General features: G+C 35.8%; 57 protein-coding genes (2 of these 57 cut by a window edge). 29 read left to right on the top strand and 28 right to left on the bottom strand.

Annotated elements, in window-relative coordinates; translation table 11 throughout:
- The 3 genes from DESAMIL20_RS02885 to secA form a co-directional block, all read right to left on the bottom strand.
- Positions 1-886 carry the 5' portion of an aminotransferase class I/II-fold pyridoxal phosphate-dependent enzyme gene (locus DESAMIL20_RS02885; protein WP_086033322.1) on the bottom strand. It extends 296 nt beyond the left edge of the window, so 886 of the gene's 1,182 nt are visible here — the first part of the coding sequence; its start codon is at positions 884-886; its stop codon lies beyond the left edge, outside the window.
- A 12-nt stretch (positions 887-898) separates the two neighbouring features.
- On the bottom strand, positions 899-1,141 hold the full coding sequence (locus DESAMIL20_RS02880) for an MGMT family protein (protein ID WP_204218554.1): 243 nt from the start codon (positions 1,139-1,141) through the stop codon (positions 899-901).
- Positions 1,142-1,310: 169 nt separating this feature from the next.
- The gene (secA, locus tag DESAMIL20_RS02875; protein ID WP_086033321.1) at positions 1,311-3,692 is read right to left on the bottom strand and encodes a preprotein translocase subunit SecA; all 2,382 of its coding nucleotides are present in this window, start codon (positions 3,690-3,692) and stop codon (positions 1,311-1,313) included.
- Between the two features lie 265 nt (positions 3,693-3,957).
- Between secA and DESAMIL20_RS02870 the strand changes: the two genes are divergently transcribed.
- Genes DESAMIL20_RS02870 through DESAMIL20_RS02850 form a run of 5 tightly spaced genes read left to right on the top strand, consistent with a single transcriptional unit; the run spans position 3,958 to position 8,484 of the window.
- Positions 3,958-5,211, top strand: coding sequence for an amino acid ABC transporter substrate-binding protein (locus DESAMIL20_RS02870; protein WP_086033320.1), 1,254 nt, complete (start codon positions 3,958-3,960; stop codon positions 5,209-5,211).
- Positions 5,212-5,217: 6 nt separating this feature from the next.
- Entirely contained in the window at positions 5,218-6,072 is an 855-nt protein-coding gene (locus DESAMIL20_RS02865; protein WP_086033319.1) for a branched-chain amino acid ABC transporter permease, read from the top strand.
- Positions 6,072-7,034 (top strand): branched-chain amino acid ABC transporter permease, encoded by a 963-nt coding sequence (locus DESAMIL20_RS02860; RefSeq protein ID WP_086033318.1) that lies wholly within the window; start codon positions 6,072-6,074, stop codon positions 7,032-7,034. The genes DESAMIL20_RS02865 and DESAMIL20_RS02860 overlap by 1 nt, the downstream gene beginning before the upstream one ends.
- Positions 7,031-7,777 carry an ABC transporter ATP-binding protein gene (locus DESAMIL20_RS02855; RefSeq protein WP_086033317.1) on the top strand — a complete coding sequence of 249 codons (747 nt, stop codon included), beginning with the start codon at positions 7,031-7,033 and terminating at the stop codon, positions 7,775-7,777. The genes DESAMIL20_RS02860 and DESAMIL20_RS02855 overlap by 4 nt, the downstream gene beginning before the upstream one ends.
- The gene (locus DESAMIL20_RS02850) at positions 7,774-8,484 is read left to right on the top strand and encodes an ABC transporter ATP-binding protein (RefSeq protein ID WP_086033316.1); all 711 of its coding nucleotides are present in this window, start codon (positions 7,774-7,776) and stop codon (positions 8,482-8,484) included. The genes DESAMIL20_RS02855 and DESAMIL20_RS02850 overlap by 4 nt, the downstream gene beginning before the upstream one ends.
- A 1-nt stretch (position 8,485) precedes the next feature.
- Here DESAMIL20_RS02850 and DESAMIL20_RS02845 read toward each other — a convergent pair whose 3' ends face one another.
- Both DESAMIL20_RS02845 and DESAMIL20_RS02840 read right to left on the bottom strand, forming a co-directional pair.
- A complete protein-coding gene (locus DESAMIL20_RS02845; RefSeq protein ID WP_086033315.1) occupies positions 8,486-9,934 on the bottom strand; it encodes a sodium:solute symporter family protein in 1,449 nt (482 codons plus the stop codon).
- Positions 9,931-10,149, bottom strand: a complete 219-nt coding sequence (locus DESAMIL20_RS02840) for a hypothetical protein (protein ID WP_086033314.1) — start codon at positions 10,147-10,149, stop codon at positions 9,931-9,933. Before DESAMIL20_RS02840 ends, DESAMIL20_RS02845 begins: the two co-directional genes overlap by 4 nt.
- Positions 10,150-10,370: 221 nt before the next feature.
- Between DESAMIL20_RS02840 and DESAMIL20_RS02835 the strand changes: the two genes are divergently transcribed.
- The 7 genes from DESAMIL20_RS02835 (at position 10,371) to DESAMIL20_RS02805 (ending at position 19,110) form a co-directional block, all read left to right on the top strand.
- Positions 10,371-11,606: an ABC transporter substrate-binding protein gene (locus DESAMIL20_RS02835; protein ID WP_086033313.1), complete on the top strand. Its 1,236-nt coding sequence runs from the start codon at positions 10,371-10,373 to the stop codon at positions 11,604-11,606.
- Positions 11,607-11,620: 14 nt separating this feature from the next.
- A complete protein-coding gene (locus DESAMIL20_RS02830; RefSeq protein WP_086033312.1) occupies positions 11,621-12,502 on the top strand; it encodes a branched-chain amino acid ABC transporter permease in 882 nt (293 codons plus the stop codon).
- Entirely contained in the window at positions 12,495-13,424 is a 930-nt protein-coding gene (locus tag DESAMIL20_RS02825) for a branched-chain amino acid ABC transporter permease (protein WP_086033311.1), read from the top strand. Before DESAMIL20_RS02830 ends, DESAMIL20_RS02825 begins: the two co-directional genes overlap by 8 nt.
- Complete coding sequence (locus DESAMIL20_RS02820) at positions 13,414-14,187, top strand: ABC transporter ATP-binding protein (RefSeq protein ID WP_086033310.1); 774 nt, start codon at positions 13,414-13,416, stop codon at positions 14,185-14,187. The genes DESAMIL20_RS02825 and DESAMIL20_RS02820 overlap by 11 nt, the downstream gene beginning before the upstream one ends.
- The gene (locus tag DESAMIL20_RS02815; RefSeq protein ID WP_086033309.1) at positions 14,187-14,897 is read left to right on the top strand and encodes an ABC transporter ATP-binding protein; all 711 of its coding nucleotides are present in this window, start codon (positions 14,187-14,189) and stop codon (positions 14,895-14,897) included. Before DESAMIL20_RS02820 ends, DESAMIL20_RS02815 begins: the two co-directional genes overlap by 1 nt.
- A gap of 95 nt (positions 14,898-14,992) precedes the next feature.
- Entirely contained in the window at positions 14,993-16,072 is a 1,080-nt protein-coding gene (locus tag DESAMIL20_RS02810) for an efflux RND transporter periplasmic adaptor subunit (protein ID WP_086033308.1), read from the top strand.
- Positions 16,073-16,074: 2 nt separating this feature from the next.
- The gene (locus DESAMIL20_RS02805) at positions 16,075-19,110 is read left to right on the top strand and encodes an efflux RND transporter permease subunit (protein ID WP_086033307.1); all 3,036 of its coding nucleotides are present in this window, start codon (positions 16,075-16,077) and stop codon (positions 19,108-19,110) included.
- Between the two features lie 27 nt (positions 19,111-19,137).
- Here the strand turns inward: DESAMIL20_RS02805 and DESAMIL20_RS02800 are convergent, their stop codons facing one another.
- Together DESAMIL20_RS02800 and DESAMIL20_RS02795 are read right to left on the bottom strand one after the other, a co-directional pair.
- On the bottom strand, positions 19,138-19,920 hold the full coding sequence (locus DESAMIL20_RS02800) for a sulfite exporter TauE/SafE family protein (protein WP_086033306.1): 783 nt from the start codon (positions 19,918-19,920) through the stop codon (positions 19,138-19,140).
- Positions 19,921-19,927: 7 nt separating this feature from the next.
- Complete coding sequence (locus DESAMIL20_RS02795; protein ID WP_086033305.1) at positions 19,928-20,575, bottom strand: FmdE family protein; 648 nt, start codon at positions 20,573-20,575, stop codon at positions 19,928-19,930.
- 133 nt (positions 20,576-20,708) lie between these two features.
- Between DESAMIL20_RS02795 and DESAMIL20_RS02790 the strand changes: the two genes are divergently transcribed.
- The 4 genes from DESAMIL20_RS02790 (at position 20,709) to DESAMIL20_RS02775 (ending at position 22,882) form a co-directional block, all read left to right on the top strand.
- Positions 20,709-20,924, top strand: coding sequence for a hypothetical protein (locus tag DESAMIL20_RS02790; RefSeq protein WP_086033304.1), 216 nt, complete (start codon positions 20,709-20,711; stop codon positions 20,922-20,924).
- 41 nt (positions 20,925-20,965) lie between these two features.
- The gene (locus DESAMIL20_RS02785; RefSeq protein WP_086033303.1) at positions 20,966-21,355 is read left to right on the top strand and encodes a secondary thiamine-phosphate synthase enzyme YjbQ; all 390 of its coding nucleotides are present in this window, start codon (positions 20,966-20,968) and stop codon (positions 21,353-21,355) included.
- A gap of 4 nt (positions 21,356-21,359) precedes the next feature.
- Complete coding sequence (locus DESAMIL20_RS02780) at positions 21,360-22,499, top strand: cofactor-independent phosphoglycerate mutase (protein ID WP_086033302.1); 1,140 nt, start codon at positions 21,360-21,362, stop codon at positions 22,497-22,499.
- A 122-nt stretch (positions 22,500-22,621) separates the two neighbouring features.
- Positions 22,622-22,882, top strand: coding sequence for a hypothetical protein (locus tag DESAMIL20_RS02775; protein ID WP_086033301.1), 261 nt, complete (start codon positions 22,622-22,624; stop codon positions 22,880-22,882).
- 202 nt (positions 22,883-23,084) lie between these two features.
- Here the strand turns inward: DESAMIL20_RS02775 and DESAMIL20_RS02770 are convergent, their stop codons facing one another.
- Positions 23,085-24,401, bottom strand: coding sequence for a hypothetical protein (locus DESAMIL20_RS02770; RefSeq protein ID WP_086033300.1), 1,317 nt, complete (start codon positions 24,399-24,401; stop codon positions 23,085-23,087).
- Positions 24,402-24,686: 285 nt separating this feature from the next.
- Positions 24,687-26,081 (bottom strand): hypothetical protein, encoded by a 1,395-nt coding sequence (locus DESAMIL20_RS02765; protein WP_086033299.1) that lies wholly within the window; start codon positions 26,079-26,081, stop codon positions 24,687-24,689.
- A gap of 269 nt (positions 26,082-26,350) precedes the next feature.
- On the opposite strand from DESAMIL20_RS02765, the gene gap reads away from it, so the two are divergent.
- The 7 genes from gap (at position 26,351) to DESAMIL20_RS10815 (ending at position 31,771) form a co-directional block, all read left to right on the top strand.
- A complete protein-coding gene (gap, locus tag DESAMIL20_RS02760; protein WP_086033298.1) occupies positions 26,351-27,340 on the top strand; it encodes a type I glyceraldehyde-3-phosphate dehydrogenase in 990 nt (329 codons plus the stop codon).
- Positions 27,341-27,349: 9 nt separating this feature from the next.
- A complete protein-coding gene (locus DESAMIL20_RS10525; protein WP_162287154.1) occupies positions 27,350-28,528 on the top strand; it encodes a phosphoglycerate kinase in 1,179 nt (392 codons plus the stop codon).
- Positions 28,529-29,245: a triose-phosphate isomerase gene (gene tpiA / locus DESAMIL20_RS10520; protein WP_162287153.1), complete on the top strand. Its 717-nt coding sequence runs from the start codon at positions 28,529-28,531 to the stop codon at positions 29,243-29,245.
- Positions 29,245-29,526, top strand: coding sequence for a preprotein translocase subunit SecG (gene secG / locus DESAMIL20_RS02750; protein WP_086033297.1), 282 nt, complete (start codon positions 29,245-29,247; stop codon positions 29,524-29,526). Before tpiA ends, secG begins: the two co-directional genes overlap by 1 nt.
- A gap of 87 nt (positions 29,527-29,613) precedes the next feature.
- On the top strand, positions 29,614-29,982 hold the full coding sequence (locus DESAMIL20_RS02745; protein WP_086033296.1) for an iron-sulfur cluster assembly scaffold protein: 369 nt from the start codon (positions 29,614-29,616) through the stop codon (positions 29,980-29,982).
- On the top strand, positions 29,979-31,130 hold the full coding sequence (locus tag DESAMIL20_RS02740; RefSeq protein ID WP_086033295.1) for a cysteine desulfurase family protein: 1,152 nt from the start codon (positions 29,979-29,981) through the stop codon (positions 31,128-31,130). The genes DESAMIL20_RS02745 and DESAMIL20_RS02740 overlap by 4 nt, the downstream gene beginning before the upstream one ends.
- A 2-nt stretch (positions 31,131-31,132) precedes the next feature.
- A complete protein-coding gene (locus tag DESAMIL20_RS10815; protein ID WP_086033294.1) occupies positions 31,133-31,771 on the top strand; it encodes an iron-sulfur cluster assembly scaffold protein in 639 nt (212 codons plus the stop codon).
- A gap of 7 nt (positions 31,772-31,778) precedes the next feature.
- Here DESAMIL20_RS10815 and DESAMIL20_RS02730 read toward each other — a convergent pair whose 3' ends face one another.
- Positions 31,779-32,201, bottom strand: coding sequence for a Fur family transcriptional regulator (locus tag DESAMIL20_RS02730; RefSeq protein WP_086033293.1), 423 nt, complete (start codon positions 32,199-32,201; stop codon positions 31,779-31,781).
- 108 nt (positions 32,202-32,309) lie between these two features.
- Here DESAMIL20_RS02730 and DESAMIL20_RS02725 point away from each other — a divergent pair, with 108 nt between their 5' ends.
- The gene (locus tag DESAMIL20_RS02725) at positions 32,310-32,921 is read left to right on the top strand and encodes a peroxiredoxin (RefSeq protein WP_086033292.1); all 612 of its coding nucleotides are present in this window, start codon (positions 32,310-32,312) and stop codon (positions 32,919-32,921) included.
- A gap of 37 nt (positions 32,922-32,958) precedes the next feature.
- On the opposite strand, the gene DESAMIL20_RS02720 is transcribed toward DESAMIL20_RS02725, so the two are convergent.
- The 4 genes from DESAMIL20_RS02720 to DESAMIL20_RS02705 are packed head-to-tail and all read right to left on the bottom strand — an operon-like array spanning position 32,959 to position 35,445.
- Positions 32,959-33,834 (bottom strand): ATP-binding protein, encoded by an 876-nt coding sequence (locus tag DESAMIL20_RS02720; RefSeq protein ID WP_086033291.1) that lies wholly within the window; start codon positions 33,832-33,834, stop codon positions 32,959-32,961.
- Complete coding sequence (locus tag DESAMIL20_RS02715) at positions 33,831-34,679, bottom strand: nucleotide-binding protein (RefSeq protein ID WP_086033290.1); 849 nt, start codon at positions 34,677-34,679, stop codon at positions 33,831-33,833. The genes DESAMIL20_RS02720 and DESAMIL20_RS02715 overlap by 4 nt, the downstream gene beginning before the upstream one ends.
- A complete protein-coding gene (locus DESAMIL20_RS02710; RefSeq protein WP_086033289.1) occupies positions 34,676-35,002 on the bottom strand; it encodes a NifB/NifX family molybdenum-iron cluster-binding protein in 327 nt (108 codons plus the stop codon). The genes DESAMIL20_RS02715 and DESAMIL20_RS02710 overlap by 4 nt, the downstream gene beginning before the upstream one ends.
- A gap of 44 nt (positions 35,003-35,046) precedes the next feature.
- Entirely contained in the window at positions 35,047-35,445 is a 399-nt protein-coding gene (locus tag DESAMIL20_RS02705) for a DUF2784 domain-containing protein (protein WP_158090491.1), read from the bottom strand.
- 137 nt (positions 35,446-35,582) lie between these two features.
- Here DESAMIL20_RS02705 and DESAMIL20_RS02700 point away from each other — a divergent pair, with 137 nt between their 5' ends.
- Positions 35,583-37,415, top strand: a complete 1,833-nt coding sequence (locus DESAMIL20_RS02700) for a flagellin N-terminal helical domain-containing protein (protein ID WP_086033287.1) — start codon at positions 35,583-35,585, stop codon at positions 37,413-37,415.
- A gap of 94 nt (positions 37,416-37,509) precedes the next feature.
- Here DESAMIL20_RS02700 and DESAMIL20_RS02695 read toward each other — a convergent pair whose 3' ends face one another.
- The 4 genes from DESAMIL20_RS02695 to DESAMIL20_RS02680 all read right to left on the bottom strand — a co-directional run bounded on the left by DESAMIL20_RS02695 (position 37,510) and on the right by DESAMIL20_RS02680 (position 41,268).
- A complete protein-coding gene (locus DESAMIL20_RS02695) occupies positions 37,510-38,130 on the bottom strand; it encodes an anaerobic ribonucleoside-triphosphate reductase activating protein (protein WP_086033286.1) in 621 nt (206 codons plus the stop codon).
- Positions 38,127-40,220, bottom strand: a complete 2,094-nt coding sequence (locus DESAMIL20_RS02690) for a ribonucleoside triphosphate reductase (RefSeq protein WP_086033285.1) — start codon at positions 40,218-40,220, stop codon at positions 38,127-38,129. The genes DESAMIL20_RS02695 and DESAMIL20_RS02690 overlap by 4 nt, the downstream gene beginning before the upstream one ends.
- Before the next feature lie 42 nt (positions 40,221-40,262).
- Entirely contained in the window at positions 40,263-40,721 is a 459-nt protein-coding gene (gene nrdR / locus DESAMIL20_RS02685) for a transcriptional regulator NrdR (RefSeq protein WP_086033284.1), read from the bottom strand.
- A 127-nt stretch (positions 40,722-40,848) separates the two neighbouring features.
- Complete coding sequence (locus tag DESAMIL20_RS02680; protein WP_086033283.1) at positions 40,849-41,268, bottom strand: hypothetical protein; 420 nt, start codon at positions 41,266-41,268, stop codon at positions 40,849-40,851.
- 194 nt (positions 41,269-41,462) lie between these two features.
- Here DESAMIL20_RS02680 and DESAMIL20_RS02675 point away from each other — a divergent pair, with 194 nt between their 5' ends.
- From DESAMIL20_RS02675 to DESAMIL20_RS02660, 4 genes are all read left to right on the top strand, one after another.
- Positions 41,463-44,879: a pyruvate carboxylase gene (locus DESAMIL20_RS02675; RefSeq protein ID WP_086033282.1), complete on the top strand. Its 3,417-nt coding sequence runs from the start codon at positions 41,463-41,465 to the stop codon at positions 44,877-44,879.
- 89 nt (positions 44,880-44,968) lie between these two features.
- Entirely contained in the window at positions 44,969-45,538 is a 570-nt protein-coding gene (locus DESAMIL20_RS02670; protein WP_086033281.1) for an undecaprenyl-diphosphatase, read from the top strand.
- On the top strand, positions 45,535-46,881 hold the full coding sequence (locus tag DESAMIL20_RS02665; protein WP_086033280.1) for a glycosyltransferase family 9 protein: 1,347 nt from the start codon (positions 45,535-45,537) through the stop codon (positions 46,879-46,881). The genes DESAMIL20_RS02670 and DESAMIL20_RS02665 overlap by 4 nt, the downstream gene beginning before the upstream one ends.
- Positions 46,874-47,524, top strand: a complete 651-nt coding sequence (locus tag DESAMIL20_RS02660; RefSeq protein ID WP_086033279.1) for a LysE family translocator — start codon at positions 46,874-46,876, stop codon at positions 47,522-47,524. The genes DESAMIL20_RS02665 and DESAMIL20_RS02660 overlap by 8 nt, the downstream gene beginning before the upstream one ends.
- An 82-nt stretch (positions 47,525-47,606) precedes the next feature.
- Here the strand turns inward: DESAMIL20_RS02660 and DESAMIL20_RS02655 are convergent, their stop codons facing one another.
- The 10 genes in view from DESAMIL20_RS02655 to glyS are tightly spaced (at most 25 nt apart) and all read right to left on the bottom strand, a layout consistent with a single transcriptional unit that may run on beyond the window.
- Positions 47,607-49,292 (bottom strand): methyl-accepting chemotaxis protein, encoded by a 1,686-nt coding sequence (locus DESAMIL20_RS02655; protein WP_086033278.1) that lies wholly within the window; start codon positions 49,290-49,292, stop codon positions 47,607-47,609.
- A gap of 25 nt (positions 49,293-49,317) precedes the next feature.
- Positions 49,318-50,418 carry an aminopeptidase gene (locus tag DESAMIL20_RS02650; RefSeq protein ID WP_086033277.1) on the bottom strand — a complete coding sequence of 367 codons (1,101 nt, stop codon included), beginning with the start codon at positions 50,416-50,418 and terminating at the stop codon, positions 49,318-49,320.
- Complete coding sequence (locus DESAMIL20_RS02645) at positions 50,390-50,590, bottom strand: YgaP family membrane protein (protein ID WP_086033276.1); 201 nt, start codon at positions 50,588-50,590, stop codon at positions 50,390-50,392. The genes DESAMIL20_RS02650 and DESAMIL20_RS02645 overlap by 29 nt, the downstream gene beginning before the upstream one ends.
- Before the next feature lie 12 nt (positions 50,591-50,602).
- Positions 50,603-51,163, bottom strand: coding sequence for a CDP-alcohol phosphatidyltransferase family protein (locus DESAMIL20_RS02640; protein WP_158090490.1), 561 nt, complete (start codon positions 51,161-51,163; stop codon positions 50,603-50,605).
- Positions 51,153-51,797: a signal peptidase I gene (gene lepB / locus DESAMIL20_RS02635; RefSeq protein ID WP_086033274.1), complete on the bottom strand. Its 645-nt coding sequence runs from the start codon at positions 51,795-51,797 to the stop codon at positions 51,153-51,155. Before lepB ends, DESAMIL20_RS02640 begins: the two co-directional genes overlap by 11 nt.
- A gap of 12 nt (positions 51,798-51,809) precedes the next feature.
- Positions 51,810-53,609: a translation elongation factor 4 gene (lepA, locus tag DESAMIL20_RS02630; protein ID WP_086033273.1), complete on the bottom strand. Its 1,800-nt coding sequence runs from the start codon at positions 53,607-53,609 to the stop codon at positions 51,810-51,812.
- Entirely contained in the window at positions 53,587-54,003 is a 417-nt protein-coding gene (locus DESAMIL20_RS02625; RefSeq protein ID WP_086033272.1) for a hypothetical protein, read from the bottom strand. Before DESAMIL20_RS02625 ends, lepA begins: the two co-directional genes overlap by 23 nt.
- Entirely contained in the window at positions 53,973-54,530 is a 558-nt protein-coding gene (locus DESAMIL20_RS02620; protein WP_086033271.1) for a phospholipase D family nuclease, read from the bottom strand. The genes DESAMIL20_RS02625 and DESAMIL20_RS02620 overlap by 31 nt, the downstream gene beginning before the upstream one ends.
- On the bottom strand, positions 54,481-55,932 hold the full coding sequence (guaB, locus tag DESAMIL20_RS02615; protein ID WP_086033270.1) for an IMP dehydrogenase: 1,452 nt from the start codon (positions 55,930-55,932) through the stop codon (positions 54,481-54,483). The genes DESAMIL20_RS02620 and guaB overlap by 50 nt, the downstream gene beginning before the upstream one ends.
- A gap of 10 nt (positions 55,933-55,942) precedes the next feature.
- A protein-coding gene (glyS, locus tag DESAMIL20_RS02610; RefSeq protein WP_086033269.1) for a glycine--tRNA ligase subunit beta crosses the window boundary here: on the bottom strand, positions 55,943-56,753 show its end. 1,208 nt of this gene lie beyond the right edge of the window; the window shows 811 of its 2,019 coding nt (coding positions 1,209-2,019); the start codon falls outside the window, past its right edge — the gene reads right to left on this strand; the stop codon is at positions 55,943-55,945.

Genomic DNA, 56,753 nt, shown 5'->3' with positions numbered 1-56,753 from the left:
CTATCAGTTCTGGCTCATTTTGCATAATCTCAAGGCTTGCAAGCACTGCAGCACATGATGCAGGTGTTATGCTTGCAGAAAAGATTAAACTACGCGCAAAGTGCTTTAAATAATCTATTACATAAGTATCGGCTGCAATAAAACCACCTAAAGAAGCAAATGATTTGCTAAATGTGCCCATTATAATATCGGTCTTTTCAATTAAATTAAAATGACTTGCAGTACCAGAGCCATTTTTACCAATCACACCAAATGCGTGCGCATCGTCTACCATAACACGTGCATTGTAGCGCTTTTTTAAATTAATAATCTCTGGCAAATTAGCAATATCACCGTCCATACTGTATACGCCGTCAATCACAATAAGTTTACCTGCATTTATATCGATAGATTGAAGAACTTTTTCTAAAGATTGCATATCATTGTGAAAAAAGCGTTTTACTTCACCAAATGATAATTTTGTACCATCTACTATGCTTGCGTGATCGGATTTGTCAATTATTACATAATCATCTTTCCCCACAAGGCCCGCAATAGCACCTAAATTTGCTTGAAAACCTGTTGAAAAAAGCACAGCTTTTTCTTTTTTTGTAAATTTTGCAAGCTTTTCTTCAAGTTCTATATGAATATCCAATGTCCCATTTAAAAAACGAGAGCCGGCACACCCTGTGCCATACTTTTTTATTGCGTCGATCGCTGCCTGTTTTACCTTTGGATGCACTGTTAAACCTAAATAACTATTAGAACCAAGCATTAATATTTTTTTGCCATTAATAATCACTTCTGTGCCTTGCTCGCTTGAAATTGGTTGAAAATAAGGGTAAAGACCAGCTTGTTCTATTTCTTTATAAGCTACAAAATTTATACATTTATCAAATAATTCCATCCTGCAAACTCCTTAAAAATTTTTTTCGAAATCCAATAACTCTTTTTTAAGCTCAATAGAAAATTGATATCCTCCGATCGAATTTTTTGCAACAACCCTATGGCATGGCACGACGTATACAAAAGGATTTATTTTCATAAAATAAGCAATTTTTCTTTGGTGAAAACCAAGCCTTTCACCTAATTCTTTATAAGTAATCACTCCGCTAACATGCCTTAAGTAGTTATACAGTATTTTTTGTTCATCACTTAGCATCTCCCAGTTTAGCAAATTATAATCAAAAAATGACAAATTCCTCTTTTTAAATACCATAGAAAACATTTTTTGTAAAGAACTCTGTTCATATATAGTATTCTTGTCAACGAAAGCAATCCTATCTATCTTTTTTTCAATCGTAAGTATTAAATCTTTTGAAAAAGGTGTTTTAATTATCGAAAACAATTTTTAAATGGAATAGAGTTGATAAACTATCTTCTTTAAGATTGTTTATCATATCCTCAAACATCTCAAAAGAAGCTTTTTTGTATTCAACTAAAGGATCCCTTTGTCCATATCCCCTAAGCCCAATGGACTCTCGTAGAGCATCCATGTTCTTTAAATGCTCTCTCCATGCAGAATCCAAAACCTGCAGTAATACGTTTTTTTCAAGTTCTCTCATCTGATCTTGCAGTATATCCTCTTTTTCTTTATACGCTGTAAGAACAAGGTTTCTTAATTGTTCCAATATCTTTTCTCTATCATTTTCATTTTCGTCAAGCTCAATTTCTAAATTAAAAATTTGCTTAAATTTTAGCTTTAGTGCTTTTAAATCAATAAGGCTTTCCAAATAACTATCCACCATTGAACTTATCACGTCATCTATAAAATCTAAAATCGTGTCTTTAATGCTTTCGCTTTCAAGAATTTCTTTTCTTTGCCTATAAATTACGCTTCTTTGAGTATTAGCTACATTATCGTAATCAAGTAGGTGTTTTCTAATATCAAAGTTATATTCTTCAACTTTCTTCTGGGCATTTTCAACAGCCCTTGTAACAAATTTATTTTCTATAGCTTCACCTTCTTGTATACCGAGCTTATCCATTATAACTTGAATGCGCTCTGAGCCAAAAATTCGCAGCAAATCATCTTCCAAAGATAAGAAGAATCTCGACTCTCCAGGATCACCTTGCCTGCCAGACCTACCCCTTAGCTGATTGTCAACCCTTCTTGATTCATGACGCTCTGTGCCAAGTATAAATAGTCCTCCAAGCTTAGCTACTTCATCATCAATTTTAATATCAACACCACGACCAGCCATATTTGTAGCAATTGTTGATGCCTTTTTTTTGCCAGCCTGAGCAATAATTTCTGCTTCCTTCTCATGATGTTTTGCGTTTAATACCATATGCGGTATACGCATCTTGGTAAGAGTCTTGTGCAACTCTTCTGATTTTTCCACACTTGTTGTGCCAATGAGTACGGGCTGACCTTTTTCGTAGCGTGCTTTAATTTCATTTGCTATAGCATTAATCTTTTCTTTGTGTGTTTTAAATATTAAATCTTGCCTATTTACCCTTACCATTGGTTTATTTGTAGGAATAACCACAACATCTAAATTATAGATTTCTTTGAATTCTCTGCTTTCAGTATCGGCTGTCCCTGTCATACCGCAGAGTTTTTCATACATTCTGTAGTAGTTTTGGAATGTAATGGTGGCAAGTGTTTGCGATTCTTCCTGAATTTTGACCTTTTCTTTTGCCTCAATGCTCTGATGCAGCCCATCTGAGTAGCGTCTATCCGGCATCATTCTGCCTGTAAACTCATCGATTATGATTACTTTTGCATCTTTTACTATGTAGTCTCTGTCCTTTAAAAACAATGTATGTGCTTTCAATGATTGGTTTACAATGTGTATGGTTTCTATGTTTTTGGTGTCGTATAGGTTTTCTATGCGTAAAAGTTTTTGAATTTTTTCTACACCTTTGTCAGTTAGAACAGCTGTTTTTAATTTTTCATCAACCTCGTAATCATCTTTTGTAAGCTGACTAATAGCTTTGTCAACTTCATAGTAAACCTTTGTGGGTGTACCGCTTGGGCCTGATATTATAAGGGGGGTTCTTGCCTCGTCTATCAAAATTGAGTCCACTTCGTCAATTATAGCATAGTAAAACCCTCGCTGCACCCACTCATCTTTTGAATATGCCATATTGTCTCTTAAATAATCAAACCCAAACTCGCTATTTACACCATACGTAACATCGGCTAAGTAAGCTTCCCTTCTTTCGCAAGGCACTAAGCTCGTTTTAAATGTTTTTTCATCTTCAAATTCAACTAAATACGATTTATTTTCTTGCTGTATAACGCCCACATTTAGACCTAAAAATTTATATATAGGTCCCATCCACAAAGCATCTCTTTTTGCTAAGTAGTCATTTACGGTTATCAAATGCATATTTTTTTTAGTTAGCGCATTTAATGCAATAGGCAATGTCGAAACAAGCGTTTTGCCCTCGCCTGTTTTCATCTCGGCTATTTTGCCCTGATGCAATACTACACCGCCTATCAACTGCACATTAAAATGCCTCATAGACAAAGTCCTATTTGCAACTTCCCTTGTAATAGCAAATGAGTCTACCAATAAATCGTCCAGATTTTTGCCGCTTTCATAATCAATTTGAAGTTTTTTGTATGCTTCTTTGAGGTGCTCATTACTCATAGCTTTGTATGTGGGTTCTTTTTCATTGATATTTAAAACAAATGGCTCAATGCTTTTTAATGTTCTTTCATTTTGCGTGCCAAACATTTTTTTCAAAAAACTACCTATCATCTAATCTCCTAATTACTATCAAATTTTGATTCTTATAAAGAAAATTTAACAATATTCTTCTCATTTAGCATAGCTTTTTTGCTTTTTAAAGCTATCAAGCTACTTTTGAGTATAAACTAAAATCAAGAAAAATCAAGATACTTTGTAAATCTCACATATTACTAAAAAAATTTTAACTTATCATTAAAAAATAATTTAATTATTATTGACAAAATGTAATAAATAGTTAAAATGTAAATTGTTAAACAAAAAGGAGGTGCGGGTTATGAAAAAGCTGTTTGTATTTTTGATGGTTATTGTCTTTGCCATGCTTACAACAAAAGCTTTTGCAAGAGACAGTATTTTGATTGGTTTTACAACATCTCTAACAGGCAAACTTAACGCGGAGTCAAAAGCTCAACTGCAAGGTCTTCAAATGTGGGCCAATAATGTTAACAAAAACGGCGGTATTTATGTAAAGTCTTTAGGCAAAAAACTACCTGTTTCACTTAAATATTACGATGATGAAAGTAACAAAGAGCGCGTTCAGCAACTTTATGTAAGGTTAATAAACAATGACAAGGTTGACTTTTTAATTAGCCCATACAGCTCAGACCTAACAGCCACAGCGGCGATTATTGCTCAACAATACGGCAAAATCATTATAAGCACAGGTGCTGCAGCAGACGATATATTTGCTAAAGGTTTTTCTGTGGTATATCAGATGTACACACCTGCTTCAAGATACCTAACAGGCGCTTTAGATATGCTTAAAAAGCACGATCCAAAAGCTAAAAAGGTTGCAATTATTTACGAACAAAGCGAATTTGCAAAAGCAGTTTGCGATGCAGCAAAAGCTTATGCACAAAAAAATGGCTTTAATGTTGTGATGTTTGAAGCCTACACGCCAAACACAACAGACTTTAGCGCATTTTTAAATAAAATGTCTTCATCAAAGCCCGATGCTTTGATTGGTGGAGGTCATTTTGCCGATGGCGAGACACTTGCAAAGCAAGTTTATGAGCAAAAAATCCCACTAAAATTAATATCTCTAATTGTTGCACCTGCCGTACCTAAATTTAAAGAAATAGGTGAAGCTGCACTTTATGTAACTGCTCCTTCCCAGTGGGAACCAGAGGTTAGCTATTCACAAGAAAATGCTAAAAAATTAAAGCTGTCTTACTATGGTCCAAGCGTTAAATGGTTTACAGACACATATATAAACACCTACCACCAAGAGCCAGGCTATCATGCGGCAGGTGGCTTTGCTTCAGCTCTTGTAATACAAAAAGCCATTGAAGAGACAGGTACTTTGGATTCTAATAAGATAAAACAAGCACTTGATAGAATGAACATCGTAACATTCTACGGTCAGATAAAATTTGCCCAAGGTAAATACCATGGTTTGCAAATTGGCCACGAAATGGTTTATCTGCAATGGCTAAAATCTGATAATAAATTAGTAAAAGAAATTGTATGGCCTACGCTTGCGGCTAACGCAAAACTTGTATTCCCATACAGCACTAAATTTAAAAAGTAAATTATTATGTTAGTTTGGGTAAACGCAATCATTAATGGTGTTTTAATAGGTTTGGCCTATGCGATAGCCGCATTAGGCCTAAACCTTATATGGGGTGTGATGAAGGTAATAAATCTATCGCATGGTGCCTTTATTGCTTTAGGTATGTTTGCAGCCTACCTATCTATAAAGTTACTTGGGTTTTCAGTTTATACGGCACTGATTCCTATCTTTATAGCAGGTTTAGCTGTAGGCACAGTAGCTTTTTTTGTAAGTTTATACAGGGTGTTAAATGAAAAAGAACTCAGCACGCTTTTGTCTACCTATGCTTTGAGTCTTATAATTATTGGGCTTGGAACATTTTTCTTTACAACAAATCCACGGGCAATTGATACGCATATGGGCTCATTTACGCTTGGTTATTCTAGTATATCGTATGCGCGCATTATTGTAGGAGTTGTTTCCCTTTTGCTAGCTGCTGCGCTTTACTTATTTTTATTTAAAACATCCTTGGGCAAAGCTATACGCGCAGTTTCTCAAAACCCCACTGCCTCTAAACTCTACGGTATCAATACGACGCTTGTATTATCCGTTTCATTTGGTATTGGAGTTGCTTTTGCAACCGTTTCTGGTGCTTTAATTGCCTCTTTGTTTCCATTTACAATCCTATCTGGAAGTGTTTATGAGCTAAAAAGTTTCGTAATTTGCGTGCTTGGTGGACTTGGTAGCCCTGCTGGTGCCATTTTAGGCGGTCTTATTTTAGGCTTATTAGAAAACATCTTAACTTTAAAAATACCTGTCGATTATATGCCTTTTATAGAATTTACCATACTTGTAATAATCTTGCTTATTAAACCAAGCGGGCTTTGGGGGAGGCGCTAATGCAAAAAGGGTACACGCTCTATTGGTTATTGCCTGCCCTTATAGTAGCGATTATTTATCCAATATTAACAGATAATGTGATGCTTAGAGAAACGATATTCTTAATTTTGCTTAGCATTACACTTTCTGTTAGTCTAAACATTATCATGGGATACACTGGATATGTAAGCTTTGGCCATATTGTATACTACGGCATTGGTGCATATACATCGTTTTATTTAATGTATGCTTACAAATTGAATCTTGTTGTTTCAATACTTATAGGAGGTGTTTTTGCCTCTTTGGTAGCTTTTATTTTGGGCCAGGCGGTACTTAGTCTAAGAGGAGCAATTTTTGCGATCGCCACTATCGGTATCAATGAAGCGGTAAAAAGCCTAATAAGCAACATTCCTTTCTTAGGTAGCGCAATGGGTTTATACTTTGATTTTAGTATATATGAAAACTACGGTGGAGCAATTAAAGCTATATGGTTATCGTACTATTTAATGGGCATTTTAACAGTTTTTAGTGTAGTTAGTGCTTACTGCATTAAAAAATCTAAATTTGGTCTTGGGCTTTTTTCTATTAGAGAAGACCAAGATGCAAGTTCTGTGCTTGGCATAAAAACAAAATTGTATAAATCTATAGCTTATGCTATTTCTGCTTTTTTCCCTGCAATAGCAGGTGGCATATTTGCCTTTAAGTCCGGTAATATTGAACCATCTGGTGCATTTAACTTAGTAAAATCGATTGAGATGATTGTCATGGTAATGCTTGGTGGGTATGGCAGTATTGCAGGCAGCGCTCTGGGTGCGCTAATTTATGAAAAAATTAATGGAGTTTTGGTTGTGCTTCCATATGTAAAAGACTTACACCTTGCAGTTAGTGGCTTGATACTGCTTATTATTGTGCAGTTTGCTCCAGGTGGCATAGTTGGTCTTTTAACAAAGTATTTTAAAAATCTACGGAAGGTACTGGAATGATTTTAAAAGGAACAAACTTAAAATTGTCATTTGGTGGTCTTGTGGCTGTAAAGAATGTATCCTTTGAAATTAAAGAAAAATCTATCTTCGGTATTATTGGCCCAAATGGCGCTGGCAAAACCACACTATTTAATATAATAAGCGGCGTATACAGACCTGAAACAGGCACATTGTACTATAAAGACAAAGATATTACAAAACTGCCTACATACAAAAGGGCTAGGCTTGGGATTGCAAGGACTCACCAGATTGTTAAACCCTTAGGTGAGCTAACAGTTATAGAAAATGTAATGGTAGGAGCCTGTTTTGGTAAAAAAAACTACAATTTAAAGCAAGCCCAAAAGGTTGTATTGGATGTAATAAATTTTGTGGGATTATCAACAAAAATGTTTACATTGGCAAATCAGCTCAATGTGGCATTTAAAAAAAGATTAGAGCTAGCAAGAGCGCTTGCCAACGAGCCCGAAATTGTACTCTTAGATGAAGTTTTAGCCGGTCTAAACCCCAAAGAGGTAGATAGTATGCTAGAGATTATTTTAAAAATAAAGCAAAACGGCATCACTATTATCATGATAGAGCATCTAATGCACGCTACAATGAAAATAAGCGATCTAATTATGGTATTGGATTCAGGAGAAAAAATTGCGCAAGGTACACCTTCTGAAATCTCTAACAACCAAAAAGTTATCGAAGCTTATTTGGGTGATCCAAAACTTGCTCTGCAGCTGGTAGGTGAAAAATGAGTTGCGTACTAGAAGTAAAAAGTCTAAATGCTGGTTATGACGAAATTCAAATATTATGGGATGTAAGCATTAAAACATGCAGCGGATTATGCACAATAATTGGCTCAAATGGCGCAGGTAAAACAACCCTGCTTAGAGCAATAACAGGCATTATACCAACAATAAATGGCTCTATTATATTTGATGGAAAAGACATAACAAAACTACCAGCACATAAAAGGGCACAAATTGGTGTTATAATGGTGCCAGAAGGCAGATTATTGTTTGGCGAAATGAGTGTCCTTGAAAATTTACAAATGGGGGCTTATCTAAAGCGAGCTAAAAACAAATATAAGCAAAACCTGGATTTTGTATTTAGTTTGTTTCCAAAACTATCTGAAAGAATCAACCAAAAAGCCCAAAGTTTATCAGGCGGAGAGCAACAGATGGTAGCAATTGCAAGGGGTTTAATGGCTGATCCCAAAATACTTATATTTGACGAACCAAGTCTAGGATTATCACCAAAGCTTACAATAGAAGTGTTCAGTATCATTAAAAGCTTAAAAGAAAAAGGCATTGCTATGCTACTTGTTGAACAAAATGTTCATTTGTCTTTATCTATTACAAACAATGCTTATGTGCTCTCAGAAGGCAAAATTGTTTTATCAGGAAGCGGTGGGGATTTATTAGAAAATCCCCAGGTGAAAACAGCTTTCTTGGGCTTATAAATTAACTGTCTAAATAATCATCAAGACTAATATTCGACATTGGCTTAAATAAAAAAGTCAAAGCTAATAAAACGACAACTTCTATCGCAAGACCATATAGTCCTACCCATATACCTTTATAAACAGCTAACTTAAAATGCCCAAGATATAAAATATAAGTTGTAAGCAATATTCCAGCGATAGTTGCAACTCCTGCTGGAATTTTTGAAACCCTATTTGTAAAAAGTGGCAAGAATACTAAAGGAAACAATTGCACTATCCAGGATCCAGCCATTAGCTGTAAAGTTATTATAAAAGAAGGACTCATCGCAAGACTTAAATATAAAGCAAGCAATATTATTACTGCAACAGAAACTTTGCTAATGATTCTTTCTGTAGAGTCGCTTATATTAGGATTTATTAAATTTTTATAGATATTTCTTGTAAATAAATTGGCACTTGCAATAGACATAATTGATGCGGGAATCATACTGCCAAGTATTATAATCGCACCGATTAGTGCTGTAGGAATAGGCCCGAATGTTTTAGAAATTAGCATTGGGAAAGCCATATTGGGGTTTTTTAAACCAGGTACCACAAAAAGTGCTGCAAAACCCAACAGCGTAATCAAAAGCAACATAATATTATAAATGGGCAATACAATAGCATTTTTTCTTACTGTATTTGCGCTTTTTGACGAATAAACACCTGTTATTGCGTGTGGGTACAAAAACAAAGCCGCAGCGGAGCCAAACGCAAGCGTACCAAATACGCTAATCTGGGCCGGGCTAAGCACAGACTTTTTTGGATAATGCTGGTTAAACCAGCTAAACATATGCCCAATTGAGCCAAAATAATGTATTGGAATATATACAATTAGAAATAACACCATTACCCAAACAAAAAAATCTTTTATAAATGCTGTTAGAGCAGGGGCTCTTAGGCCATTGAAGATTGTAAATCCCATAACTAAAAGCAAAGAGATTATAATCGTGATGTTTGATGGTACATGCGTAACACTTAACATAAAATTCATCCCAAAAATCTGTAGTCCAATATACGGTAGCTCTGCCAAAATACCTACAATACCTACTATTAATGCAAGTGTTTTTGAATCAAAGACTTTTTCCACATAATCGCCTGCTGTAATAAATCCATGCCTTTTTGCAGCATTCCATAGTCTTGGCATAGTTAAAAAAACTATTGGGTAAGTCATTATAACGTAAGATGTAGCAAACAGCGCTAACACGCCAGCACCGTATGCTAATCCTGGTACTGCAATTAGGGTATATGCTGTATATACATCACCACCTATCAAAAACCACACAATAAATGTACCAAAATGCCTACCACCCAAGCTCCACTCTGTAATATCGTTTGTTAGAGATGGTTTAAATTTACTTGCGTAAAAACCCACAATACCTACTATAATAATAAAAATAAGCATAATAGCTAATTCTAGCACATTCATTGCTTTCTCCTTTGACTAGTTTTTTGTTCGATAATGTAGGCTATAAAAGTTAATATAATTGTAACAATATCCATTATAACCAGAAAAAATGACATAAAGTTAAACCCAAAAACTACATCATTTCGGTTATAATAAGGTATCCCGAAAGACAAAATTAAAATAGGTATAATAACTAATATCCATACAAGCGGGTGATAGCGTTTGTAAGTTTTCATAAATCCTCCTTAATAATTTTAAAAAATTTATCAAATCTTTTAATAAAAGTCAATATATTATTAATTTATAATTAATTTATAAGTTATTACATTATCGTAATAGTTATTTAATATAGTATCTTTATATCTTTATATTAATACTAAATTTTAAGCAGATCCTATTGACAAAATTCTAAAATTAATTTATAAATTAACTAAAGTTTATACTTGGGAGGTGAACCATGCGTTGGTTCAAAAATGTAACTTTAGTTTTGCTTGCATTTGTGGTAGGTATAATTTTACTACCTTTTCAAGCAAAAGCAGCGGCTCCAAAACAGATCCTCATCGGTACACTGTATGCAAGCTCAGGGACATTTGCTACCTCTTCAACATCGCAGTATCATGGCTTAGAATTTTGGGTAAGCCAGGTAAACAAACAAGGCGGCGTATATGTAGCGGCTTTTAAAAAGAAGATACCTGTGAAGCTGATAGCCTACGATGACCAAAGCTCTACAACATTGGCTGCTACATTGTACAATCAACTAGTTACCAGAGATAAGGTTAATATTTTAGTAGCTGATTTTGGCTCTGTACTAACATCCGTAGCAGTACCTATAGCACAAGAACACAAAATTTTGCTTTTTGACCCAACAGGCACTTCTGCAAAATTCTTCTCTCCCGCAAATCCGTATTTAGTATTGACAAGTTTGCCTACAAGCGGCGTTTGGCCAACAGTTTTAGCTGATTTTCTCATTACACATAAAATTAACAAAGTTGCCGTAATTTACTCTGCAAACGATTTTAACCAATCTCAAGCAGAAACGCTTAAGGCAAAATTAGAAGCAGCCAAGATTAAACCCGTATATTACCATGCTGTGCCTACAGATACATCAAACTACACAGTTTTAATAAGAACCATTCAAGCTAAGCACCCTCAGGCCCTTATAGAGTTTGGATACCCGCCAAACGACATAGCATTCTTGCAAAATTTACAGGCTAGCGGTGCAAAATTTAATATGGTATTTACAATTTTCCCTGGACAGCAGCTTGCTTTAATAGAAAAGAATGTTGGTGCAAAAGCACTCGAGTATACATACACCTACCCTACACCACCACTATTAGTGTATAACAAAGTAAACTGCGGCATGCCAATGAGTGAATTTGAAAAAGTCTATACACAGGACACAAAAAGACCCGTAGATTTCTTAACTGCAGCGGGGTATAATAATGGCTTAATAATAGAAAAAACCCTTGCAACAGCTAAAGAATTTAATCAATTGTCATTTAGGAATGCGATAAACAGTTTTTCTGGAAAAATATTCACATTAAACGGCTTATTTAAAATTAATAACGAAGGTGCTCAAATCGGCGAGTTTTTGCCCGTTGGACAGTTTCAGCCAACAAAGGCGGGCCTTGCGCTGCATGTAGTATATCCTATGAATATTGCAACAGGAAAACCCATTTATCCAGCACCTTAATCTAGGGAATTAATATGGAGTTGTTTTTTTACGCTTTGATTAGCGGCGTGTTATTTGGAATATTTTTTGCCCTTGTGGGTATAGGTTTAAATTTAATATTTGGCGTTATGCGCATGGTTAATTTGGCTCATGGCGATTTTATAATGCTGGGCGCTTTTGGCGCCTGGCTCATATTTAGCAAATTAAATATAAATCCACTCTGGTCAATACCCATTGAAATAGTAGTTTTCATGATTGTGGGTTTTTTTGTGTATTACGCATTTGTACCAAGACTATCTAAATCAAAAGACCCAGAAATGCTATCTTTTATACTTTTTTTTGGTGTTGCTCAAGTTATAGAAGCACTGGCAATATTTGCATTTGGAAATAACCAAAAGTCTATCCCATTTTCTACCTTAGGGCAAGGTAGCGTAACGATTTTATCTCAATCCATACCACTTGCATGGCTTATTAGTGCTATTATTAGTTTAATTATGATAGGTTTTATTTATTATTATCTATATCATACAAGAATGGGCTATGCTACAAGAGCGATAATGTCTAGCCAAGAGGAAGCTGCAAGTGTTGGCATAAGTGTATCCAAAATATCTGCTTTTGCAATGGGTATAGGTTTAAGCTTAGCAGCTGTAGCTGGTGTTTTAGCTCCATTTATGATAGGATCAATAGACCCATCCATTGGCTCATCACTTACCACTATGTCTTTTGCTATCGTGGTAATTGGCTCTTTGGGCAATCCTATTGGTACAATATTAGGTGGTATTATATATGGTATCGCTATGATGTTTATGCAAACATACCTAGCATCGTGGACGAACTTAGTACCGTATGTTATTTTAATCTTAATTCTTCTTGTTAAACCTGCTGGACTTTTGGGGAAAAGGGTGAGAAATGCATAAAAAAAATGCGAGGCTTATTATTGGCATGCTACTTATTGTAATTACAACTGTTTTGTTTGCAATTTTGCCAAAGATCTACAATAATGACTTTTTGTTGTTTAATTTAATGTTATATATAGCACTCTCTGAAGGATTAAACCTTATTTATGGTTTTACAGGGTATTTACCTTTTGGGTATGTGGGTTTTTTTGGTACTGGTGCTTATAGCGCGTCCATTTTGATACTGCTTTTGCATGTAGGTGTAATACCTGCAATTTTGCTGGGTGGTGTGACTGCAAGCGCAGTAGGCATAATCCTAACGCCACTTTTGAGGCTTTCTGGAGCTTATTTTGCTATTGCAAACCTAGCGGCTTCTCAAGCCATTTACTATATAATCTCAAATCCTCATTTGGAAAACATAACGCAAGGTCCATACGGTATAATGCTATCAAGTGTATATAATGCGACAGCAAGCTATAACGCCATGCTGTTTGTATTGTTTTTTTCACTTGTGCTTGTATTGTTTTTTAGACAATCCAAGTTTGGCTTATCGCTTCTTTCTATCAAAGAAGATAGCATAACAGCAAGCGTAGCGGGCGTAAACGTAGTGCTTGCACGTACAATAGCCTGGCTTTTGAGTGCATTTGTTGCAGGCTTGTGCGGTGGTGTTTTTGCATGGTATACGTCTGTTTTTTATCCAGAAACGGTATTTGGCTTAAATATAAGCATATTTGCTATTGTGTTTGTGCTTTTTGGTGGAGCTTCAACACTGCTTGGGCCTTTGGTTGGGGCTATCATTTTGTATGGAATGTACAATTTTATAGGAATATCAACACCTCAGTATTTTCAGCTCATATACGGATTTCTTATAATAGTGTTTGTGTTATTTTTGCCAGATGGTGTAATATCTTTATTTAAAAAGGTAAGAAAATATGTCCCATAAAGAAATATTAAGGGTTGAAAGTATAGAAAAAAAATTTGGCGGTCTTAAAGCATTAAATAAAATAAGCTTAAGCGTCTATGAAAATGAAATCTTAGGGCTTGTAGGCCCAAATGGCTCTGGCAAAACAACACTAATAAACGTAATATCTGGTATTTATAAACCCGATAATGGCAAAATATACTTTAAAGACAAACGTATAGATAAGCTACCCCCTTACAAATTAGCTCACTTAGGTATAAACAGGACATTTCAGATACCAAAACCCTTTCATGGCTTAACTGTAAGAGAAAATGTTGAAGTAGCTGCCCTTTATGCGGGTAAACAGTGCCTTAGAACTTTTTTTAGACGATTAAAAAGCTTAAAAACTATCAATAAAAGCTATTGCAATGTTGAAGACGATGTACAAAAAGCCCTTAACATAGTAGGTTTAGAAAAACTTCAAGATAAGCAAGCAGCACATTTAAACACTTCTGAGCAAAAATTATTAGGCCTTGCAAGGGCTCTTGCAACTAAACCAAAACTACTTCTTGTAGATGAAATTGCAGCAGGTCTTAATAAAGAGGAAACAGACAGGCTTGCAGATATTTTAATCTCTTTAGCTAAGAATTCTATTGCAATCATTGTTGTTGAGCATTTAATGCACTTTATACGTAAAATTACCTCAAGGGTTGTAGTAATGGATTCTGGTTTAGAGATTTTTGAAGGCACAATCGATCAGGCAGCAAATGACCCAAAAGTTGTAGAAGTGTTTTTAGGAGGTTAATGTTGCTATTGGAAGTACAATCGCTTGAGTCTGGTTATAAAATATTAAAAGTCTTATGGGGCATTGATTTATACGTCAAACCAAAAGAAAGGGTTATTTTACTGGGTGTTAACGGTGCTGGCAAAACTACTCTTTTAAAAACAATTATGGGGCTTTTAAAAATATTTAATGGTAAAATCTATTTTGAAGGCAAAGACATAACTCATTTAAGAACCGATAAGAGGGTAAAGTTGGGCATAGCCTACATGTCCGAAATTGGCATTTTTCCAAATCTTACAGTTGATGAAAATCTTGAGTTAGGAGCATTTTTTTTGGACAAGAAACTCACAAATCAAAGAAAACAACAAATGTATGAATACTTTCAAGATTTACTAAAACATAAAAAAGCTCTAGCGGGCAGTTTAAGCGGTGGTCAAAGAAAAATGCTAGGCATAGCAAAACTTTTAATGTCAAATCCCAAACTTGTAGTTTTAGATGAACCATCAAATGGTCTTTCGCCCAAATTTGTAAAATCAATAATAAATATTTTAGATGATTTGCAAAATAAAGAGCAGTTTTCTATCCTGATTGCCGAACAAAACATAGCGTTTTTGGACTTTGCACAAAGAGGGTACGTAATAGACAATGGCAAGGTAGTGGTATCTGGCAATTTATCGGATCTTAAATTAAACGATATTGTAAGAAAAGCTTACTTTGGTATAGAAAATTAAATTTTTATTTCAAATTCAAAATATCCTTGACTTTTTTTCCATAAAATGTATTAATTATACGGTTGATTAATTTTAAATGCTCAAAAGGAGATTTTATGTGGAAGCGTTTTTTAATAGCTTTTGTAGTGCTTTTGATAATTTTTGGTGGTATTTTTGGGTTTAAAGCTTATATGGACGCAAAAACAAAGCAAGCTCAAATGATGCATGGCATACCAAAAACTTATGTTACAGTCGCTTACGCAAAACTACAAAACTGGCAACTCTACCTAGAATCAATTGGTAACGTTGTATCAATAGATTCTGTAAATGCAACAACACAGGTTAGCGGCCAAATAGAAAAAATTTACTTTGACTCTGGCCAAACTGTAAAAAAAGGTCAGATATTGACAAAATTAGACGATTCCACGCAAAAAGCCCAACTAGAGCAGTATAAAGCCCAGTTAATTTTAGACGAATTTAACTACAATCAATACAAAGAGCTTTACAAAAAAAATGCGGCCTCAAAAGCCTCATATATTCAAGCACTATCTGCTCTAAAGCAAACGCAAGCTTTAATTGCCCAAACCCAATCTATAATCGACAAAATGACTATAAAAGCTCCGTTTTCTGGTGTTTTAGGTATAAGGTATGTGAGCGTTGGCCAGTATGTAAACCCAGGCCAATCAATTATATCGCTCTACACTATAGATCCTATTTATGTTGATTTCACGCTTCCCCAAAATGATTTAGAAAAAATCAAAGTGGGCCAAGAAGTAGAAATTCACACCGATTCAAACCCAAACGAAGTTATAAAAGGCACTATAAAAACAATCAGCGTCAATATAAACAGCGTTTCAAGAAATGCCACAGTAAGAGCAATAGTAGAAAACAAAGGGTATTTGTTAAAACCCGGAATGTTTGCAAAGGTAAATATTGTGCTACCAAAAATACCAAACGCAGTAGTAGTGCCGTCATTGGCAATTACATATAACCCATATGGAGACTATGTCTATGTAGTCTCAAAAAAAGGCAACGAATATATTGCCAATACTGCGTATGTACAGTTAGGACAAACTCAAGACAATAAAGTGGTAGTGCTAAAAGGTTTAAAAAGCGGTCAGATGGTAGTAACGCAGGGTCAACTTAAACTAAGGAATGGCTCACCTGTTATTATTGAATCCGTGGAGAAGGATTAAAAATGAAGTTTACGGATATTTTTATCAAAAAACCCGTATTGTCGATTGTTGTAAGCTTAGTAATCCTATTTTTGGGCTTAAGGTCAATAACCGAGCTTGGTGTTAGGCAATTCCCAAAAACAGAAGATACACTCATTACGGTCCAGACAGCCTACCCAGGCGCAAGTGCAGAAGTAGTCCAAGGCTTTATCACAACACCGCTTGAGCGCGCGATTGCCTCAGCAGAAGGTATAGACTACATGACTTCATCAAGTTCAGAAGGTGTAAGCACAATCAATGTTTATATGAAATTAAACTACAATCCAAACGCCGCTTTATCTGAAGTATTGGCTCAAGTAAATTCCGTTTTAAACCAACTACCAAAACAAGCCCAACTACCCGTCATTACAAAAACAAGTGTTACAAATGTCGCATACCTGTATTTGGCATTTACGTCAAACGGCATGAGTTCATCTCAGATGACAGACTACATAAACCGCGTCATAGTGCCTCAGATTCAAGCGGTAAACGGCGTTGGCCAAGTAATGGTTTACGGCAATAAAACCTTCGCAATGCGCGTTTGGCTAAACCCTACAAAAATGGCCGAGTTTAACATAACGCCCCTTCAAGCCCAGCAGGCACTTGCAAGCAATAACTATATTTCTGCCACAGGTTATACCAAAAGTCCATATATTCAAATAAATATTTCAACCGCAACAGACTTGCATACGGTTGATGAGTTCAAAAATTTGGTCGTCGCCAATTACAACGGCACATTGATTCGTTTAAAAGATATAGCAAAAGTAAAATTAGGATCTATCAACTATTCTGCGACTAACATTTTTAATGACAAAGAAGCCATAGTACTTGGAATATTTACCACACCAACCGCAAACCCTCTAACGGTAGTGGATAATATTGACAAGATATTGCCATCAATGAAAACTCAGCTACCTACTGCCATGAATATGAAGGTTGCCTACGACAGAACAACCTACATTAAAACATCCATAGACGAAGTGGTAAAAACTGTTTTAGAAACATTAATTGTTGTTATTGCTGTAATATTTTTATTTTTAGGATCATACAGAAGCGTTATCATACCAGTTATCGCAATACCGTTGTCCATAGTAGGCGGTATGTTTATGATGTTCCTTTTGGGCTATACGATAAACCTATTAACCCTGCTTGCAATGGTTTTAGCTATAGGTCTTGTTGTGGACGACGCCATTATTGTCGTTGAAAATGTTGACAGACACATAAGCGAGGGCAAAAGCCGCCTTGAAGCCTCACTTTTGGCTGCAAGAGAACTGGGTGTGCCGATCTTAGCCATGTCAATTACGCTTGTAGCTGTGTTTTTGCCTATTGGGTTTATGAGCGGTCTAACTGGTGCTTTGTTTAAAGAATTTGCCTTTACCTTGGCTGGCGATGTGATAATTTCTGGTATTGTTGCATTGACGCTTTCGCCGATGCTTTCATCAAAATTTTTAAAAGAAGAAACAATTAAAAAAGGTTTTGTACATTTTTTGGATAAACAATTTGATGGCGTGCGCAAACTATACACAAAAATATTAAAGGTTGTTTTTGACTCAAAACCTGTTGTTGTGTTTGTTATTATTGTAGTTTTAACGAGCGCATACTTTCTATTTATTACCAGCAAATCTGAGTTAGCTCCAACAGAAGATCAAGGCGCAATATTCGTTCAAGGCACAGGCGCACCAACTGCTACGCTAAACGATTTAGAGCACAGTGCAAAACAAATCGAGCATGTATACAAAACATTTCCAGAACTTCAACAGTACTTTATGGAGCTGGGTTTTGGCTCATCTAACAATGCCTTAATTTCTGGGTTTATGTTAAAGCCTTGGAATGAGCGCAAAAAAACACAAATGGAGATTCTGCCATATTTACAGGAAAAGTTAAGTACAGTGCCAGGTTTACAAATTGTAGCTTTTCCACTGCCAAGTCTGCCAGGCTCTCAAGGTCTGCCAGTACAATTTGTTATTATGACTACATCAAGTTATGAGCAACTATACCAAGTATCAAACGAACTTATAGCTCAGGCTATGAAAAGTGGCCTTTTTGCATATATAGATAGCGATCTTAAATATGATCAGCCCCAAATAGATATTAGTATAGATAGAAGCAAAGCTTTAAGCATGGACATAAACATGCAAACGCTTGGCGATTCGCTATCTACGCTTTTGAGCGAAAATTACATAAACTGGTTTAGCATGCAAGGCTATAGCTACAAAGTGATACCCCAAGTGCTTGACAAGTATAGATTTGACCAAAACAGCCTAAAAAAATACTATATCGCCGCTTCAAACGGTCAGCTCGTGCCATTATCAAGCATAATAACATTAAAAACAACTACAGTCCCAGAAGCACTAAACAGGTTTAACCAACAAAACAGCGCAACAATTTCGGCTACCATGAAACCAGGCGTAACGCTTGGCCAAGCACTCAACTATTTAGAAAATTTATCAAAGAAAATCTTTCCCCAGGGTTATACATACAATTTCTCTGGTCAGTCCCGCCAATTTGTCCAGGAAGGCTCCAGTATGCTCATAACATTTATTTTCGCTCTTGTTATTATATATTTGGTTTTGGCTGCATTGTTTGAAAGCTTTATTGACCCTTTGATAATTCTTATTAGTGTTCCTATGTCAATTACTGGGGCTTTAATCTTTTTGAGTCTAGGTTTTGCTACTGTGAATATATACACAGAAGTGGGTCTTGTAACATTAATCGGTTTGGTCAGTAAACACGGCATATTAATAGTAAAATTTGCAAACGACCTGCAAGATCAAGGCATTCCAAAGAAAGAGGCCATAGAACAATCTGCCCAAATCAGGCTGCGCCCAATTTTGATGACTACTGCGGCTATGGTTTTTGGTGTTGTACCCTTGCTTTTAGCCACAGGAGCAGGTGCTGCAAGCAGGTTTGATATAGGCCTTGTGATTGCAAGCGGCCTTGGCATCGGCACATTTTTGACAATATTTATTGTACCTACCGTTTATTTATTGATTGGCAAAGACATAAGCAAGGCAAAATGATTGCCTTGCTTGCCTTTTTTAGAGTTTTTATTTAATTAAACCCCAAAGCATTTTTGTTGCTACTAAATACATAATTAAACTCCAAAGCATTTTTAGCGCTACTACATATAAAACAATGGCTATAATCTTTTTTACCTGATTTGCGCTAAGTTTTGTAGTCATTGCCCAAGAGCCCACCAAAGCACCAACAATTGAAGCAGCTATACATAAACTCAAAAGCACAATGTCAATTTTGCCTATAGCAATATGTCCCAAAAACCCAGCAAATGATAAAAAAATAACGATAAAGGCGGTTGTGCCAGAGGCATTTTTTGGGTTAAAGCCACTCCATACAAGCCCAGGCACTATAAAGTTACCCCCTCCAACGCCTAACAAGCCTCCAAGATAGCCAGCGCCAACACCTAAAACACTTCCTATTGTCCACTCATTAATCTTTTTTTGCCTAGTTTGCTTTGGCTTATAAAACAGCATCATTGTGCCAGCGAAAATCAAAAACAGCACAAAAAATGCAAGAAGCAACTCTTTTGAAAAATACTTCGTGCTGTATGCTCCAATAGGTGAAAAAACGATGCCAAAAACTATTATGGGAATGGCCGCTTTAAAATTCACAAGGCGACTTCTTATGTAGCCTATGCTTGCAAAACTCATACTTACAGCATTAAGGAGCAAACCTATAGCCATAGCTTCCTTTAAGGCAACGCCAAGATAATATAGTGTAGGTATAACAATAAATGCAGCCCCAAGTCCCGCTACAGTTAGAAATATTGTAAACACAAAAATTAGCAAAGGGCCTAATATGAGCGTAAGCATTTAAGTCTCACTTTGCGTAAACAAAGCAGTCAAGGCAAACCTTTTTAGAGTTTTCAAGTCTTACATAGTTTTCGGCACAAAGCTCTCCACATACTTCGCACTCCACGAGATTAAATGCTGCAGGTGGCTCAGAAAACTCATAGTCAAATGGGCCTTCAATTTCAACCAGCTGATCAACTGGCGTATTAAAAGGTTTTTTAAGCATCTCAAAAGCAATATCTTGCGGTATATTAGACGGCTTTATGCCTTTTTTTCTGAATTCTGTAATAAATGGAGAGTTAAAAGCTGCCTTCATAACTTCGTTTTTTAGACGCACATGAACAGCTTTTTTTGTAATTTTATCAACAAGCAATAAAGCAAATTTGCCTTTTTTTGTTTTTTCCATAAGGCCTTTCCCAAATGTGCAGCCTGTTGCAAACTGCACGCCATCTGCAAAACAGCCTGCCGCATGGTTATCGCCAGACTCAAGTATTGCAAACTTATCCATATTTTGCTCTCTTTTTGTACCTAGAGCTTTTAGTGCAGCTTCACCTGCAATAAAACCAAGCGGCATACCACCACACACATGACCGTGAATCACTAAACTACTAATAAGAAGCTGTGCCCTTTCCTCTTCTAGGTCTAGCTGATCTACTAATTTTACAAAATCACTCATTAGAACCTCCTAAACATTTGTTTTGTTATAGTAATATAACCATATTTTAAAACTTGTCAAGTGTGTTGCTTTCTAAACAAAATTTTATTTATAAGTCACATATGCGTAAATTTTAATTTATAGTATTATTTGCATGAGAGAAGAATTTGAAAAACACGTTGAATCTTTTCTTCTTAAAAAGTTTGATATAAAAAAGGATATTCTTGCAATAGACACTACAATTAAAAACAATGGTCTAACGCACCTAAACAATATCAAAAAAATATTAATTGAGACAAAATTACTCTATGTAAAACAAATTTTGTTTCTACTAGCTCTAAAAGCCAAGTTTTTTAAGCTGTATACCTAAAAAGCATTGACTTTTTGACGCAAAACGATTAGTATTAATATATGATAGGAAAAATTAATATCCAGACTAATTGTCATAAATGTCTATTAAACATAACAGACAAAATCCAAGCAGTATTGCCCAAAAAAAGCGGCATATGCTTAATATTTGTGCCGCATACAACAGCTGGCATCACAATAAATGAAGGGGCAGATAAAGATGTAAGTCTAGACATAATTAACTACTTACAAAAATTCATTCCAAAAAACGCAGACTTTCTCCATATTGAAGGCAACTCAGATGCGCATATTGTATCGAGCCTGATTGGCACATCTACGGAAGTAATTGTAGAAAATGGCAGCCTTTTGCTTGGCACTTGGCAAAAAATTTTTTTTGTAGAATTTGACGGTCCCCGCACAAGAAGCGTATATATAAAATTTATAGAAGGTTAAAATTATGAAGTATTTAATATTATTAGGCGATGGTATGGCAGACTACAAAATAAAAGAACTGGGCAATAAAACGCCCCTTGAATATGCAAATACGCCAAACATGGATAGACTTGCAAGCGGTATGGCGGGTTTATTTAAAACCGTGCCAGATGGTATGCCGCCTGGCTCTGATGTGGCAAATTTAAGTACAATTGGCTATAACCCCAAAGAAATCTACACCGGAAGAGCTCCAATAGAAGCGCTTGCAAAAGACATTTTACTGGATAAAGATGATGTAGCATACAGGTGTAACTTTGTAACCATAGAAAATGATATTATGAAAGACTTTAGTGCATCACATATAGACTCAAATGATGCAAAAAAACTCATTGACTTGCTAAATGAACAGCTAAAACTAGACAATATTAAATTTTTTGCAGGTGTTAGCTACAGAAACCTTATGATATGGAAAAATGGTAAAACAGATTCCACTACACCACCTCACGATATTACAGACAAAAACATTCAAGCATATTTACCCAAAGACAAAGCCAAAGACGAGCTCATAAAAATTATGCAAATGGTTAAAGAAATTCTAAAAAATCCGATAAATACTACAAAAGCAAATGCAATTTGGCTGTGGGGTGAGGGCAAAGCGCCAAAAGCGCCTTCCTATAAAGAAGTCTACGGTATTGAAGGGGCAGTAATAAGCGCAGTAGATTTGATGAAAGGTATAGCTAAATTGCTGGGGTTATCTACACCTTGCGTTGAAGGCGCAACAGGTTTTATTGACACAAACTACGAAGGCAAAATAAATGCTGCGTATGAAGCGCTTAAATTAATGGGTTTTGCTTATGTGCATATAGAAGCACCAGATGAGGCAGGACATATGGGCGATTTGGACTTAAAAATAAAAGCTATTGAGCTATTTGATAAAAAAATTGTAAGTCCTGCGCTTGATATGGCAGATGAGTTTGAGTTAAAGATTGCATGCTTGCCAGACCACCCAACACCCATAAGCCTAAAAACTCACACAAGCGATCCTGTACCGTTTGCTGTATGGAGAGGAGAAAAAGGTACTAAAGAGTACTGTGAATCAATGGGCAAAGACGGTTTATTTTTGGAAGGCGGCCAAGAGTTTGGCAAACTGTTTTTTAGCAGTTAAATTATTACACTTCAGCAACAGTTTGCGTCTTATAAAAAGCATTATGCTTTTGGAAGGGGCGTTTTGTAAAAAAGCGTCATTTTAAAAAGTAAACCTTTTTCCTTTTTTTAAAGGAGCGTGCTATGGTTGGCCCCATCGACATGCAAAGTGTAATATTAAATTCTTACGCTCAGTCAAATGTAAACAATAACTTACTCGTCCAAGTCGCTCAAGCAGACAGCATTAAGCGCATTGCGCAAAAAAAAGAGCAAGAAGAAGCAAACACCAAAGTAGAAAGTGCACAATCTAGTGAAAATCCAAACATCCACGAACACCTATCTAAAAAAGAAAAACCACAAGATAACTCTAAAAACAAACAAAAACACATAGACATAAAAGTTTAGGTTTCTAAAATAGTAAAAGCCACCACTTTAAGCAGGTGGCTAGGGTAAATATGAAAAAAAGGTTTGTCTAAAATTTGTACGTGCCTACAAAGAAAACTTTGTTACTGAATCTTCTTATTATCAGCCTATACAATTTATCTATTAAAAAAGCATAAAAACCCTCCCAAAATAAGGGAGGGCAAAGGAGCAAATAAAACTAGTATTAGAAACTATACTGTCCCATAAGGTACAATACATTTGCATTGTAAGAAGTATTTGGGTCATTTGCGTAGTATGTTTTATTTCTATCATATTCAAGACCCAGCATAATAGATTTTGTCATATTATAAGTAACATTTGCAAAAATTGTTGAAGCTTTATTTGAAGTAGCAAGTCCCAAAGTGTTATTAGTAACATTATTATAATTACTAAATACTTGTTGTGAATAGCCGCCAGCTATAGCAAATGGTAATTGTGCTAGTTTGTTAAAGTCCAGTTTTGCCTCTATGTCCCATTGTGTAGCATTTGTAGTCTGTAAACTATTATTTTGGTCAACCCAATAAGATGCAGGAATTGGATTGTTGCCGGCTACAAATGAGTTGTAAAATGCAAAACCTCTAGAATAAGACACGTTACCAAGCAAAGATACTGCGTATATTGGTAATTCTAAACCAGTACCTACACGCCAGCTTGTCTTGGATTCACTATTAATATTTGCATTGCCGCTCGTTACTTTAACGGGCTGCATCTCAGCATTAACATAAAAAGTAGCAGGTGAGCCAAAACCAGTATTAAATGTAATAGGTATATTTAAGCCAATACCAGGCATTTGAGTTCGCACCGTAATTCCATTGCTTGTTACATTCTGATAATTCAAACCATACGCTTCATATCCATCATTTGCAGATTCTTGAACGCCGGATATTAAGTCTTCAAAACCTATTTGAGGATTAATTTTGATACTACCAAAATCCATATTTGCACCGAATGTAACCTGTGGTACTCTAGGCCTGTCAAATCCTCCGACGGCTCCTGCTGTGCCAGATACATTATTTAGACTATACTCATTGTAAGTGTCCAAAGCCCAAGTCTGGCCGATTAAAACATAAGGCTGAAAAGTACTGCTTGCAGCAAAAGTTTTCTTAAAGTAAGCATCTCTTAGCCTAAATACGGATGAAGAACCACCTAACCCACCATTACCTGCCAAAAAGTCACCGTCGATTAGACCACTAACGCCTTCTGTTTTGTTTTCAAAAGCAAAATTTAAGCGAGTCCACATTGCTGTAGAGTTAAAGTTGGTCTGCGCCGATGGTGGCTTTGTAAAACCTCCAGATTTTGTAAATGTTGGGCCATTGGCATTTGTTGCAAACGGTGATAAAAATCCCCCGCCCTGATTATTGCCCCAAATAAAATACTCATTTACAAAACCGCCAAGTGTAATGTTTGTGTCGCTACCGGTAGTAACCGTGCCAGCTGATGCTATGGAAACAGAGCCCAATAAAGCAACTGCTGCAAAAAGCGAAATGAGTCTTTTCCTCATACCTAAACCCCCAAAAAATTATTTTTTACTCTTCCCATTTTACAATAACAAATCTTAGTAAATTTGTCAAGAGTATTTTAAATATTATTTAACCATTTATTTAATTATGCAGAATTAATAAAAATTAATAAAAAAGACTGCTATAATAGTTAATTTAATAAAAACAGGATTTTTTTGAAATAATATACAATTATACTTTAAAGTACGGGAAAAATATTAGAGTAAAACTTAAGAGGCTCGCTTAGAGCCTCTTAAGTTAAAGTTTTAACGCGTAAATAAATCTAATTAAAAGTTATGTACACCTACTAAATATACAGCATTTGAGCTGTAAGTGGTGCCCGGATCAACTACATAATTTGTCCTGTTTCTATCGTACTCAATGCCCAACATAGTAGATTTTGTCATATTGTAAGAAACATTTGCAAATATTGTTGCAGCTTTTCTGACTGGAGCAGTAGCAAAGTAAGACCATTCTGAACCGCTTACGTTGTAAAGAGATGGTAAATTGCTAAATACTACCTGGGAATAACCACCTGATAATGTAAATGGCACTTGCGCAAGTTTATTAAAATCAATCTGTGCTTCTGCATCCCACTGTGTAGCATGTGTCTGCTCCAGGCTCCCATTGCCATTTACCCAATAAGAAGGCGGTGTGGCAGACGACTCACTGCTTCCTACTGTATCGCCAAAAATATAGCTCATATTTGTAAAGCCTCTTAAGTACGCTACATCACCTTTAAGTGTTACAAAGTAGATAGGCAAAGATAATCCAGCACCCGCCATCCAGCTGGTTTTGTTGTTGTCAGTACTCAAATTTGATGTTAACCCATTCACATAATTAACCTTCATCGTTTGCATTTGTGCGTCTGCATAAAAAGATGCCGGCGCGCCCAATCCTGTGTTGAACTCAATAGGAACCTTTATGCCAAAGCCCGGCATATTTGTGCGCATACCGATAATAGAGGGGTTAATATTCAAACTTTGGGGATTTACTACACCGCTGCTACCATTTACTAAATATTGATAAAGACCTTGATAACTATTTACTAAACCGCCATAATTATTCGCTAACTGCTGCAGATCCATTACGGCTATTTCTGGGTTTAGTTTCACACTGCCCAAATCAAACTTTACGCCAAAAGCTACTTGAGGCACACGCGTTGGGGCTGTTGAAGCAGAACCTGCTACACCACCGATAGGAAGACCCAAGAAAGAATAAGTGCCTGCCATACCCAGTGTATTGGTCTGGCCTATTAACAACCACGGCGTGTAATTGCAGCCTTCCTGGCAGAATGACTTCATAAACCACGCCTGTCTTAGCCTAAATGTGCTGGTTGCACCATCGTTACCACCGCCTGAAGTTCCCCTAAAATCAGCACTTACTTCGCCCGTTATACCTTCTACCTTGTTGTCCAAGTTAAGTCTTAGCCTTGTAACATTAGCCGTAGAGCTGAAGTTTGTTTGGGAACCCGTTGTGCCACCTGCATTTTTCATGCCTGGGTTTGATGCTGCAGTTGAAAACAAACCGCTCTGGTTGTTTGCAAAACCAAGGTATTCAGCTGCAAAACCGCTGATAGAAATGTCCGTATCACCCTTCGTGGTAACTGTGCCAGCAGATGCTATGGAAACAGAGCCCAATAAAGCAGCCGCTGCTACGAGTGAGACTAGCCTTTTTTTCATACTCAACCTCCTAAAACTGAAAACTTTTTTAAATTCAATGCCAACTTTAGCAACTTTTTTCACACTTGTCAAGAAAAAAATCTAACTTGCAATAATTTTCCTCTGAACCTCAAACCTACAGTTAAAAATAATACAATTTAGCTTTTTTGTCAAGGGGTAGCACAAGAAAATTTTTATCTACACATCAATTATTTGTTATTTTTGCTAAAAACGCTTGAAAAAAAATAAATTAATAATATACTAAAGTTAAAAAAATCGTGGAGGTTTTTATGAGAGTAGCTATAAATGGTTTCGGCAGAATCGGTAGGATATTTTTTCGTATTGCAAGCGATTATAAAGATTTAGAAATTGTCGCTATTAATGACCTTACAGATACGCGCACATTAGCGCACTTATTAAAATACGACACCAATCACGGTATTTTTCAAAAAGAAGTTGGTTTTGATGAGTCAAACATTATAGTAAATGGTAAAAAAATAAAAGTATTTGCAAAAAAAGACCCAGCTGAACTTACCTGGAAAGAGTTAGATATAGATGTGGTGTTAGAGTCAACGGGCATTTTTCTGACAAAAGAGCTGGCGCAAAAACACCTTCAAGCTGGCGCAAAAAAAGTTTTGCTTAGTGCGCCGCCAAAAGATAAAAGCATACCTACAGTCGTGCTTGGTGTAAACAGCGATTCATTTGATTTTAAAAACAACGAGATTGTATCAAACGCCTCCTGCACCACAAACTGCATAGGGCCAGTAATCAGGGTACTGCACGATAACTTTGGCGTTACAAAAGGCTTTATGACCACCGTGCACTCCTATACCAATGATCAGAGGATTTTAGATTTGCCGCACAAAGATTTAAGGAGGGCGCGCGCTGCCGCTATGAATATGATCCCTACAACGACAGGCGCAACAAGGGCTATAGGCATTGTAATTCCGGAGTTAAATGGTAAACTAGATGGCATTTCAATTCGCGTGCCTACATCAAATGTGTCTTTAATTGATTTTGTTTGCAATGTAGAAAATGTCCCAACAATTGAACAAGTTAACGAAAAATTTAAAAAAGCAAGCCAAACAAACCTAAAAGGCATCTTAGAATATACGCAAGAGCCACTTGTATCTCACGACTTGAACGGAAACCCTCACTCGAGCATATTTGACGGCACAATGACACATATAATAGATGATATGGTAAAGGTTTTTGCATGGTATGATAATGAATTTGGTTACTCCTCAAGGCTTAAAGATGTAATGCTAAAAATGATTTAAGGGGTTTTTATGATTTACATAAACGAGCTTAATTTGACAAATAAAAGGGTTTTTATACGATGCGATTTTAATGTGCCAATAGACGATGAAGGCAACATAATGGACGACAAACGCATAAGAGAAACGCTGCCTACTATAAATTACTGCATAGACTCAAAAACAAAAGTAATTTTAGCCTCTCACATGGACAGGCCCAAAGGCAAAAAAGACCCGAGGTATTCTCTTGTGAATGTGTCAAAAAGACTATCAAGGCTTTTAAATAAAGAAGTAAAGTTTGTTGATTCCTGCGTAGGTGATGAAGCAAAAAAAGCAGTTGAATCTATGAATTATGGAGATTGCTTGTTGCTTGAGAATTTGCGATTTCAAGAAGGCGAAGAAAAAGATGACATTGAATTTGCAAAAGAACTAAAAGAACTATTTGATGTATACATTAATGATGCATTTGGCGTAAGTCATAGAAAGCATACATCTGTATATACGCTCCCAAAAATTTGCGAGCTCAAAGCAGCGGGCTTTTTGCTCAAAAAAGAAATTACCTATTTCAGCCGTATTCTGGACAACCCCGTAAGACCTTTGATTGCTGTGCTAGGTGGGGCTAAAGTATCCTCAAAAATTGAAGCGGTTTACAACCTAACTGACAAAGTAGATAAGATAATAATTGGCGGTGCTATGGTGTTTACTTTTTTTAAGGCACTGGGCTTGCCTATTGGAAATTCGCTTGTTGAGAATGACTACTTAGAAACAGCGAGAGATATTTACAAAAAAGCCCAGGATAAAAAGATCAAGATGTATTTTCCTGTTGACTTTGTGGTTTCAGAAAAAATCGACGAGAAATCCGTAACAAAAATCGTACCTTACCAGGAAATCCCCGATGGCTATATGGGGCTTGATATAGGACCTGCTTCGTGCAAGATGTTTGAAGAAGTTATGCACGATTGCGGCTCTATTGTGTGGAATGGACCAATGGGCGTATACGAGATAGATAGATTTTCACGAGGCACAAGAGAGATGGCACGCATTGTGGGTGCCAGTTATGCGCTAAGCGTAGCAGGCGGTGGTGACACAGCAGATGCAATTGCGCGCGCGCATGAAACGGACAACATTACATATATTTCAACAGGGGGCGGAGCCAGTTTAGAGCTTCTTGAGGGTAAAAAATTACCCGGCATTGAGGCGTTGGAGGTATAAATGATTGTAGCAAACTGGAAGATGCACTTTGATGCTAAAGGGGCTATTGAAGCAGGATGCTCTATCAAAACAGAACTTTCAAGCGCAAAAGTAGAGCTGGCCGTTTGTGCCCCTTGCCTTTATCTAAAAGAACTCTTTGAGTGCTTCAAAGACACTAACATCAAGCTTGGCGCGCAAAATTTATACTTTGAAGACGAAGGTGCCTACACTGGAGAAATCTCCGCAATGATGCTAAAATCTGTAGGCTGCGAGTATGTAATTATAGGACATAGTGAGCGCAGGCAAATTTTTGGCGAAGATGACGAGCTTGTTAACAAAAAGCTAAAAAGCGCTATTAAGCACTTGCTTGTGCCTATATTATGCGTGGGTGAGAGTTTATCGCAAAGACAAAACAATGAAACATTTGCAGTGTTAGAAAACCAGCTTGTTAAAGATTTGCAAGGCATTAAAGAATCTGTTATAATCGCCTACGAGCCTATTTGGGCAATTGGCAGCGGTAAAGTGGCACAACCTGATCAGATTTTTGAGGTGCATGAATTCATAAAAAAGTTTATAGACACGAAAGTGCTATATGGTGGCAGCGCAAATCCGCAAAATGCGCTTACACTTTCAAGCGTAGCTAATGTGGATGGGTTTTTGGTTGGCGGAGCAAGCCTTGATGCGCAAAAATTTAAAGAAATAGTTTTGAGCTTTGAGAAAGCAAAAGGAGTAGCTTGATGCTTACTGTTCTTATGATAGTGCAGGGTATATTATCTGTTTTATTAATTGTGCTTATTTTGCTTCAAAAAGGCAAAGGTGCAAACATGGGTGTATCGTTTGGGGCTGGGGCTTCTGATACGCTTTTTGGCGCAACGGGGGCTATGTCATTTTTTGCTAAAGTCACATGGGTTTTGGCTTTTTTGTTTATGATAAATTCCGTTGCCATTTCCTACTACGTTTATAAAAACCAAACTCAGTCAACTATCTTTAGCACGACTTCACCAAAAGCGCCTAAATAATTAGGCGCTTTATTAAACTTGATAAAAGTTGTCAAGTATATTGACTTTTTAAAAGTTAGTATTATAGTATCTTAAATAGGAGGTTCTATGGAAACATTTGAAAACCATTTTTTTAACCCTATCAGGGATACTGTAATACAACCCGATGGTATTGGCATCAGGGAAAACAAAGAGTTCAATGCAAAAATCATATTTTATGTAAATGTAAAAGATTCTATAATTACGGCAATTGATTATAAAGTTAAAGCCTGTCCTGTAGCTATTGCGGTAGCTAGTTTTTTAGCAAAAACATTCAAAAATAAACCTTCAGATGAAGCACTAGACATAGATTTGAATTTTTTAGACTCACATTTGTTAAATATCCCCAGACAGCGCATAGAATGTGGCGATATAACGCTTGAAGCATTTCAAGAAGCTGTAATTAAAGCTATAATTAACACTGAGGAGGCAAAATGAACAGAATTTATTTTGATAATGCAGCCACTACAAGGGTTGATGATGATGTTTTAAAGGCTATGATACCTTTTTTTACGCAAAACTACGCCATAGCATCGTCAATTTTTAGCCATGATGATGGAATAATTGCGCAAGAAGCCCTAGAAGGTGCAAGAGGGTTCATTTTAAATAAGTTATCTGCTAAAGACTACAGGTGCATTTTTACATCAAACCCTACAGAATCTAACAATTTAGCTCTAAAAGGCGCAAGTTTTGCAAAAAAAAGCGGCAACATTGTGGTAAGCAAAATAGAGGATTTATCCATTATAAATACGGTCAAATTTTTACAAAAAAAAGGTTTTGAGATAAGGTATGTGGATGTTGATGGCAAAGGTTTTGTTAGTCTAGATCACCTCAAACAACTAATAGATGACAATACGATTTTGGTAAGCATCCAGCATGCTAATCAAGAAATAGGCACACTTCAAGACTTAAGCGCAATCGGTGAGATATGTAAACAAAAAAATTGTATCTACCACTGCGATGCAACGTTTTCTTTTCCATTTCTTGACATTGATTTGTCTAAACTTAATATTGACATGCTGACAATAGGCTCTGATACATACTATGGACCAAAAGGAGCCTCAGCATTGATTGTAAAAAATTCGCTTGAGCTTGAACCATTGATCAGTGGGGGCTATCAAGAGTACAATCTCAGAGCTGGTACGCAAAATATACCAGCCATTATTGGTATGAAAAAAGCTATTGAAATATTTGACAAAGAAACATTCAATTACATAAAAAGCCTAAAAGATTATTTTTTAGAAAAAATCAATCAAATACCGCACGTCAGACTAAATAGCCCCCAAAATGCTTCTCATCCTGGTATAGTTAATGCTACATTCTTATATATTGAAGGAGAATCCTTAACACTGAGGCTAAACTTGAAAGGTGTAAGCGTAATAACTGGCAGTGCGTGTTTTTCTAAGTCGCTTGAGGCTTCGCATGTTTTGCTTTCTTGCGGTTTAACGCACGAGTTAGCGCATGGTTCAATCAGGTTTTCTTTTGGGAAATACAACACATTTGAAGAAATTGACAAAACTATAGAATACTTAAAGGAAGATGTGGCTTTTTTGAGAAATCTAAGCCCATTATACAAGGAGGACTAAATATGCCAAGTATTCCATATTCAAAGAAAGTGATGGACTTATTTCTAAACCCAAAAAATTTAGGTGAGATTGAAAACCCAGACGGTCAAGCTACAGAAGGTTCTCCTGCCTGCGGTGACATAGTGCAGCTACAATTAAAAGTAAATAAAGACACACAGGTTATTGAAGATATAAAATTTAAATCGTTTGGGTGCGCTTCAAATATTGCAACTGCATCGATTATTACAGAGATTGCCAAAGGCAAAACAATTCAAGAGGCAAAAAATTTAAAATATTCTCAAGTAGTAGAAGAACTTGGAGGATTACCGGCTGTTAAAGTGCACTGCTCTATTTTGGCGTTACAATCGCTAAAGCGCGCCATAGAAAACTACGAAGAAAAAAACGGCTTAGTAGCAAAAGATAGACCAACAGACGAAGCTCTAATAAAAGAACGCTTAAGAGGTGTAATAGATCCAAATACAGGTAGAGATCTAATTGGCTCTAAATTACTATCAAAAATTGAATTTAGTGATGGTGTGCTCAGAATATATCTAAACCTTAAGGATGCCAATCAGTTCGCCAATGCTATAAAAGAAGAAATTGTTGAAAAATTTGAGTATAGATGGGATGTAAAATCCATCGATGTGGTGCTTTTAGACTAAGCTTTAATTATTTTTTTGTCTGGCATGCGTTGCAAGTGCCGTAAATTTGAATATTTACGTATGCCACGCTGCCTTTGTCAAAACCTTCTAAAATACAATTAACATCTATGTTTAAATCTTCTATTTTTTTGCAGTTTGTGCAGATAAAATGTGCATGTGCGTTTGTTGAAAGCTCATATTTTGTTTTTTCTTGGGCGATTTTTATTTCATTTAGAATATCATTTTCAACCATAATAGAAATGTTTTTGTAAATTGTAGCAAGTGATATATAAGGATAGTCTTTTGTAATTTTTGCATATAGCTCGTCTATGTCTAAGTGGCCAAACTGCCCAATAAGCGCCAATATTTGCAGCCTTTGCGGTGTAACTTTTAGGTTCTTTTTAGCCAGCATATTTTCTAAAAACTCGTAATCGTGTCCGATACCTTCCATAAAGACTTAATATAATCAATTTTTAAAAAATTGCAAATGATAATTTTTTTTCTTGACAAATTTTTATTTATTGATAATATTTATTAAAATTACTTTGGAGGTATTATTATGAGTTTAGTTCTTCAAAAAATGCCAGAATTTAAAATGGATGCTTACGATGCACAAAGTGGCCACTACAAAAAGGTATCAAGCCAAGATTACGCAGGCAAGTGGACAATTATTTGTTTTTACCCCGCAGATTTTACATTTGTTTGCCCAACAGAGCTTGCCGCAATGAATGCAAAGTACGATGTGATACATGATGGGCTGGCTTGCGAAATACTAGCAATATCCACAGATACAAAATTTTCCCATAAGCGCTTTGTAGAAACAGAGCCGTTATTAAAAGGCTTAAAACTGACAATAGGCGCAGACCCAACAGGCGATGTTTCAAGAAAATTTGATGTTATGATAGAAGGTGCTGGCATTGCACTGCGTGGTAGATTTTTAATAAACCCAGACGGCGTGATTGTAGCACAAGAGGTTCAAGCACCACCTGTAGGTAGAAATGTGAATGAATTCATTAGACAAATCCAAGCCCATCAGCATGCATATAAGACAGGCGAGGTTTGCCCGGCTAACTGGAGACCAGGCAAAAAGACCTTGCCTGTCAAAACAGACGAAGAGAAAATGACAGGCCGTGTTGGCGACTATGTAACTGTAGAAGAGCTCCTCTCCTAAAAAATATATACTAGCCTCAAGGCTTAAGGCTTTGGGGCTATAAATTTAGCTTTTGTTTTGTTTGTTCCCAGATATTTTTTATAGCTAAAGCTGCTTGACAATCATAATCGATAACAGGTCTTGCTTTTCTTGTAGCTTCTTCAACAGTTTTATCATAAGGGATTGCACCTATTACTTCTAAATTTTCACCTTTAGCATACTCAAAAATAGCGTTTGTTTGGGTTTGGTTGATATCAAATTTGTTTATCACTATACCATGCGGTATCTTAAAGTGCTTTATGGTTTTAACAATGCGCTCTAAATCATGAAAACCACTTTTTGTAGGCTCGCTTACAACAATTACATACTTAGCCCCTACGATGGACGATGTAGCAGGACAGCCAATACCAGGTGCCCCGTCAATTATAATTAACTGGAGTTTTTTAGCATAGGCAATTTCAAGTGATAGCTTCCTAACCTCGGATATTAAGCCCCCGGAGGTTTCCTCGCCTGGGTTTAAAAGCGCGTGAGCCATACTGCCTGTTTCGCAGATAGACTCAAAGTATTTACCATTGAGCACGCTTTTTAGGCTTATTGCTCCTTCTGGACATGCAATAGTGCATGCATTGCAACCCTCGCATGCATAATCTCTAATTACATAAGCATTATTAACAAAATCTATTGCCTCAAATCGGCACACACTTTTGCATATACCGCAATTGACACATTTATCATAGTCAATAAACGCTTTTTTAGAGCCAAAATACTCAATAGTTCTAATAATTTTAGGCTTTAGTATAATATGAAGATTTGGGGCATCCACATCGCAATCTACCATTAATGTATTTTCAGCTAAATAGGCAAAACTTGCGCTTAAAGTGGTTTTACCCGTACCGCCTTTTCCGCTTACAATTGCTAGCTGTTTTACAATCATTCAGAGATCTCCAAAATTTTATTGTACAATTCCAAAAAAGCATTTTTATACTCAACAATCGTTTTTGAAAATAACTCGCCTTTAGAGTAGCTTTGGGCTATGTTTCTATCATATGGGATTTTTAATAAAATCGGTATGTGGTTTTCTTCTAAGTACAATTCTAACTCTAAAAAATTAGCATCGTATCTATTTATCACAACACCAATTTTCAAACCAAACTGCTTGGTGAGATCCACAGCAAGCTTCAAATCATGCAAACCAAACGGTGTAGGTTCTGTCACAAGCACACAAAAGTCAACCATCTGTATTGACTCAACCGTAGGACACGATACGCCAGGCGGGCAATCCAAAATGTTTATTTTATCTTTTTCAGTGTATTTTTTTGCCTGTCTTATAATTCTCACCGCTGAGGGCTCACCTATGTTCATTTCGCTTTTTACAAAATCAATGTTTGCTTGCGCTTTACCTATTGAAATCACACCTATATTTTTTGGGATTTCTTGTATTGCACCATATTTGCATGCAAGCAAACAAGCCCCACACGCATGGCACAAATGGGCAAACACAATCACAGATTGTCTTGATACCACAATAGCGCTAAACTGACAAGCTTTTGCGCAATCGCCACAATGTGTACAAATGCAATTGTCTACCTTCGGTATATAAACATCTACGTTATTTTTTTTACTGAAATTTACATCAAAGAATAAATGCGCGTTTGGCTCTTCTGCGTCTAAATCAATAAGCTTTACTTTAAAGCCATTTTTGCCCAAAACATAGGCAAGATTTGTAGATACTGTTGTTTTGCCCGTACCGCCCTTGCCTGATAAAACTGCGATAATCATAATTTCTTTAGCTGGTTTGTTTTTAGCTTTTCTAAAGCCTGACTTGCACTTAGGCCCACTGCCTCATATACTTCAATACCAGCTGATTTGATAGCTTTTATAGCATTTTCGCCCGGTATGGCTGATAATAAACAACAACAAGCATTATCAATAGCAATTTGGACAGCCTGGGGACCTGCGCCATGTGAGAGTTGTTTGCTGTTATCTATCACATCTAAGTGCTGCGTTTCATCATCATAAATTAAAAAATAGCCTGCACGGGCAAATCTATCGTCTATTTCGCTATCAAGTGCAGAGCCTTTTGTGGCTAACATTACTTTCATTTTAACCTCCTTAAAGTTTAATTATAATGAACATATGACCATTGTCAATGATTTTTCTTAAAATTTATAGGAACAAATACAAAGCTCATTAAAATAACCAGTGCCAGCGCAATGTAGAGTATATCAAAAAATTCATTTGGTAGGTCCCAAAAAAGTATTTTATTAATAAAGCCTGCTATGAAAGGAGTATTCTGATGGTGCATTTTAGCCAAGCTCAATAATTTATACTCTATGTATGTCAAAGGGCACTCTATGTGAAAAATTGATTCAATCGCCACTATCGTTATCATAGCTAAATGAATAAGTCTGAATGTAGCATTTTTTACAAAGCCCCACTTTAAAAATTTTCCAACGTATACTATTATTAATCCAACAATAATTGTTAGTGCATACAAAAAATGAATTACTATAATAACATCAGCAAGCAGCGCATAAATATCCATACACATAATTTATATGTTTTTTAAAAAAAACAAGGTAATTTAGTAAAGCTTTAAAAATTTTCGATAGACTTTAATTTTTTAAAATTCATCCGATTCATTATACAGAAGCTCAAAAAAAAACGAAAAGGAGGTTTATCATGAGTCTTCAAATTAACACAAACATAGCGGCGTTGCAGTCTATCAACACACTAAACAATAACAGCACGCAGTTAACAAACGCTCTAAACAGTCTATCAACAGGCTTAAGGCTAACAAGCGCAGCAGTGGACCCAGCAGGTATGACAATTGCTGACTCTTTGAATTTTCAGTCAACAAACTTAGGCCAAGCTATATCAAACGGCAGCGACACAGTAAACTTGATAAACATAGCAGATCAGGCTCTACAACAATCTATAAGTCTTGTTACAAACATTGCCCAACAGGCTACACAAGCTGCAAACGCCACGCAGGACTCTTCTTCAAGACAGGCTCTGCAAAACAACATTAATGGTTTGCTTTCAGAGATTAACAACATTGCATCTACCACATCTTACAAAGGCATTAACTTGCTTAACGGTGGTTTTACCAATAAAATTGTTCAGATCGGCGCCTACCAAAATCAGACTATCGGTATCGGTATCCAAAATACAGCGGCAAACGCCATAGGTTGGGTAGCAAACCAACAGTTTAGCAATGGCAACACAACAGGTTCTGCCTCTGAAATGGCGAACGCAGTTACTGCTAGCACTGGTGCTCTCAGTACTAACTTTGCGGGCATCGGTGTATCCTTTGCCGCAAACAAAGCTTTTGCTACAATTGGAAACGGCGATATCGCAATTAACGGCGTAAATGTTAATGTTTTTGGAACAAGTCGAACACAGCAGTTAGATGCAGGGAATTGGTCACAAGCAATCAATGCCGTAAGTGGTCAAACAGGTGTTAGTGCATCTGCACAAACAACAGTTGTCGGCACTAAGGGCATCCAAGCAGGCACCATTTCTGCTGCTGGATTGTTAATTAACGGCGTTAATATCGGTCAAGTAAATGTAGGCGTAGGGGATTCAGGTGGCAATTTAGTTAATGCAATTAACCAATACACAAGCCAAACGGGTGTAGTAGCAAGTGTAAATAATAATGGCCAGCTTGTTCTAACAAACACAACAGGCGGAAATATCGCAGTCCAATCAACAAGCAACACGCAAAGTATGCTTGGAATTAATAACACCACAACAAACCTCAATACAACAGCATCACTCGGCATAACAACCGCTGCTCAAAGCTTCTATATTAATGGAGCTAAAATAACTTTAGGTAAATTTGCTGCTACAAGTGGTATAGCAATAAGTGCTGCAAATCTCATTAACACACAGTTAGCGGCTGCAGGTGTTACAGGCGTTACAGCTATAGCAAGTAAAGGTACTACTGCTTCAAGCATTAGAATAGTAGCTAACAACGGCAGTGATTTGAATATAACGAATCCTGGTGCAGCAGCAGGTTTCTTAGGAGCTTTAGGTTTGACTTCTCTTGCAGGCGCCACATCTGGTGCATACCTTGCAAACAACTCTTACCACGGTACAATTACACTAACTTCTAATAACGCATTTACTGTAGGTGGAGCAAATAATGGTGCATTTGATGCTTATGCGGGTCTTAAATCTGGCACATATAGCCCAAATGTAAACCTATCAAATGTAAATGTCACAAATCAAAACAGTGCGGGTCTTGCCATTACAATTGCAAACTCTGCACTAAGTGCATTGGATAAGATTAGGGCTAATTTAGGCTCTGTTGAAAACCAAATTAACGCAACCGTGCAAAACATTCAAGTTGCTCAGGTCAATGTAACTCAAGCTCAAGCAGCTATTACAAATGTAAACTTCGGAACAGAAACATCAAAGTTCTCTACAATGCAAGTTTTGGCACAAGCTGGCACATACGCCCTTGCTCAAGCAAACGCAACACAGCAATTAGTGCTAAGACTAATGCAGTAGCCACACTTAAAGCAAAGACTCTTTTTTGGAGTCTTTGCTTTATATTTTAAACAAACTTACTCTCTGTCAATTAGTTTATTTTTATTCTGCATTACTAAAAAGTCTTTTGGTTAATCGTTTTTTGCTTTACAAATTTTTGAAGCGTTACAGTATCTCTGTATTCGTTAAACTGCCTTTTGAACCTCAAATCTTCTGGTATTATTTTATCCATAACTTCTAAATCTTCTTTGCTGGTATATAGAGGATACATTGTAGTGCGTATAATTAGCTGACCCTTGAAACGCCTTAATACCTTAAGTGATTCTTTTAACTTTTCACAATCACCACCAAAAGCTTTGTATTTGTCGCAGGTGGCTTTTAGATCTAAAGCTATTACATCTACTGTATCAATAACACTTTCTAGCATATCTGGAAAATGTCCATTAGTATCAAGTTTAACTAAAAAATTCATACGCTTAATTTTGATTATAAAATCCGCTAAATCTAACTGCATTGTAGGTTCTCCGCCTGTAATCACAACCGCTTCTATTTTGCCAATGCGGCTTTGCAAAAAAGACAATACATCTTTCTCGTCTAACAAATTGCCTTTAAAAAATACCAATTCGGGGTTGTGACAGTAAGGACATCTTAAATTGCAAAAAGGGCAAAACAGCACAGTGGCTATTTTACCCGGATAATCAATGAAACTTACTTTTTGAGTCGCAGCGATTTTCATATATCATACTCTAATCTTTGCTTAAACTCTTCTTGTTTGCCTTTATTCCAATTTTGCACAGGTCTGTAATATCCAACCACACGAGAGTAAACCTCTGTTGGGCAGCCGCAGGTTGGACAAGTAAAATGCTCACCTGCGATATAGCCATGAGTTTTACAAATCGAAAAGGTAGGTGTAATCGTCATATAAGGGATAGGATAGTTTTCAAACGCTTTTTTAATAAAACTCTTTAGAGCTTCTTCTTGTGGTTTTTCCTGTAAAAATATATGCACAACAGTGCCTGATGTATACAAAGCCTGCAGTGGTGTTTGGTGTTCTAAAACTTCAAATGGATCGTCTGTATAGTTTACTGGCAAAAAGGTGGAGTTTGTATAGTATGACTCATCTTCTCCAGATGTTATAATATTAGGGTAGAGCTGTTTATCTTTATAGGCAAGCCTATATGAAGTGCCTTCTGCAGGTGTTGCTTCAAGGTTGTAGAGATTGCCTGTTTCTTCTTGATAGCTTTTAAGCGTTTCTCTCATAAACTCTAACACTTCAATGGCAAACTCTCTGCCTTCTTGATCTTGTATGCCTTTTCCCATAAAATTTAGAAGTGATTCATGCATGCCTATTATGCCAATTGTAGAAAAATGGTTATTGAAATGTCCTAAGTAGCTCAAAGTATACGGCATAAGTCCGTTTTTTAGGTTTTGCCCCACAACCTTTCTTTTTATCTCAAGCGATTCTTTAGCAGTATCCATCATTGACTTTAGTCTATAAAAATACTCTTGCCTTGTTTTTGATAAATACCCAATGCGGGGTAAATTTATCGTAACAACGCCAATAGAACCTGTTTTATCGCTTGCACCGAATAAACCACCGCCTCTGTTTCTTAGTTCTCTTAAATCTAACTGCAATCTACAGCACATGCTTCTTACATCGCCTGGATTCAAACTGCTTGATAAAAAGTTTTGAAAGTATGGTAGGCCGTATTTAGCCGTAGATTTAAGCAGTAAATCTACATTTGGAGATTCCCAATCAAAGTCTTTTGTAATGTTGTATGTAGGTATAGGAAAAGAAAATATCCTGCCTTGAGCATCGCCTTCAAGCATTGTTTCTAAAAATGCTTTATTTACCATATCCATTTCTTTTTGATAGTCGCCGTATACTGTATCTATTATATCATCGCCTACAACAGCAGGCTTGTCTTTTAGATCGTCTGGCACAGTCCAATCAAATGTAAAATTAATAAACGGTGCTTGAGACCCCCACCTGCTTGGCACGTTTATAGCAAACACCAACTGCTGAATTAACTGCTTAACTTGAGTGTAGTCTAAGTTATCTGACCTTATAAAAGGGGCCAACAGCGTATCAACTGAATTAAACGCTTGAGCACCAGCAAACTCCATCTGCATAACACCTAAAAAGTTTACCATTTGACCTGCAAGTGCAGACAAATGACGCGCTGGCTTTGCATTAATTTTTCCTTCTACACCCCCAAACCCTCTTGAAATTAAGTCCATTAAAGACCAACCCGCACAATATGCAACAATGCCGTGTGATAAATCATGTATATGAAGATCGCCGCTTGTGTGTGCATTAGAAACTTCTTTAGGATAAATATTATTTAAAACATAATTTGCAAGAACGCTGCCAGCTAAATGCAAATATAAACCAGGGTAGCTAAATGTGGTATTTGAGTTTTCTTTTATGCGCCAATCAGTGTGTTCTACATATTCGCTTACGGTTTTTTCTACATCAAATATGGCTTTTTGTGTATCTCTTGCTATGAAACGTTTTTCTCTATAAAGAATGTAGGCTTTGGCAGTTTTTGCAAAACCCAGCTTAATTAATTCTTCCTCTACGCAGTCTTGTATATCTTCGATGTTGATTTCTTTTTGACTGACAAATTTCCTTTTTAAACCAAAAAGCACATTGTTTGTGACAAAATAAGAGTAATCTTCTTCGCCAACAGCATTGAAAGCTTTTTTAACAGCATTTTCTATTTTAGCTTTATCAAACGGTGCTTTTGAATTATCCCTCTTAACAACAAAAACACCATTAAAATGCTCTGTAAAATTAATGTCCAATACACTTCTTCCTTCCATGATACCCTCCTATTTAGAAATTGTAATGTTCCTTAAACACACTCATTCTTTCTTATTATTAAATTCTTTTAGCAACTCAATAAAATCCTCTGCATCTGCAAATTTTTTGTATACAGACGCAAACCTTACATAACTAACCTGATCGAGTTTCTTCAATGCATCCATTACGAGATTGCCAATCTCTTTTGAGTTTATATCGTATAGTTCCTTTGCTTTTATGTAGTCTTCTATATCGTTTGCAACTTTTTGGGCATCATCGTAGGTTAGAGGGCGTTTATTGATAGCTTTTACAATGCCTTTTATGATCTTTTCTTTTTCAAAAAGCTCTTTTATGCCATTATTTTTTGTAACCACAATGGGAATGTTTTCAATTCGCTCATATGTGTTAAACCTGCTGCCGCACTCATCACAAACCCTTCTGCGCTTTATCACTTTACCATCTTCTATAACGCGGCTATCTATGACGCGCGTATCGACTGCTTTACAAAACGGACAACGCATAAAACCCCTACATTTTGTGTTAAATCTTCTCTAACCACAATATATTGTGTATAAAAATTTGAAAAAGTCAAGCTATTATTTTTTTATTTATAATTATATGGTAGGCAACTGTAGCAAAAAAATAAAATTACTCTAAGTTAAAATCGCTAAGTAATTTATCAAATAATTTGTCTTTTATGTTTTGCGGCAGCGGTTTAAACTCTTCAACATCAGCTTCAGAGTATAAAGTGTTTCCATCTTTATCATGATAGGATATAAATTTTAAAATAAACTCAACTTTCGTTTTATTTGTATAGTCAATGCGGTAAAGCATTTTAGCGCTTTTGGTATTTTTTATTGTTTCGTAATCTATTACCGCTAAGGCGTCTGTTTTTTTGTTTAGTAATTCTTTGATTTCGCTTTCTAAACCTTCTTTGCTAAATTTTTTTTCTAACCAGATATTTTTAATTCCCTCGCTAATTGTCCCAGATCCTTCTTTGTCCATATAGTAGGCGTTCCCAACACTATCAGAATCAATTAATTCCCATTCCATAACTGGACAAATCATACTACCTCCCCTTTTTTCCTTTTAAGCTAATACCTTTTTAGAAAAAGTCAAACTGCATACAATTTAATTTCATACTAAATGAATTAAATTTTCTTGTACTAATTAAAAAACTGCTTTAAAATAACAAATATTTGACTTACAAGAGGAGCTCTTGATATAATATTTTTACCATATATTCAAGAAAGGGGGGCACAATGAAAATTAAACGATTGCTTGTAACCAACCGTGGTGAGATTGCCATCAGAATCTTTAGAGCTGCAACAGAATTAAACATCGAAACAATAGGCATTTACTCTTATGAAGACCGCTACTCCTTGCACCGCTACAAATGTGACGAATCGTACCTAGTAGGTGAAGGTAAAAGCCCAGTTGATGCTTATCTGTCAATAGAAGAAATTATTGATTTAGCAAAATCAAAACACATTGATGCGATTCATCCAGGATACGGCTTTTTGAGCGAAAACCCCTTATTTGCAAAAAAATACGAAGAAGCAGGCATTATCTTTATAGGCCCTCACTCTAGTGCTATAGAAATCTTTGGCGATAAATTAAGGGCAAAAAAAATGGCTCAAAATCTCTCAATACCTACAATACCTGGCACTAATCAGTGTATTACCAGCATAAATGAACTTAGAGAGTTCGCAAATCAATCTAGTTATCCTATCTTAATAAAAGCCACAAAAGGCGGTGGCGGCAGAGGCATCAGGGTAGTAGAAACCCTCCAAGACCTAGAATCAGAGTACCTAATGGCAAAGTCTGAAAGCCTAAAAGCTTTTGGCAGCGACGAAATTATAGCTGAAAAATTAGTCAAAAACCCCAAGCACATAGAAGTACAGATTTTGGGCGACAAATTTGGAAATTATGTGCACTTGTTTGAAAGAGATTGCTCCATTCAGCGTAGACATCAAAAAGTGGTAGAAATTGCACCTTCACTAAACATACCTCAAGATATTTTACAATCAATATATGCAGATTCCATAAAATTTGCCAAAGAAACAAAATTATACAATGCTGCTACTTTTGAGTATTTAGTAGATGAAGAAAAACAGCACTATTACTTTTTAGAAGTAAACCCAAGATTGCAAGTAGAACATACAGTAACTGAAATAATAACAAGCATTGATATTGTTCAATCCCAAATAAAAATTGCAAGTGACCAATCGCTTTTGGATTTTATAGGCCCACAAGATAAAATTGCAAAAAAAGGTTGTGCTTTTCAGTGCCGTATCACTACTGAAGACCCTCAAAACAACTTTTTTCCAGATACAGGAAAAATTGAAGCTTATAGGTCACCAGCGGGGTTTGGGATAAGGCTTGACGCAGCAAGCGCATATACGGGTGCACTTATTACACCTTTTTACGATTCGCTCCTTGTAAAAATTACAGCTTTTGGTTTAACATTTGAAGAAGCAGCCAAAAAAATGCACAGGGCACTTAGAGAATTTAGGATTCGCGGTATAAAAAACAACTTAAGATTCTTAGAAAACCTCGTCTCAAACAAAGACTTTTTGAAAGGTGACTTTAATGTACATTTTTTAGAAACTCACCCAGAAATATTTAATTTCGAAAAACCAAGGGATAGAATAAGCAAATTGCTTAGATTTTTGGGAAACAATATAGTCAATAAACCAAATGGGGAAGCAAAAAATGTAGTATTTCCCACAATTGTTAAACCTAAAGCGCAAAGTACTAAACTTGAAGGCTTAAGGGATATTTTGCTAAGGCAGGGACCAGAAATTTTTATTCAAAAAATAAAAGAATCAAAAGAAGTATTGTTTACTGATACCACCTTTAGAGATGCCCATCAATCTTTGCTTGCAACAAGGATGCGAACAAAAGATTTGCTTGAAATATCAGATTTTGTTGCAAAAAGAATGAACAAACTATTTTCCATTGAGATGTGGGGAGGCGCAACATTTGATGTCTGCTATAGATTTTTAAAAGAAGATCCATGGGAAAGGCTGGATATGTTGCGCCAAAGAATTCCAAATATACCTTTTCAAATGCTGCTTAGGGGCGCAAATGCTGTAGGCTACACTAATTACCCAGACAATGTCGTTAAAGCATTTATTAAAGAAGCAGTCGGTAGCGGTATAGATGTGTTTAGAATCTTTGATTGCTTCAACTGGACTGACCAGATGGCTATTGCTATGGAAGAGGTAAAAAAATTAGATAGGATATGCGAGGCGGCAATCTCCTACACAGACGATGTATTATCGCCAAAAAATAATAAATACACCCTATCTTACTATGTGGATCTAGCTAAAAAATTAGAAAAAATGGGTGCTGACATCATTGCAATAAAAGACATGGCTGGACTGTTAAAACCATATGCAGCCAAAGTTCTATTTAAAACACTAAGTGAAGAAGTGGGTGTTCCTTTGCATTTTCACACGCACAATACCTCTGGAAACGCAGAAAGTTCTGTCTATAGCGCAATTGAAGCTGGTGTAAAAATAGTAGATGCTGCAGTTAGCTCTATGAGCGGCCTAACCAGTCAACCATCACTAAACTCTATTGTTGCTGCACTAAAAAACACACCGCACCAATCAAGTCTAAACCAGGAAGATTTAGATACAGTGGCCAATTATTTTGAAAAGGTCAGACCATATTACTTTATGTTTGAAAGCGGACTTAAATCTCCCACAGCGGAAGTATATGAGCATGAAATACCAGGCGGCCAGTACAGCAACTTAAAACCACAAGTAACAAGTCTGGGGCTACTTGATAGGTGGGATGATATAAAGAAAATGTACAAACAGGTCAATGAAGCGCTGGGAAACCTTATTAAAGTTACACCTTCTTCGAAAGTAGTGGGCGATTTAGCGTTATTTTTAGTAAGAAATAATTTAACTATAGAGGATTTTAAAAATAATGCAGACAAGTTATCCCTCCCGCAAAGCGTAGTGGACTTCTTTAAAGGCTATTTAGGTCAACCCTACGGTGGCTTTGATAGAAAACTTCAACAAAAAGTCCTAAAAGGTGAAACGCCACTTGCTGTAAGACCAGGTGAGATTTTGACTGAATATAACCTTAACCTAGCCCAAGAAGCACTTAAAAGCATCATTGGCTCTGATGTAGAGTTTAGAGAAGTTGTTTCCTATGCTCTCTATGGCAAAGTCATTGAAGATTATTTTAACTTTAATAAAGAGTACGGGGATGTGTGGGTATTATCCACAAAGGACTTTTTCTTTCCTTTAAATGTAGGCGAAGAAACAATAATAAATTTAGAAGAAGGGAAAACCATTTTTGTAAAACTAATAGCCATTGGCGAAGCTGACTCTAAAGGTCAAAGAACGCTTACATTTGAAGTAAATGGAGAGTCAAGGTTTGTTACAATAAAAGACTTAAGCCTGCAAGCAGCTCTAAAGCAAAACCTCAAAGGCGACAAATCAAATTCAAATCATATAATTGCCACAATGCCTGGAAAAATCTCAAAAATGCTTGTAAGGGAGGGTGATTTTGTTAATAAAAACCAGCCTGTGTGCATTACAGAAGCTATGAAAATGGAAACAAAAATCGTAAGCTTAAAGGAAGGCAAAGTAAAAAATATACTGCTAAAAGAAGGCGAGCAAATAGAAGGACAAGACTTAATTATTGAGTTAGAGTAAATTAATAATATATCATTTTTGTGTAAGCTATTCGTAACACCGTATTATTAGTATTAAATAAGGTGGTTTACGAATATAAAGGTGGTGCTATGAACATCAATGAGCAGATTTTTTTAGCAATTAATAATTTATCATTGTTAAATATTGGGATTTTAAATGCTCTTTGCATATTTACAGCACTTTATTCACCTTATTTGTACGCAATTTTACTGGTAGTTGTATATCTTTTAAACCACAAAAAGCAAGCGTTAAATGCGTTTTATATTGCATTAATTGGGCTATTTATAAATTACGCGATAGGGCTTTTTTATTATCATCCAAGACCTTTTGTTGAAGGTCTTGGCAATCTTTTGATTTATCACGCAAAAGATTCATCTTTCCCCAGCGATCATGCGACGCTTGCATTTGCTGTATCGTTTGGTTTTTGGTACTCAAAGGAAAAACTCCTATCAATAGTAAGCTTTGTTTTTGCTTTAATTACAGGTTTTGCAAGGGTATTTGTGGGTGTGCATTTTCCGTTTGATATTATTGGGTCTTTTTTTGTGGCAATTGTGGCCTTGGTTTTATTTAATGCCTTTTTTGCCTATTTTGAAGAGTTAAGCAAATTTTTAATCAAACTGCAAATTAAAATATTTACGGCACTAGGACTAAAAACATGATAAAAGAATATATGCTAAAAAATTACCTTTCTCGCATAAGCTACTTATTAGAGCAAGTACGATCAATCTTGGTAAAGGTACTTTTTTTCTTAAATCAAAGATTCAATGCTGCAAATCTGTTTGCTAATTTTACTTCATACTTAACAGATATCTTACCAAATGTTGGACGCATTTTTACCAACAAGACAGTTAAATATTTTTTTGCAAATAGCATTTTGTTAAATATTCAGCTAAAAAAATACCACCGTATAGTCCAAAAATCTCCATTAAACAAAGTGCTGGTGATTTCTGATTTAAATATCGGAGATGCAGTTAATATTCAAGCAGCTGTATTTTTTTTAAAAAACATTGGGGCAAATCAAGTTGATTATGTAATCAATAAAACTGCATACGCGCTAATTAAACATAACCCAAATATCTCAAATGCATTTCCAATATTTGAGAGAGCTAATTTTGTAAGCACAGACGAAAGAAACTACCTAAATAATACTATAAGTCAAAACAATTATGATTTAATCCTAAATTTTTGCCCTTTTTTAAACAGACAGTCTATAAATGGTAAAAATTTTATAAACTATATGGGATTATCGATTTATGTAGCAAATAATTATTTTAATCAAAGCGCTATAGCGCACGTCACATATGCAATACACACTTATTTAAACAAAATCTTTAACACTGGGCTAGCTTTTGAAAAAAACTACCTGTATTTATCGTCATATTCTGTGCAAGAAGCAAAAAAAATGCACGACAAAATACCCAAAAATCATAAAACAATTTTCTTCAACATAGATGCAACATCTATATATACACTTGCACCCATTGAATTGCAACTTCGTATATTAGAGCAACTAAGCAATCTTAAAAATGTTTCTATTGTTCTAAGCGCTTCTTTTTCTCAAAAAAATCTGCAAGAAAAAATATACAATTTGATTAAAAATAAACAGCATATCATATTGCTTAATAAGACTTTGCCTATAGATACTTATGCTTCTTTTATTGATTTTTGCGACTGCTTTGTCAGTTCAGATACAGGCGGTCTACACATTGCTTCATGCTATAAATTTGATGAATCTGGTAATCCATTAAGGAATGAAACCGCCATTTTTTCTATTTTTGGCGCAACACCTGCTGTAATTTATGCCTATGACTCTCAAAAAAAGAATTTTTTAAAGTCATCGCAAAATGCTTTGTCAAAAGCATATATCTCAAATAGTCCTTGCAAAAATATCACTTGCATAAACAAAGCAGCAAAAAAATGCAAAAATGTGCGCTGTTTTTATGGTATAAATTATCAAGATATCGTTTCGGATATAAAAGCATATTTGGGTTTAGATGCATGATTTAAAATTTATATTATCGTTGATTGCTATTTATATAATGGGATATTTTACAGCTATGCCTGTGGGGGCCACACAAATAGAGATTGCTAAACGCTCGTTTGCTAACTTAACAAAGGCAGCATTGATGATTGCGCTTGGTTCTGCTATATCTGACACGATGTATGGTTTTATAGCTTTTTTTGGCATAGCACCTTTTTTAAAAAGTGAATTTGTAATGTCAATTTTTTGGCTTGGTGCCAGTATAATTTTATTTATACTGGGTATATATACACTCTTGCACTATAAAAAAACATTTTCTGTTTCGGCTCAATGCGATATAATAAAAAACTTAAAGGTTTCTTTTATTACGGGTTTTTCTTTGGCTGTTACAAATCCAATGATGATCTTTTGGTGGCTTGCAGTATATCAAATACAAAAGGATATAGGACTAATTGTAAGTTTTAATACTATAGAAAAAGTAATTTTTTTACTTGCAGGCGGTTTAGGTATTGCTAGCTACTTAGTAACACTAACTTTTATACTAAAATGGGCGAAAAAATTTTTGTCCGAAAAAATTGAAAAGCGCATTAATATCGGATTAGGTATCGCTTTGCTTGTTTTTGGCCTATATTTTTTAATTAGATCACTTCATGTATTGATTTAAATTTAAATAACTAAGGCCACACCCTGTCCTATCCTAAAATAGTCTAATCATAGGGCTAAAGCCCCTAAAAAGGGGCTTTTTTTCAAGTCTTAAACTTACCTACAACAGATAACAGACCATCAGATATTGTCTTTAGGTTTTGGGCATTAGCTGAGATAGACTCTACTGCCTTTGCATTTTCTTCTTGAGCTTTGCTGATTTCTTTTACCTGCATCTCAAGCTCTGAGACTGTAGAAGAAAGCTCCTGTGTTGCAGCAGACAGGGAGTTTACCTGATCTGAAACATTGGCGATTTTATCTGATACTGTCTGGACACTGTCTTGAGTTTGGGCAATGGCATCTGCTTTTTGTTGTGTATCTGATTGGGTTTGATTCATAACGCTTACTACTTTTGAAGTTTTTTCCTGTATGGATTTTATGATTGCTGCCACTTCGTCTGTAGCTTTTTGTGTTTTTTCTGCAAGCTTTCTGATCTCATCTGCAACTACTGCAAAGCCTCTGCCGTGCTCACCTGCACGGGCCGCTTCAATGGCAGCGTTCAGCGCAAGGAGGTTTATCTGATCTGTTATATCGTTTATTATCTTTAGAATGTCTCCTACTTTCTTTGAAGCTTCTCCAAGGTCATTTACATCAAGACTTGCTTCTGAGATAGAATTGGATAGCTCTCGGATTGCTTCTACATTGAGCTGGATTTCTTTTACCATCTTGTCTGTAATCTCTTTTGCTTCATCGGATGATACCCTTATGTCTTCTGTAGAGCGGGCTATGCCGGATAGGGCGTTTGCTGTATCTTCTGTTGCATGTGATATCTCTTTTGTGTTTGATGAGACCTGCTCACTGGATGCAGAGATTTGAGCTGCAGATGATGCAAGTGAGTTTGTGGAAGATTGAACCTCTGTAGCTTCTGATAGTATCTCTTGCACTATACCTTTAAGCGTAGAGATAAATTTGTTTAAGTGATCTGTGAGCTCACCAAACTCATCATTTGACTGCTTGGGCAGTACAATAGTTAAATCACCTCCGCCTTTAGCAAGTGTGGAGACAGTGGAGTTTATTCTATTTAGGGGTGCTATAAGTTTCTTTGCAAGCCATATACCAATTAGTGCTACTACAATAATAATAAACACTACAATGATAGCAGAAACGATCATAGAAGAAATCATATCCTTGATTATCAAGCTTCTTTGTTCTTGTAAGTCCTTATTTAAACTGGAAAGGTAAAAGCCTGTACCTAATATAAAACCAAAATCTTTGTCATATTTAACATATGTAAGTTTTTCATCAACCTTATTAGTAGCAGGATTTTTAAACATATACGACACATAACCAGAGCCATTTTTTAAAGCGGTGGATATCATGTCTCTAAAAATGTATTTACTATTGGCATCTTTAAAGTCTAAAACATTTTTACCTTCCAAAGAAGGATCAGTATTATCGGCAAGCAGTGTGCCGTCTTTACTTACAACAAATATATAGTTATCGTTGCCATACTTTACCCTTCTAACCCAGTCTAGGGCAATGGTTTTAGCCTCATCAAAGCTCAACTCGCCTTTTTTATACCTTTCGTAAGGGCGCTGAATCATAGAAGATGCAGAATCTACAAGAGAAACAAGATTTTTTTTGTTATAAGTAATAATTAAGTCTTTTGTTGAGTTAATTTCATTTTTTTCTAAATTTAAATTCCAATAAATCGCATATATGCCAAACAAACCAACAAAAATCAAAACACTTAATATACCGTATAAAACCATTTTTGTTTTAAAACTCATACATCCTCCACTTGTTTATTTTGTGTTAGTCAAAGTTCAAATATTCAGATTTATTATCTTTTATAATAATAACATTTGGTTCAAACAGTACAAAATCTTGATGAAACGGTACGCATACTTCTCCGCCAAAAGAAGAGTTATCTCCCAAAGCCATGTGAATTGTTTTGTAAATTTTTTCGGCTTCGAGTATATTAAGCGGATCTTTTGCTTTTTTATTTGTACCAATGCCAAGCTCAGCTATATTGGCTGCTTGGGGATACTTTTTAATTATGCCTTCAAGTGTATGTGCGTAATTATCACTACCTATGATTTCTCTTACATAGCCATCTTTAATAACAAAACACAAATTATTATTAAATTTAAATGTGGGACCAAATTCAGCAACAAAATAACCATTCGTCTTGCCTTCGTTTGGTGCAATAAATACCTCACCAGCTGGCAAGTTGCCAAAACTACCCGGTTTATCCAAAAGACCATAGTCGGCTAAAAACTCTCTACCTTCGATGTTGAATTCTATTTGTGTAGCGTTTTTAGCGTTAATTTTTATAATATTAGCGCCTTTTACAACTTCATATACCCTAAGCGTGTTATCTTTTAATCCTTCTAAGTCTATGCTTAAAGGGCCAAACAGCATATCTTCGTCAAACAAAGGCATACTAGCAAACCTTGCGCCACAAGTATTTGTTAAAAGCTTTCTAAAAAAAGTATGGCTTGTTGAGTAGTTTGGCAAGGCAACTACAACATCAACAGATTCATTTTTTTGCTTGACTGCGCTTTCTATAAAAATTTTTTCTTCATTGCTTAGAGTTTTGGCTAGTATCTTGCCTTTTAAGTGTTCAAACTCTTTTGTGCAAGGTTTGCCAAAAGCAATCTCCCACAACTCAAAAGGCGGCTCATTTGCAGGTGAGCCCAATGAGAGATACTCAAAATACAATGCTTTTGCAATTGAGCTTGCTTCTTCGAAAAAAGCCTTAGCAATTAAAGGAAGTTTTTTCCTGCGTAATTTTTGCTTTTCATCAACTTCTTCGTTTAGCAGATCGGTAAATACCAAACACCTTTCGTTGGGCTTTAGGCCCATATTGTTTTTTAAAATTTTTCTAATTATCTGATTGGCTTGATTGTTCATAGGTATTTACACCAATTAAATCATACAATGTGCATTTTTGCAATATTGCCGTAGCAATAACCATAGCCCCAGGAACAATTAACGCTTTCTTTTTAAACAAACCACAAAGAATCAGGCCAGCACCCACTGCATATCTAATTTTTTGGTCAAGTCCGCCAACATTTTTTTTCATTGAAAACCTCCACTAAGTTTTGATTAAATATAAAGCTTTTTTTATATAATGCAACAGGGCAAGTATTGAAAACAAAAAAGTCACATACACAAGAGCATTTAAGAGCTTTCCGTTTTGCAAAATATAAAGTTTATCCAATAAAACATACAATAAAAGTAAAATTTGGAAAAATGTGGCAAATTTACCTACATAAGAGCTTTTAATAACATTCTCTTTGTTATAGGTTAAAATTACAAGACTACCTACAATTAGTATTGTATCCTTAAAAAAAACAGTTATCCACAAGAACTGCGGTATATTACCTTTTATTGTAAAAAGCAAAAACGCATAATTAATCAAAATTTTATCTGCAAGCGGGTCAAGAAGCTTGCCTATTAGGGTAGTTTGATTTAATTTTCTTGCCAGAAAACCATCTAAGAAGTCCGTTATTGATGCTATAAATAACACAAAAAATGCTTGTTTATAAAATTCATTTAAAAGCAAATAAATTATAGGCGCAATGAGTATAATCCTGAAAAACGATAGACTGTTTGGCCAGTTTATAATCTTTTCATTGAAAAACTTATCTGCCATCTTGTGCATTTGTATTGATTATTTTTAGGATTCTATTAAAATTGACTTTCCAATCATAAATTGAAAAATAAATAATAAAAGGCTCGCCAGTAATATCATAGCGAGGCACAAAACCCCAAAATCTTGAGTCATACGAGTTGTCTCTATTGTCACCCATCATAAAGTATTCGTGCGGCGGTACTTTAACAGGGCCCCAATTATCCCTTGAGCCATAAGGTGTTGTTATACCTGGTATCTGTGTATTCCTTGGATAAATAGTTGTGCTTGAAAAATAAGCATAAGGTTCATTAACTTTTTTGTCATTTATATAAACCTGCCTATTTATTATCTGCACTGTATCGCCTGGTACGCCCATACATCGCTTGATAAAATGCACGCTAGGGTCTGGTGGATACCTAAAAACTACAATATCACCCACTTTCGGGTCTTTACCTTTCCATAAAAAATCGTGCGTAAATGGTATTTTAATGCCATAGGATATTTTATTTACAAGTATATAATCACCAGGCAAAAGTGTAGGCTCCATTGAACCAGATGGAATTTTAAAAGCTTCAATAAAAAATGTTCTAATAAAAAGTGCAATAATTAATGCAATAAGTATCGATTTTGTCCAATCCCAAAATTTTTTTGACATAATAACTCCCTTTTATTTTTTTGCTGGCTCTAGAAGCTTCATAAAAGCTTCTTTTGATATGGCAACTTTTCCCAATTGTTTAAGCTTTTTTTTGCCTTCCTTTTGTTTTTCTAATAGCTTTCTTTTGCGTGTTATATCACCACCGTAGCATTTTGCAAGCACATCTTTTCTTAAAGCCTTTATTTCTTCTTTTGCTATAATTTTGCCAGAAACTTTTGCCTGCAGTTTTATTTCAAACAACTGCCTAGGCACAAACTCTTTTAGTTTTGCAAGCACATCACGAGCGTAATAATAAGCTTTGTCCTTGTGAATAATCTGCGAAAAACTATCAATAGGCTCATTGTTTATCATAATTATCATTTTAACCAAATCTGATTTCTTGTAGCCTTCAAATTCGTAATTAAATGAAGCATAACCCTTTGTAATAGATTTTAGCGTATCGTAAAAATTTATAATGATCTCAGATAGCGGTGCAGCGTAGGTAATCAAACACCTATTAGAAGATAAGTAGCTTAAGTTCTTTTGATACCCTCTTTTTTCCTGCAACAAGTTCAATACGCTACCAATGTATTCAGCAGGCGTTAAACAATCGATACTTACATAAGGCTCAAAAATAGCCTTTATAAATTGTGGCTCCGGCAAGTCCTTTGGGTTTGATATCTCTAGTATACTATCATCTGTTTTTTCTACTTTGTACAAAACAGATGGTGTAGTAACAACTATATCTAAACCAAACTCCTCTTCTAGGCGCTCCTTTGTAATATTCATATGTAGCATACCCAGAAAGCCACATCTAAAACCAAAACCTAAAGCATCACTCTTTTCTGGCTCATATTCTAAACTTGAATCATTAAGCTTCAGTTTTTCAAGCCCCTCTTTCAGATCATCATATTTTTCTGTATCTGTGGGGTATATACCTGCATACACAAAAGGCTTTATTTTTTTAAAACCTTTAAGAGCTTGTTTTGCAGGATTATCTGCAAGTGTAACAGTATCGCCAACAAGAACGTCTTCAATATTTTTTATGTTTGATATCAAAATACCTACTTCTCCAGCGTGCAATTTCTCTATATCTTTTGGTTTTGGCGTTAAAACACTTAAATTTTCTATATTATACTCTTTTTTGTTTGAAAATATCATTATACGATCGTTTAGATTAATTTCCCCTTCAAATACTCTAATAAGGCAAACTACACCTTTGTAGTTATCATACCAAGAATCTATAATAAGCGCTTTTAAATTTCCCTCATCGTTTACTTTTGGTGATGGTATATATTTTATTATCGCTTCTAAGACTTCTTGCGTGCCTATATCATTTTTTGCAGAAATCAAGATTACATTAGAAACATCCAGGCCCAGATTTTCTATTTCGCTTTTTGTTTTTTCTACATCTGCTGTAGGTAAATCTATTTTATTTATAACGGGTATTATCTCCAAATCATTTTCTAAAGCTAAGTATAAATTGGCAACAGTTTGTGCCTCAACACCCTGTGTTGCATCCACTACGAGCAACACTCCCTCGCAAGCTGACAAACTTTTTGAAACCTCGTATGAAAAATCCGCATGACCTGGCGTATCAATCATGTTTAGTTCATACAAGCATCCGTTGAAAGCATATTCCATCCTTACAGATTGCGCTTTGACTGTAATGCCATGCCTACGCTCTACTTCTAAACTATCCAAAACCTGCTCTTTCATTTCTCTTTTATCAAGCGAGCCTGTTTTTTCAATTAGCCTGTCAGCAAGAGTTGATTTACCATGGTCAATATGGGCTATAATAGAAAAATTTCTAATATTTTGAATATTTATCATACACTTGCTTTTCCAATATATATGTTTTGTATCTTGATTGCTTACACATCAAAGAACTCTCAATACTTACAAGCTTAAAAACCTCTTCTAATACACGCAGAGATTCTTGAGCCCTCTTGAAGTTTGCAATTAATATATCAAACAGAGATTCGCGTTCTTTTTCTTCAGGTAATGTAACCTGAGTTAAGCAATCGTTTTGTGTATCTCTGTGTGCAACTGTCTTAATGTGCTTTTTAGCAATAGAACCTAAATGCGCGCGAATACCCTTTGTTTGAGTAGCTAAATCCTCATCATCATAATTAAATCTTAGTATATCTTCCACTACACGAAGAGCTTCTTTCGAACGATTTAAATTAGCATCTATTATTCTTTCACAGGCAGAGCTTGATTCCATAACTCCTCAAATTGCTTTTTATAAATATTTGCAATGTCGGCTCTATCAATAATTAACACATTTTCGTCGTTTGCTTTGGGAGCTTGAGCTGTCCAGTTTAGTGACCCAGTTTCTACAATTTTATCGTCAAAAACAGCAAACTTATTATGCATTATACCGTATCTATCGTAATATTTATGAGCTTTTGCAAACCTTATATCAAGGCCATTTTTAATTAAATAGGCAAATTTAGAAAATTTGTTTTTTGGGTTATTCCACCCACCATCTAATAGTATTCTAACCTTGCACCCGCGTTTTTTGGCATTTATCAAGCTTTGCGCTAAAGGCCTTGATGTAAAAGCATACATAGCCACATCAATGGTTTTTTTCGAGTGATCAATCAAATAAATAATTTTTTCGATTGGCACATCAGAAGGTGTAAAGTAAACTTCAATATCACGCGCATAAGCCGTATTTACAAAAAACAATAAAATAAAGCTAAATATTGTAGTTTGGAGCTTCTTTTGTAATAATAACATCGTGAACATGGCTTTCTCTCCATGAGTTTTCTGAAATTTGAATTAATTGCACTTCTCTTAGGTCTTCTATTGTTCTTGAACCAGTGTAGCCCATGCCAGCTTTAAGGCCACCTACTAACTGGTACAGTACATCTTTTAGCTCGCCTTTGTATGGCACTCTACCTTCAATACCCTCTGGAACAAATTTTTCTGGTTCAACATCATCTTGAAAATATCGCTCTTTGCCACCTTTTTCCATAGCAGATAAAGAACCCATACCTCTGTAAACTTTATACTTTCTGCCTTGATAAATAATGGACTCGCCGGGTGATTCTTCAACACCTGCAAGTAAATTGCCAATCATCACACAAGCAGAACCTGCAGCAAGTGCTTTTACAATGTCTCCGGAGTATTTTATACCACCATCTGCCATAATCTTTGCGCCAAACTTGTCAGCTTCTTCTGCACATTCTGATATAGCAGTAATTTGCGGCACACCTACGCCTGCAATAATGCGTGTTGTGCAAATGGAGCCTGGTCCAATACCCACTTTTACAATATCTACGCCTGCTTCTATGAGGCTTCTTGTGCCCTCACGCGTTGCAACATTGCCACCAATTACGCAGCAATCAAACTTTGACTTTATCTTTTCAATAGTCTTTAATACTTTTACAGAATGCCCGTGAGCTGAATCTAGCACTATGATATCACAACCTGCTTCTAGCAGAGCTTTTGCTCTTGCATCGCCATCTTTTGTGCCTACGCTTGCGGCCACCACAAGCCTGCCTTTTGAGTCTTTTGTGGCCTCTGGGTACTCTTCTTTTTTTATAATATCTTTTATTGTAATTAAGCCTTTGAGCTTAAAATTGCTATCTACAATGGGTAATTTTTCTATCTTATTTGCTTTTAGGTACTCAATGGCTTCTTGGAGTGTGGTACCCTCTGGGGCTACAATCAAACCTTTTGCTGTCATAACATCTTTTACTTTTTTTGTAAAATCCGTCTCAAATCTCAGATCTCTATTTGTTATAATGCCTACAAGTGTATTTGTATTATCCGTAACAGGTATACCAGAGATATGGTACTGTCGCATTAGATTAAGACAATCGTTTATTGTAGCATCTGGATGAATAACAATGGGATCCGTTATCATACCGCTTTCGCTTTTTTTAACCCTTATAACCTGTGCCACCTGCTCTTGTATAGTCATATTTTTGTGTATAACACCAAGACCTCCATTTCTTGCCATGCCTATCGCCATACGATACTCTGTAACTGTATCCATAGCAGCAGAAATAATGGGGATTTTTAAGCTATACCTGTTAGTTAGGCTTATGCTTGTGTCTACTTGGTTGGGTAAAACATTTGATTTTCTAGGTACAAGCAACACATCATTAAAAGTTAAACCTAAAGTATCTTTTAATCTAATCATACATACACCTTCAAATACTTAAATATTTAAAATCAGCTACTTTCAAAACCAATTGCCTATAGTTATTCAATAACGACAACCTATTATTTTTAATTTTTTCATCTTTATCCATAATAAGGACTTTATCAAAAAAGCTTGATACTGTATGCCTATCTACAATGTTTTTTAAGTATGATAAATAATCTTTATTTTGCAAGAACCGTTTTAAATCTTGCTTCAAAGCCTTTACATAATTATAAAATTTTGCTTCTTCGTCAAAAACAAAAATCGTATCATCTACATCAGTTTTATCAAAACCTTCTGGCACTATATTAAAAACCCTTTTGATACTAAACAAATCTTGTACATCAGCCTGTGAATAAAAAGTTTTCAAGGCTTCAATCTTAAGAAACGCTCCGTAAATATCGCTAAAATCTACCTCAACCACAGATTTTACAATCTCGGTATGCTCTTCAAACATATTTATAAATCGCACTTTTATAAATTCAAGTGCATCATCCAATGTATTTTTAGATAAGCTCTGTTTTTCGTAGAGTGATAAAGCAAATTTTACAGTATCTTCAATATTTAAACTCAATTTTGAGTTAAGAATAATTTTAATAATTGAAAGCGCAGCACGACGAAGTCCATATGGGTCTTTGTTACCAGTTGGCTTTAAATCAGCTATCATACCCCCTACTATTAAATCAAATTTATCTGCTAGAGATAGCGCTATACCTTCTAAGCTTTTAGGGTATACTTCGTCTTTTGGCAAGTACTGCTCATAAATGCATTTGCTAACACTTTCACCTTCTGATTGCTCTTTTGCTATATAATAGCCC

The sequence above is a fragment of the Desulfurella amilsii genome (genome assembly GCF_002119425.1).
GTDB classification, from domain to species: domain Bacteria; phylum Campylobacterota_A; class Desulfurellia; order Desulfurellales; family Desulfurellaceae; genus Desulfurella; species Desulfurella amilsii.
The sequence above is the reverse complement of the archived record's forward strand: the minus strand, read 5'-3'. Positions and strand labels throughout refer to the sequence as shown.

What these genes read in the sequence shown, in the direction of transcription:
- DESAMIL20_RS02715 (WP_086033290.1), bottom strand. Translation starts at nt 34,679, where the DNA reads ATGATTATCGCAGTTTTATCAGGCAAGGGCGGTACGGGCAAAACAACA.
- DESAMIL20_RS02625 (WP_086033272.1), bottom strand. Translation starts at nt 54,003, where the DNA reads ATGGAATCAAGCTCTGCCTGTGAAAGAATAATAGATGCTAATTTAAAT.
- DESAMIL20_RS02770 (WP_086033300.1), bottom strand. Translation starts at nt 24,401, where the DNA reads ATGAGGAAAAGACTCATTTCGCTTTTTGCAGCAGTTGCTTTATTGGGC.
- gap (WP_086033298.1), top strand. Translation starts at nt 26,351, where the DNA reads ATGAGAGTAGCTATAAATGGTTTCGGCAGAATCGGTAGGATATTTTTT.
- DESAMIL20_RS02665 (WP_086033280.1), top strand. Translation starts at nt 45,535, where the DNA reads ATGATAAAAGAATATATGCTAAAAAATTACCTTTCTCGCATAAGCTAC.
- DESAMIL20_RS02700 (WP_086033287.1), top strand. Translation starts at nt 35,583, where the DNA reads ATGAGTCTTCAAATTAACACAAACATAGCGGCGTTGCAGTCTATCAAC.
- secA (WP_086033321.1), bottom strand. Translation starts at nt 3,692, where the DNA reads ATGATAGGTAGTTTTTTGAAAAAAATGTTTGGCACGCAAAATGAAAGA.
- DESAMIL20_RS02725 (WP_086033292.1), top strand. Translation starts at nt 32,310, where the DNA reads ATGAGTTTAGTTCTTCAAAAAATGCCAGAATTTAAAATGGATGCTTAC.
- DESAMIL20_RS02870 (WP_086033320.1), top strand. Translation starts at nt 3,958, where the DNA reads ATGAAAAAGCTGTTTGTATTTTTGATGGTTATTGTCTTTGCCATGCTT.
- DESAMIL20_RS02650 (WP_086033277.1), bottom strand. Translation starts at nt 50,418, where the DNA reads ATGAACAATCAAGCCAATCAGATAATTAGAAAAATTTTAAAAAACAAT.
- DESAMIL20_RS02815 (WP_086033309.1), top strand. Translation starts at nt 14,187, where the DNA reads ATGTTGCTATTGGAAGTACAATCGCTTGAGTCTGGTTATAAAATATTA.
- DESAMIL20_RS02855 (WP_086033317.1), top strand. Translation starts at nt 7,031, where the DNA reads ATGATTTTAAAAGGAACAAACTTAAAATTGTCATTTGGTGGTCTTGTG.
- DESAMIL20_RS02835 (WP_086033313.1), top strand. Translation starts at nt 10,371, where the DNA reads ATGCGTTGGTTCAAAAATGTAACTTTAGTTTTGCTTGCATTTGTGGTA.
- DESAMIL20_RS02810 (WP_086033308.1), top strand. Translation starts at nt 14,993, where the DNA reads ATGTGGAAGCGTTTTTTAATAGCTTTTGTAGTGCTTTTGATAATTTTT.
- DESAMIL20_RS02710 (WP_086033289.1), bottom strand. Translation starts at nt 35,002, where the DNA reads ATGAAAGTAATGTTAGCCACAAAAGGCTCTGCACTTGATAGCGAAATA.
- DESAMIL20_RS02720 (WP_086033291.1), bottom strand. Translation starts at nt 33,834, where the DNA reads ATGATTGTAAAACAGCTAGCAATTGTAAGCGGAAAAGGCGGTACGGGT.
- DESAMIL20_RS02645 (WP_086033276.1), bottom strand. Translation starts at nt 50,590, where the DNA reads ATGAAAAAAAATGTTGGCGGACTTGACCAAAAAATTAGATATGCAGTG.
- DESAMIL20_RS02705 (WP_158090491.1), bottom strand. Translation starts at nt 35,445, where the DNA reads ATGGATATTTATGCGCTGCTTGCTGATGTTATTATAGTAATTCATTTT.
- DESAMIL20_RS02640 (WP_158090490.1), bottom strand. Translation starts at nt 51,163, where the DNA reads ATGGCAGATAAGTTTTTCAATGAAAAGATTATAAACTGGCCAAACAGT.
- DESAMIL20_RS02825 (WP_086033311.1), top strand. Translation starts at nt 12,495, where the DNA reads ATGCATAAAAAAAATGCGAGGCTTATTATTGGCATGCTACTTATTGTA.
- DESAMIL20_RS02850 (WP_086033316.1), top strand. Translation starts at nt 7,774, where the DNA reads ATGAGTTGCGTACTAGAAGTAAAAAGTCTAAATGCTGGTTATGACGAA.
- DESAMIL20_RS02780 (WP_086033302.1), top strand. Translation starts at nt 21,360, where the DNA reads ATGAAGTATTTAATATTATTAGGCGATGGTATGGCAGACTACAAAATA.
- DESAMIL20_RS02805 (WP_086033307.1), top strand. Translation starts at nt 16,075, where the DNA reads ATGAAGTTTACGGATATTTTTATCAAAAAACCCGTATTGTCGATTGTT.
- DESAMIL20_RS02790 (WP_086033304.1), top strand. Translation starts at nt 20,709, where the DNA reads ATGAGAGAAGAATTTGAAAAACACGTTGAATCTTTTCTTCTTAAAAAG.
- guaB (WP_086033270.1), bottom strand. Translation starts at nt 55,932, where the DNA reads ATGATTAGATTAAAAGATACTTTAGGTTTAACTTTTAATGATGTGTTG.
- nrdR (WP_086033284.1), bottom strand. Translation starts at nt 40,721, where the DNA reads ATGCGTTGTCCGTTTTGTAAAGCAGTCGATACGCGCGTCATAGATAGC.
- DESAMIL20_RS02670 (WP_086033281.1), top strand. Translation starts at nt 44,969, where the DNA reads ATGAACATCAATGAGCAGATTTTTTTAGCAATTAATAATTTATCATTG.
- DESAMIL20_RS02765 (WP_086033299.1), bottom strand. Translation starts at nt 26,081, where the DNA reads ATGAAAAAAAGGCTAGTCTCACTCGTAGCAGCGGCTGCTTTATTGGGC.
- DESAMIL20_RS02695 (WP_086033286.1), bottom strand. Translation starts at nt 38,130, where the DNA reads ATGAAAATCGCTGCGACTCAAAAAGTAAGTTTCATTGATTATCCGGGT.
- DESAMIL20_RS02690 (WP_086033285.1), bottom strand. Translation starts at nt 40,220, where the DNA reads ATGGAAGGAAGAAGTGTATTGGACATTAATTTTACAGAGCATTTTAAT.
- DESAMIL20_RS02660 (WP_086033279.1), top strand. Translation starts at nt 46,874, where the DNA reads ATGCATGATTTAAAATTTATATTATCGTTGATTGCTATTTATATAATG.
- DESAMIL20_RS02745 (WP_086033296.1), top strand. Translation starts at nt 29,614, where the DNA reads ATGGAAACATTTGAAAACCATTTTTTTAACCCTATCAGGGATACTGTA.
- secG (WP_086033297.1), top strand. Translation starts at nt 29,245, where the DNA reads ATGCTTACTGTTCTTATGATAGTGCAGGGTATATTATCTGTTTTATTA.
- DESAMIL20_RS02655 (WP_086033278.1), bottom strand. Translation starts at nt 49,292, where the DNA reads ATGAGTTTTAAAACAAAAATGGTTTTATACGGTATATTAAGTGTTTTG.
- DESAMIL20_RS10815 (WP_086033294.1), top strand. Translation starts at nt 31,133, where the DNA reads ATGCCAAGTATTCCATATTCAAAGAAAGTGATGGACTTATTTCTAAAC.
- DESAMIL20_RS02775 (WP_086033301.1), top strand. Translation starts at nt 22,622, where the DNA reads ATGGTTGGCCCCATCGACATGCAAAGTGTAATATTAAATTCTTACGCT.
- DESAMIL20_RS02740 (WP_086033295.1), top strand. Translation starts at nt 29,979, where the DNA reads ATGAACAGAATTTATTTTGATAATGCAGCCACTACAAGGGTTGATGAT.
- tpiA (WP_162287153.1), top strand. Translation starts at nt 28,529, where the DNA reads ATGATTGTAGCAAACTGGAAGATGCACTTTGATGCTAAAGGGGCTATT.
- DESAMIL20_RS02800 (WP_086033306.1), bottom strand. Translation starts at nt 19,920, where the DNA reads ATGCTTACGCTCATATTAGGCCCTTTGCTAATTTTTGTGTTTACAATA.
- DESAMIL20_RS02880 (WP_204218554.1), bottom strand. Translation starts at nt 1,141, where the DNA reads ATGCTAAGTGATGAACAAAAAATACTGTATAACTACTTAAGGCATGTT.
- DESAMIL20_RS02675 (WP_086033282.1), top strand. Translation starts at nt 41,463, where the DNA reads ATGAAAATTAAACGATTGCTTGTAACCAACCGTGGTGAGATTGCCATC.
- DESAMIL20_RS02840 (WP_086033314.1), bottom strand. Translation starts at nt 10,149, where the DNA reads ATGAAAACTTACAAACGCTATCACCCGCTTGTATGGATATTAGTTATT.
- DESAMIL20_RS02785 (WP_086033303.1), top strand. Translation starts at nt 20,966, where the DNA reads ATGATAGGAAAAATTAATATCCAGACTAATTGTCATAAATGTCTATTA.
- lepB (WP_086033274.1), bottom strand. Translation starts at nt 51,797, where the DNA reads ATGTCAAAAAAATTTTGGGATTGGACAAAATCGATACTTATTGCATTA.
- DESAMIL20_RS02680 (WP_086033283.1), bottom strand. Translation starts at nt 41,268, where the DNA reads ATGATTTGTCCAGTTATGGAATGGGAATTAATTGATTCTGATAGTGTT.
- DESAMIL20_RS02845 (WP_086033315.1), bottom strand. Translation starts at nt 9,934, where the DNA reads ATGAATGTGCTAGAATTAGCTATTATGCTTATTTTTATTATTATAGTA.
- DESAMIL20_RS02865 (WP_086033319.1), top strand. Translation starts at nt 5,218, where the DNA reads ATGTTAGTTTGGGTAAACGCAATCATTAATGGTGTTTTAATAGGTTTG.
- DESAMIL20_RS02860 (WP_086033318.1), top strand. Translation starts at nt 6,072, where the DNA reads ATGCAAAAAGGGTACACGCTCTATTGGTTATTGCCTGCCCTTATAGTA.
- DESAMIL20_RS02795 (WP_086033305.1), bottom strand. Translation starts at nt 20,575, where the DNA reads ATGAGTGATTTTGTAAAATTAGTAGATCAGCTAGACCTAGAAGAGGAA.
- DESAMIL20_RS10525 (WP_162287154.1), top strand. Translation starts at nt 27,350, where the DNA reads ATGATTTACATAAACGAGCTTAATTTGACAAATAAAAGGGTTTTTATA.
- DESAMIL20_RS02820 (WP_086033310.1), top strand. Translation starts at nt 13,414, where the DNA reads ATGTCCCATAAAGAAATATTAAGGGTTGAAAGTATAGAAAAAAAATTT.
- DESAMIL20_RS02830 (WP_086033312.1), top strand. Translation starts at nt 11,621, where the DNA reads ATGGAGTTGTTTTTTTACGCTTTGATTAGCGGCGTGTTATTTGGAATA.
- lepA (WP_086033273.1), bottom strand. Translation starts at nt 53,609, where the DNA reads ATGATAAATATTCAAAATATTAGAAATTTTTCTATTATAGCCCATATT.
- DESAMIL20_RS02620 (WP_086033271.1), bottom strand. Translation starts at nt 54,530, where the DNA reads ATGTTCACGATGTTATTATTACAAAAGAAGCTCCAAACTACAATATTT.
- DESAMIL20_RS02730 (WP_086033293.1), bottom strand. Translation starts at nt 32,201, where the DNA reads ATGGAAGGTATCGGACACGATTACGAGTTTTTAGAAAATATGCTGGCT.